A 56,235-nucleotide genomic window follows, 5' to 3' on the forward strand; every position below is an offset into this window, starting at 1 on the left:
GCGCGAGGAGCGGCGTTCCGGTCATCTTAGCCGCCGCGGCTGCGTTGAGCGAGATGCGGGCGGCGAAGGGGTGCGTCGCATCGATCAGCAGGGCGATGTTTCGCTCGCGCAGGAAGACGGCGAGCCCTTCGGCGCCGCCGAAGCCGCCGGTGCGCGTAGGAAGCGGCTGCGGGCGGGGATCGGCGGTACGGCCGGCAAGCGAGATCGCCGTATCGTAATAGGGTTCGGAGACCAGGCGCTCTGCGAGCTGCCGCGCCTCGGTCGTTCCGCCCAGGATCAGAATGCGAGGTCTGCCCGTGGCTGACATGTCGAACAGCGGCTCGGCCATCGTCGCTCCCTGGCTCATCGTGATCGGTATCGGAGAAGACGGTGTAGCCGGTCTCGGCGACGAGGCCAAGCGCCTCATTGAGGCCGCTCCCGTCGTCTTCGGCGGAGCCCGCCATTTGGAACTCGCTGCGCCGCTGATCGGTGGCGAACGCCATATCTGGCAGAGCCCGTTTGAAAGATCGGTGGAGGCGATCGTCGCCCGTCGCGGCAGCCCCGTCGTTGTGCTCGCCTCCGGCGATCCGTTTCTTTACGGCGTCGGCGCCACGCTGGCGCGCCGCGTAGATGCCGCGGAAATGCACACCATCCCCGCGCCGTCCGCCTTCAGCCTCGCCGCTTCCCGGCTCGGCTGGCCGCTGCAGGAGGTCGCGACCGTTTCGCTGCACGGCCGTCCGCTCGATCTCATAAGGCCGCATCTTCAGCCGGGCGCGCGCGTCCTGGCGCTGACCTCGGACGAGAGCGGGCCGAAGGCGCTTGCCGGGCTGCTTGCAGAAAGCGGATTCGGTCAGTCACGGCTTACGGTTCTCGAGGCGCTCGGCGGCGCCAGCGAGCGTGTCTCCCGCCACCTCGCTTCCGGCTTCGCGATGGAGGAAATCAACGCGCTGAACGTCTGCGCGCTTGAGGTGGTGGCCGATGCCGATGCACGCGTTCTGACGCTTGCGAACGGCCTGGACGAGCGGCTTTTCGAGCACGACGGCCAGATCACCAAGCGGGAGGTGCGGGCGCTGACCCTCTCGGCACTCGCGCCGCGCAAGGGCGAACTCCTCTGGGACATCGGAGCCGGCTCAGGCTCGATCGCGATCGAATGGATGCTTGCCGATCCGGCGATGCGCGCCGTCGCCATAGAGGCGTCGTCCGAACGGGCTGCGCGGATCGGCCGCAATGCGGTCCGCTTCGGCGTTCCGGGGCTTGTGGTCGTCGAAGGGCAGGCGCCGGAGGCGCTGCGAGGGCTTCCGCAGCCGGAGGTGATCTTCATCGGCGGCGGCGGCAGCGAGCCCGGCGTGATGGAGGCGGCGATTGCGGCGCTCGCGCCCGGCGGACGTCTCGTCGCCAATGCCGTGACGACGGAGATGGAAGCGGTGCTGCTCGCCCGACATGCGCAGTTCGGCGGCTCGCTGATCCGCATCGACATCGCCCGGACCTCGCCCGTCGGCGCCATGACGGGCTGGCGGCCGGCCATGCCGGTCACGCAATGGTCGTGGATAAAGGCGTGAGCCGATCTTCGGACCATGCTTTTTCGAGAGGACAGATCATGACGGTTCATTTCATCGGCGCAGGCCCGGGCGCGGCAGACCTCATCACGGTCAGGGGCAGGGACCTGATTGGCCGCTGCCCCGTCTGCCTCTACGCCGGTTCGATCGTATCGCCCGAGCTTTTGCAATATTGCCCGCCGGGCGCCCGCATTATCGATACGGCGCCGATGTCGCTCGACGAGATCGAGGCGGAATATGTCCGCGCCGCCGGAGCCGGCGAGGATGTCGCCCGGCTGCATTCCGGCGATCTCTCCGTCTGGAGCGCGGTGGCAGAACAGATCCGCCGGCTGGAGAAGAATGGGATCGCCTACACGATGACGCCGGGCGTCCCCGCCTTCGCTGCCGCTGCCGCGACGCTCGGCCGCGAGCTGACGATCCCGGCCGTCGCGCAGAGCCTGGTGCTGACCCGCGTGTCCGGTCGTGCCTCGCCGATGCCGAACAGCGAGACGCTCGCCGCCTTCGGAGCCACCGGTTCGACGCTTGCGATCCATCTTGCGATTCACGCGCTTGGTCAGGTGGTCGAGGAGCTGACGCCGCTTTACGGCGCCGACTGCCCGGTCGCGATCGTGGTCAAGGCCTCCTGGCCGGACGAGCGCGTCGTCCGCGGCACGCTCGGCGACATCGCAGCCAGGGTTGCGGCGGAACCGATCGAACGCACTGCGCTGATCTTCGTCGGACCGGGCCTGGAAGCATCGGATTTCCGCGAGAGCTCGCTCTACGACCCGACCTATCAGCGCCGGTTCCGCGGGCGCGATTGAACGGGCGGGCATCGTTCAAAGTGCCACAGCGGAAAGCCGGCTGATCATTGCCCGTTCGGCGAACGGTCCATTCCCGGGAGCTTGCCGATCTCATTTGCGAGGAAGTCGATGAGAAGGCGGACCCGGGAGATGCCGGCGCGTTCCGGTACGATCAGCATGTTGAGCGGCACGGAAGGAAGCGAATAGCCGGGCAGCACCGCCTCGATCCTTCCGGCCTCCAGAAGATCGCCGACAAGCCATCGATGCGCTGGCACGATTCCGCGTCCGGCGATGAGCGCTTCGCGCACGGCCAGGCCATGGTCCACTCTCAAGCGCCCGCCGAAGGGGACGGCGTGGTACTTGCCATCCCGCCCCTGCAGGGCGAGTGTTTCGCTGCCTGACACATTCGACATCCGGATGCCTTCGTGCCCGATGAGCTCCTGCGGAGTGGCCGGTCTTCCGCGCTCCGCGAGGTAGGCCGGCGCTGCCACCAGCAGCCGCCGGCTTTGGCCAAGCGCTTTCATCCGCATCGAACTGTCGCTGACAGGCCCCAGGCGGATCGCCACATCAATCCCCTCCCGCACGAGGTCGACGCGCTCATCGCTGAGGCTCAGGTCGATGCCGATCTCCGGAAAAAGGTCCTGAAAGGCGAAGATCAGCCGGCTGACATGCAGCACGCCGAAAGCCGCCGTGCAGGAGACCCGGATCGTACCGGCTTGAGCGCCGCGCGTGCGGCGCACCTCATCGCTGGCCTGCTCGACCAGGCGCAGGATCTCGACGCTTCGGGCGTAATAGCGGCTGCCTTCGTCGGTCATCATGACGCGCCGGGTCGTCCTGCTCAGCAAAGGCACGCCCACGGCCTCCTCAAGCTCGCGCAGGTGGCGTGTTACGGTCGATTGACCTACTCCGAGTTCGCGCGCGACTGCACTGAGACTCCCACGCTCCGCCACGCGGGCGAAGGTGCGCATGCGCTCCAAGGTGATGTCGGATTTATCCATTATTTGGCATAATCTTATGCATTCTCCAGAGGTAGCGGATTAGACGAGCGTTGGCTACCTAGAGGTTCGAAATCTCACCAGGAGAATGATCCATGAAAATCCTGCTCGTCTTTGCCCACCCGGAATCGCGCTCGCTCAACGGAGCGCTCCGCGACGTCGCGATCGAGGAGCTCACGGCCCAAGGTCACGAAGTGCTGGTCTCCGATCTCTATGCCGACGGTTGGAAATCCGAAGTCGGTCACGCCGACTTCCCTCTACTGCCGCCGGATGCGCGGCTCGTGCCGGTCGCGGCGTCCAAGACGGCCTTCGAAGCCGGCGCTTTGACGGAAGATGTAAAGGCGGAGATCGAAAAGCTGCTGTGGGCGGACGTTCTGATTCTTCAATTCCCGCTCTGGTGGTTTTCCATGCCTGCCATTCTCAAGGGCTGGGTCGACCGGGTGTTTGCCTACGGCTTCGCCTATGGCGTCGGCGAACATAGCGACAAGCGCTGGGGCGACCGCTATGGCGAAGGCAGCCTGACAGGCAAGCGCGCGATGCTGATCGTCACCGCCGGCGGTTGGGAAGAGCACTATTCCGCCCGCGGGGTGAACGGACCAATCGACGACCTTCTGTTCCCGATCAATCACGGCATCCTCTATTATCCCGGCTACGACGTGCTTCCTCCCTTCGTGGCTTATCGCGCCGATCGCCTCGACGAAGCCGGATTCACTGAGGTCGCTGAGGGTCTCCGCGAAAGGATGCGGACGATCGGGACCGTCTCACCCATTCCCTATCGGCAGCAGAATGGCGGAGATTATCTCATTCCGAGCATGCAGCTCCGCCCCGGACTGGGAGATCCGGCTGCGCCAGGCTTTGCCCTTCACCTGGATGAGACGCGGGAGGCGTTCCGTCAGGCGGGCGAGTAGTTATTCTTCACCCGGTGCGGGCTTCTGCTTACGCGGCACGCCCTGCCGTTCCTCGAAGCGGTCGCGGTAGAGGGTCGCCTGGCCAAGGAGCATCAGGGTCACGGGCGTCGTCACTGTCACGAAGAAGATGATGAGAACTTCGTGGAATACCCAGCGGCTCTGCAAGACCGCGAAGCAGAGGATCGAGGCGAGGCAGAGGAGGATGGTGCCGCCGCTGGTCGCGATCGTCGGGGCGTGCAGGCGCGCGTAGAAATCCGGCAGGCGCAGGAGCCCGAGCGATCCGATCAGGGTGGTGGCGGCGCCGACGAGCATCAGCCCGCAGACGAGGAGCGCCGCCCATGGCGGAAGGTCGGTCAGATGGCTCATTCGATCACCTCGCCGCGCATGAGGAACTTTGCCAGCGCGATCGACGAGGCGAAGCCGATCACAGCGATGATCAGCGCCGTTTCGAAATAGACCGTATTCGCCGTGCGGATACCGAAGGTGATGAGCATCAGCATCGCATTGATGTAGAGCGTGTCGAGACCGAGAATGCGGTCCTGGGCCCTCGGTCCTCTGGCCATGCGGTAGAGCGCGAAGGCCATGGCCAGCGCAAGCATGGTCTGTGCCACGAGCACGGACCAGACGACGGCAAGCTCCATCATTCGAATATCTCCTTCAAGTCGGCCGCATAGCGCGTGATCGTTTTCCGCCACAGGTCTTCGTTTTCGATGTCGAGTACGTGGAAGAGCAGAATCTTCTGGCGACGATCATATTCGAGCCATGCGGTGCCCGGCGTCGCCGTGACGACGCAGGCGAGCAGCGCCAGGGCGTTCTCGTCGTCGAGATCGAGGCTGACCGTCATGAAGCCCGCATTAACCGGACGCCTGCCTGCGCGCAGGATGATCAGCGTGACGGCGATATTGGAGCGGATGACGTCGCCGACGACGCGCAGGATGAATCCGGCGATCCGGCTCCAGCGGTGGAGACGCGAGCGGGCGGGCTGCAGGTTGAGCGTCACCCATGCGAGAACCGTGCTGACCACCAGGCCGAGGACGATAGAGCCCGGCGTCACGGACTGGCTCAGAAGCAGCCACATGAGGAGGAGCGCGATCGAGAGCAGCGGGTAGGGGAACCAGGTACGCATCGCTACTGGCTCCCGGCCCGCGGCGCCGAAAGCACGCGCTCGCTGTGGGTGAGCGGCGCGAGCAGATCGTCAGCCGTCGCCTGCATGTAGCGCATCGCGGGTCCTGCCTGCAGGCTCAGGAAGATGCAGGCGCCGAGCAGGACGACGACCGGCGTGATCTCGATCACGACGACCCGCGGGATCGTACCCTCGATCGACGCCCAGAAGGTTCGGATGCCGATGCGGTTCATCGCGATCATGGCGGCGAGACCGGACAGGATGAGGAGAGTGACATAGGTCCAGTCGGCGGCGGACAGTGCGGTCGCGAGCTCGGCGGCCGGCATGTCGAAGAGGCCGCTGATGAGCGCGAATTTGGCGATGAAGCCGGAGAGAGGCGGCAGGCCGGCGAGCAGCAGGGCACAGAGGCAGAAGCAGAGGCCGAGAACGGCCATTGTGCCGGGAATGGCGGCGCCGACCTCTTCCTCCTCCTCGTCCTCGTCGAAATCGCCATAGGCTTCCATAGTCACCGCCAGAACGTCGGCGCCGGCGTCCCGGCCGCGTTCGACGAGTTCGATCAGCAGGAAGAAGGCCCCGATCGTCAGTGTCGAGCTGACCAGATAGAAGAGTGCGCCGGCGAGCATTCCGTCGTGGCCGAGGCCGACCGCGGCGAGCAGCGTCCCCGAGGATACGAGAACGGAGTAGCCCGCAAGGCGGCCCATTGCCTGCGAGGCGAGTACGCCGATGCCGCCGAAGGCGATCGTCAGCATTCCCCCGGTGACGAGCCATTCCTGGCCGAAACCGGACGATGCGCCCGCCGCGGTGCCGAAGACGAGCAGATGCAGGCGGATGATGACGTAGATGCCGACCTTGGTCAGGACCGCGAAGACGCCTGCGACCGGCGGCGTCGCCGCAGCATAGGCCGTCGGCAGCCAGAAGCTGAGCGGCCACATGCCCGCCTTGACGAGGAAGGCGACGCCGAGGATGGCCGAGCCCATTTCGACGAGCGTTCTGCTTCTGGGTTCGAGGGCTGCGAGCTTCGTTGCGAGGTCGGCCATGTTGAGCGTGCCGGCGGCGCCGTAGATCAGGCTGACGCCGATCAGGAACAGCGCCGAGGCGGCGAGGTTGACGGCGATATAATGCAGCCCCGCCTTCACGCGCAGAGGGCCGGAGCCGTGCAGGAGCAGGCCGTAGGAGGCGGCCAGCATCATCTCGAAGAAGACGAAGAGATTGAAGAGGTCGCCCGTGAGAAATGCGCCGTTGAGACCGGCTACGAGAAGCTGGAACAGCGAATGGAAGTGATGCCCCGCCGTGTGCCACCGCGCCATGGAATAGGCCTGTGCGGCGAGTGCAAGGCCGCTCGTCAGGCACAGCATCAGGGCCGACAGGCGGTCGAGCACGAGGACGATACCGAAGGGGGCGGGCCAGTTGCCGAGCTGATAGACCCCTGATCCGGGGAGGCTGCCGGTGCCGGCAGCGGCAAGTCGCATGAGGATCATCGAGAGGATGAAGACGACGAGCGTGGACGCGAAGCCGATGGCCCCCTTCAATGTCCGGTCGCGCTCGTTGATCGGGATCAGCACCGCGGCCACGGCAAGCGGCAGCAGGATCGGCAGGATGAGAAGATGATCGAGCCAATCAGTCACCGCGCTGCTCCCTTCCGTCCACATGGTCGGTTCCGGTGAAGCCGCGGGAGGCGAGCAGCACCACGAGGAAAAGTGCGGTCATGGCGAAGCCGATGACGATCGCCGTCAGCACCAGTGCCTGCGGCACCGGGTCGGTATAGCGGGCGAGATCGCCGACGCCGCCTGGATCGAGGATCGGCGGGGCGTTCACCCGCAACCGGCCCATGCCGAAGATGAAGAGATTGACGGCGAAGGAGAGCAGCGAAAGCCCGATGATCACCTGGTATGTTCGCGGCCTCAGGAGAAGATAGACGCCCGATGCGGTCAGCGTGCCGATCCCGGCTGAAAGAATGAGTTCCATTAGCGTACCGCCTCCTTGTCGGAGCGCGCGGCCTTCGCATGCGCACGCGGTGCACGGACCGACTGGTGCGCCAGCGCGATCAGGATGAGAACGGTGGCACCGAGCACCAGCGAGAAGACGCCGAGGTCGAAGAGGATCGCGCTGGCGAGCGGAAACTTGCCGACGACCGGCAGGCTTGCATATTGCGCGTGGGAGGTGAGGAACGGATAGCCGAAGAACCAGGATCCGACGCCCGTGGCCGTCGCCACCAGGAGACCGATGCTCATCCAGCGAAGCGGATGGATGCGGAGCCGTTCCTCGACCCAGCGGGTGCCGCCGGACATATATTGCAGGATGAAGCCGATCGACATGGCGATGCCGGCGGCAAAACCGCCCCCCGGCAGATCATGTCCGCGCAGGAAGAGAAAGGCCGCGAGCATTCCGGTGACCGGAAACATCCAGCGCATGATCACCGCCGGGATGAAGAGGTATTCGGCCACGCTGTCGCCGGCGGCGCGGTCGGGGTGATCGTCGTCGAAGGCGTTCTGCACTTTTTGCTGCTCAGGGGCCTCCAGGCTGTCGGACTGAGGTCGGAAGCGCAGGAGAAGCGCGAAGACCGTGAGCGCCACGATGCAGAGCACGGCGATCTCGCCGAGCGTATCGAAGCCGCGGAAATCGACGAGGATGACGTTGACGACGTTGGTGCCGCCGCCCTCGCGATAGGCGCGCTCGAGAAAATAGCTGGCGATGGTTTCGGGAAGGGGCCGCGTCATCACCGTGTAGGCGATGAGCATCATTCCTCCGCCGGCGCCGATCGCCAGCAGCAAGTCGCGCAAGCGCCTCAGGCGGACCCGGATCGAGATGTCTTCCGCCGCCACCGGCTCCTCGATGCGCTTCGGCAGCCAGCGCAATCCGAGGAGAATGAGCACGGTGGTGACGATCTCCACCAGGAGCTGCGTGACCGCAAGATCGGGTGCGGAAAGCCAGACGAAGGTAATGCAGGTGACGAGCCCTGCTCCGCCGAGGAGCACCAGCGAGGCGAGACGGTGGAATTTCGCCTGATAGGCGGAGCCGATGGCGCAGGCGATGCCGATTGCCCAAAGCAGGGCGAAGGCGGGATCGATGCCGCGGATCACAAGCGGCGGCAGTTCGAAATTGCCGAGAAGAAGCGGCGATGCCCCCGCTGCAAGTGCCAGGAAGACGAGGAGACGCATCTGCGGCTGCAGGCGGCGCGTGCCGAGCCGCTGTTCGAGCCATCGGGCCCACTTCCAGGAAAGCGTCACCAGAACGCGCTCGAAAATGCGCTGACCCTGGAGCAGCCGGAAGACCGGCGGACCCTCGACGGCCGTCGCCAGATAGGAGCGCATCAGGAAATAGAGACCGATGCCGCCTGAAAGCGCGACGAAGCTCATGATCAGCGGAATGTTCCAGCCGTGCCAGACCGAAAGGCTGTAATCGGGCGTTCCCTCGCGCAGGACCGAGAGAACGGCCGTGTGAAGAAAGGGACCGATCGTCTGGGCGGGAATTATACCGACGACCAGACAGGCGAGAACGAGGAAGTCGACCGGCGCCCGCATCCAGCGGGGTGGCTCATGCGGCTTTCTCGGGAGGTCTGCCGGGGGCCGGCCGAAGAAGACGCCGTGGATGAAGCGGAGCGAATAGGTGACTGCAAACATGCCCGCGATCGTCGCCACGTACGGCGTGACCGTGTCGAGCGGGTTGACGAGATGCGTCTCGATCGCCTCGGCAAAGAACATCTCCTTGGAGAGAAAGCCGTTGAGCAGCGGCACGCCGGCCATGGCGGCACTCGCCACCATGGCGAGCGTCGCGGTGATCGGCATGAAGTGGAACAGCCCGCCCAGCCTGCGAATGTCGCGGGTGCCGCTTTCATGATCGATGATGCCGGCCGCCATGAAGAGCGAGGCCTTGAAGGTCGCGTGGTTGACGATATGGAAGACCGCGGCGACGGCTGCCAGCGGACTGCCGAGGCTCAGGAGAACGGTGATGAGCCCGAGATGACTGATCGTCGAATAGGCGAGGAGTCCTTTCAGATCCTGCTGAAAAATCGCGAAATAGGCGCCGAGCAGGAGGGTTGTCAGGCCCGCAAGGCCGACGATCCAGAACCAGGCTTCCGTGCCGGCCATCACCGGCCAGAACCGCACGAGCAGGAACACGCCGGCCTTCACCATCGTTGCCGAATGCAGATAGGCCGAAACCGGCGTCGGGGCCGCCATCGCGTGCGGCAGCCAGAAATGGAAGGGGAACTGGGCGCTCTTCGTCAACGCCCCGAGCAGGACGAGGACAAGCACCGTGCCATAGAGGGGATGGTTGCGGATCGCGTCGCCCGAGGCGAGGACCGCGTCGAGTTCATAGCTGCCGACGATCTTGCCGATGATTATCAGGCCGACGAACATGGCGAGGCCGCCCGTGCCGGTAATCGTCAGCGCCATTCGGGCGCCGTCGCGGGCGTGTGCGTTATGGTGCCAATAGCCGATCAGCAGGAAGGAGACGATGCTGGTCAGCTCCCAGAAGACGGCGAGCAGAATGAGGTTGCCGGAAAGGACGACGCCCAGCATCGAGCCCATGAAGGCGAGGAACAGCGCGAAAAACCGCGGGACCGGGTCCTCCTCGGCCATATAGTAGCGGGCATAAAGGACGACGAGAACGCCGATCGCCGTGATCAGCGCCGAAAAAAGCCAGGCGAAGCCGTCCATCCTGAGGGTGAAGTTCAGCCCGAGTTCAGGAACCCAGTCGATCCGGTAATGGAGGACGCCGCCCGAGGCGACGTAGGGGTAGAGGCCGGCGGTCACCAGGAAGCAGACAAGCGCGATCGCACCTGCGAACCAGGATATCGCACCGCGCTGATCGGACGGGAAGAAGATTGCAATGAGGCTTCCCGCGAATGGGAGAAGAATGAAAACAGAAAGCAATTTCTCCGCGTATTCGATCGTTTTGTCTCCTTGCGAGTGTATTGGAGGTCGGGACTTCGGTCCCGCGAGGACTGACGCCGGACGGGTCACGCGGACGAGGTCCGCGCGTTCGCATAAGCGGCAGAAGGCATATGTTTTTATGACTATTTTCCGGACGGCTGCCAAGCCTTAGCAGCAAGAAAAAGCCGCGTATGTGCAGTCCGCCTCTGAAGGCGAGGGCCGGATACCGGTCAAGCGGCGCGCCACCGCCGCTCGAAGACGAAAGTGGCAAGATCGTTGGCGTTCATCGGCCGGGCGAAGGCGTAGCCCTGCAGACCATGGCATTCCATTTCCTTGAGGATGCGGGCGTGCTCGAGCGTTTCGACACCTTCGGCGATCACTTCGATCCCGAGCGATGTGCCGATGTCGATGATCGATGCCACGAGCCGGCGCTCCGCCGGAGAGGAGAGAATAGGCAGCACCAGTTGCCGATCTATCTTCAGGCGGCGTGGCGTCAGCTTCAGCAGGCTCAGGATCGAGGCATAGCCGGTACCGAAGTCGTCGATCTCGATGTCGATGCCGAGTTCCTTGATGCGCCGGATGTTGGACATGACCGTCACATCGTTTTCGTCAAAGGAAATCGATTCGAGCAGTTCGAAGGAAAGCCGCCCCTCGGGTATGGAGAGCGCCTCCAGCCGGGCGATCAGTCCCTCGTCTCTCAGGCGCGGATAGGAGAGGTTGACCGACACCTTCGGCACATAGATGCCGTTTGCCTCCCAGCGATAGATCTGAAAGAGCGCCTGTTCGAGGATCTTCTGATCGATCGCCGCGACGACGTTGATGTCCTCCGCCGTCTTGAGAAAGGCGTGCGGACCGAGGAGCCCCTTGGTGGGATGATCCCATCGCGCGAGTGCCTCGACGCCGATGATGTCGAGCGAGCTCGGACAGAACTGCGGCTGGAAATATGCGACGAATTCGTTCTGCTCGAGACCGCGCAGGATCTCGTCGGCCGTCTGTTTCGTCTGGAGCACGGCGGTCTTCAGTGCGCCCGTAAAGGTCTCGTGGCGGTTGCGGCCGCGGCGCTTGGCCTCGTAGAGGGCGATATCGGCGTTGACGAGGACCTGGGAAAGGTCATCCGCCGCATCGGTTTGAGCGGCAATGCCGATGCTCACGCCGATGCGGCATTCCTGATCTTCGTAGCGGACCGGAACGCTCATCGCCTCGATCACGCGGGAAGCCAGCGCCGCGTCTTCGTCGCAGCCGCCGCTTGCGCGAATGATGACGAACTCGTCGCCGCCGATGCGGGCGACGAAGTCGTCCTGGCGTGCATTGTCCCGCAAAAGGCTTGCCGCATGCTTCAGGATCTCGTCGCCGGCTGCATGGCCCATCGTGTCGTTGATCTGCTTGAAACGGTCGAGGTCGATATGGAAGATGCTGATCTTCGCCTTTGCGTCGGCCCGTCGGCTGCGGTCGAAGAGAATCTGGTCCAGGAAGCGGCGATTGGGCAGGCCGGTCAATGGATCGTGCAGGGCGTTGAATTCCATGCGATGGCGCGCCGCCTCCAACTCGGCACTGTGGGCCTCGGCGAGGCGTTTGGCCTCCGAAAGCGTCGCGCGTGTCTTCACGTCGGCCGTCACGTCCCAGTTGACGCCGACGATCTTCCTGTTGCCGTTCGTGCCGGCATAGGTCGAGCCGATCGCACGGATGTGGCGGACTTCCCCATCCGGAAGGCGGATGCGGAATTCCGTGTTGTATGCGCCGCCCGTGGCGAGCGTTCCGGCGAATTCCGCCTCGGCACGGGCGAGATCGTCCGGATGAAGCGTGTTCCGCCAGTCCTCGTAGACCTCGCGCATCGACGATCCGATACCATAGAGCTCCTTCATGCGGCTGTCCCACAGGAGCGTGCCGCTGTCGACGTCGAGCTCCCATATGCCGATCTTCGAAGTGTCGAGCGCGATCCTCAACCGGTGCGAAAGCTCCTGAAGCTGATCCTTGCTCTGCCTCAATGCGCGAAAGTTCGCCTGCCGCTCCGCCATGAGGCGGCCGGCGACGATCATCGGAGCGACGATCATCAGGCCGCCGAATGCGATGAGGAAGCGGACCTGCCAGGCATTCTGCGGTGTCGTCGGCCACCCGCCTTTGGGGATCGCGGCCATGCGCCAGGAACCGCCGGGCAAGGATACGCTCATCTCGACAGGGGCGTTTTCGAAGATTGCCGGGTCGCCGAAGAAATGCGGGCCGCCGCGCCCCGTGCCGTCGCGGCCGGCAATGGCGATGTCGATGTCGAGCGCCGGCGATGAAAGGCCACTGTCGCGATAAAGGCGATCGACATCGATCACCGCTGAAACGACGCCCCAGAAGCGGCGGCCGCCTTCCGGACCGGTGGTTACGGGAAAGCGGCCGATCAGCCCGCGACCGCCTTGCACGAGGTCGACCGGGCCCGCGAGCACCATCTCTCCGGATGCCACCGCGCGCATGACGGAACTGCGTTGTTTGTCGTTCGTGCGGTAATCGAGGCCGATCGCCTTCTCATTGCCCGTCAGCGGGTAGACCATCGCGACCACCAGTCCCGGCGCGGCGGCGATGTTGCGGAGCTGCGATCCCGCGCCGAAGACGCTGCGTGCGAGCTCTGCGAAGCGCTGCTGCTGCATGTCGGGTTCGGTCTCGATCGTGGCGATCAGGCCCCGGACCAACTGGATATTGCCATTGACGCTGCTCTCGAGGCTGGAGCGTATCGGGTTGAGCGCGTCGGCGACTTCGGAGCGCAGCCGCGCTTCCGAAACGATCCGGTTCTGATTGTCGGCGAGAACCCCGGCAACGACCACGACAAGGGCCGCGATGACGGCCGGAAGGTAGCTGGGGGTGAGAAAGCGCGACAGAGGGGACATGGCATGGTGCGGCTTCAAAAGAGCAATTCCAGGACGAGGCGCGCCCAAAAGGAGGCGGGGACGGCATGCAGCAAGCCGGATAATTCCAGACTCTCCTTAACAAACCTTCATTCGGGGTTCCTGAAATAGCTCTCGGTAAGGCGTGGTAGCAAACGCTTCAGCGTTGCGTTCCCATCATCGCCTGCAGTGTCTCGAGCCTGTCGGCGTCGCGAGGCAGCTTGTCGGGTCTGAGGCGGGCAATCCGCGGGAAGCGCATGGCTACCCCGGATTTGTGACGCGTGGAGCGGTTGAGGCCTTCAAAGGCAACCTCGACGACGAAGCCGCTGTCGGGTTCGGCGCGCACCGCGCGCACGGGACCGAAGCGTTCGACCGTATTGTCGCGCACGAAGCGATCGAGAACCTCGAGCTCGGCATCGGTAAAGCCGAAATAGGCCTTGCCGACGGGAACGAGGCTCGTGCCGTCTTCACCCTCCGCCCAGACGCCGAAGGTGAAATCGGAGTAATAGCTGGACCGCTTGCCGTGGCCGCGCTGGGCATACATCAGTACGGCGTCGATATTGAAGGGCGCCCGCTTCCACTTGAACCACGGCCCCTTGGCCCGTCCGGCCATATAGGGCGAATCCAGCCGTTTCAGCATGACGCCTTCGATAACCGGAGCGGGCGGGCTGGAGCGCAGCTCGTCGAGCTCCTTCCAGCTTGAAAAGCCGACGAGCGGCGAGAGATCGAAATGCTGCGGCGAGGCCGCTTCGATCAGCGACGACAGGGCTTCGCGGCGCACACGAAAGGGCTCGGGCCTGATATCGCGCTCGCCGGAAAAGAGAATGTCGTAGGCACGGATGAAGGCCGGATACTCGTCCATCAGCTTGCGGCTGACGGTCTTGCGGTTCAGCCTTTGCTGCAGGTCTGCGAATGTGCCCGTGGCGCGGTTGCTGCGCATCGTTCCGCCGACCAGAAGCTCGCCGTCGATGACGCCCGTGATATCGGCAGCTTCGATGATCTCGGGAAAGGCCGAGGATATCTCGTCGCCGCTGCGCGAATAGAGGCGTCGAGCCCCGCCGACATTGGCGAGCTGGACGCGGATGCCGTCCCATTTCCACTCGGCCGTGAAGTCGGCCGGATCGAGCCCGTCGAGATCGCCATCGCCGACCGCTGTTGCGAGCATCACCGAATGAAAGACCGCAGGTGTCTTGAGCACCGGCATCTCCGCCTCACCGGTGAGCCAGAGGAAAAGGGGCAGGTATGGCGGCTCCAATCCGTGCCAGAGCGTTTCGATCTCGCTCACCTCCTTGCCGCCCATCTCCGCCAGCGCCTGCTTCGCGAGCCGTGCCGAGACCCCGATGCGCAAGCCTCCTGTCGCGAGCTTCAGGAGGGCGAAGCGGCCGGAGGTGTCGAGCCGGTCCAGAAAGTCGCGGACGAGCGAACGGACCTCGGAGCGGCCGGCCCGCTGCAGCCGCTCGACAACCTCGCCGAGCGGAATGTCCTGAAGGGCGACGTCCGGCGGCGGCTCCCAGGCGAGAGAGACCGTTTCCGCGAGGTCGCCGACATAGTCGTAGGAATAGTGGAACAGCACGTCGTCCATGCGCTCGAGCAACAGGTCGCGAATGAGGGCAGGCTTCACCGTGTTGAGCGAGAGCGTCCCCGCGATCGCTGCCAGCGCATAGCCGCGGCTCGGATCGGGTGCGCCGCGGAAATAGTCGACGAGCAACCGGATCTTGGCGTTTCGCTGCGGCGTCAGCACGAGCCGGTCGAGCAGTTCGGCGAATGCTTTCATCGCTCACTCTCCCTCATCGTCGTATCCGACAAGGTGCAATGGCCGTGCGGGTATGCCCTGCAACTGGCACCAGCGGACCAGCGCCTCCTCGCGGCCATGCGTGACCCAGACTTCGGCAGGCGCGATTTCGCGGATCGTGGCCGTGAGCTCGGCCCAGTCGCAATGATCGGAGATGACGAGCGGCAGCTCGACGCCGCGCTGCTTGGCGCGCTGGCGGATGAGCATCCAGCCGGAGGCGAAGATGGCCAGCGGATCGGCGAAACGGCGCGCCCATCGCTCGGCAAAAGCCGCCGGAGGCCCGAGAACGATGGCACCGGCGAGGTCCTGCCGGTTTTCCGGACCGAGCGTTGCCGGACGGATGTCGCCGAGATCGATCCCCTGGCTCTGGTAATATTCGCAGAGCCTGGCGAGTGCGCCATGGATGTGAATCGGTTCGTCGTAGCCCTGCTGGCGTATGAGCGCGATGAGGCGTTGTGCCTTGCCGAGGGCGTAGGCGCCGACCACATGCGCGCGCTCGGGAAATTGCCGGAGAGACTGGAGGAGCCGGGCGATCTCTCCCTTGTCGTCCGGGTGGTGGAATACCGGCAGGCCGAAGGTCGCTTCCGTGATGAAGACGTCGCAGGCGACCGGCTCGAAGGATGGGCAGGTCGGATCGGGCCGTCGCTTGTAGTCGCCGGAAACCACGATCCGCGTTCCGTCCGCCTCGACGGAGATCTGCGCCGAGCCGAGCACATGGCCGGCCGGGTGGAAACGGACACGCACGCCGCCGATCGAAATCGTTTCGCCGAAGCGCGCCACGTCGCTCGCGCCGCAGAAGTCGTCACCATATCGCAGGCGCATGATGTCGAGCGTCTCGCGCGTCGCGAGCACATGGCCATGTCCGGCGCGCGCATGGTCGGAATGTCCGTGGGTGATGAGTGCCCGTTCGACCGGTTGCACCGGGTCGATATAGAAATCCCCGTGTTGGCAGTAGAGACCCTTGGGGGCGGGAAAGAGCAACGCGTCCGGCTTCATACGGATAAACATAGCCGGCGGCAGCGCATCTGCCAGCTATCGGAGCCAAGTTTTTCGTTGCAACCGCGGGGGACCCCTCCCCACAAGGGTGAGGGCTCTCCTCGGGTTTCGCCCCTCACCCTAACCCTCTCCCCGCAAGCGGGGCGAGGGGACGAGTTCGCTTTGGTTCGTCGAGGCTGACGCAGATGCACAACCGTGTCCCCTCGCCCCGCGCGCGGGGAGAGGGTTAGGGTGAGGGGCAGGGTTGAACACCTCAAGCTTCAATTGTCGCCCGCGAGCGTATCGCCGATGAGTTTCAGCACCGCTTCGGCATCGATTCCGATGCACGCCTGCTGGCTTGGGAAGCCGTCCCAGGCGTTCGGTGGAAACAGGCGTGCATCCGGCTTTTGAACGGTCTGGCCATCGGCGATGCCGCCGCAAAGCACTCGGATGGCGCCGCTGCGGGTCTGGAAGAGTTCGGGCGCGACGACATAGGCGCAGGCGCAGCTGTCGTGCACGATCATGCCGTCATCCACATGGTGCTCGTAGAAGTCGATGTAGAATTGCGAGATGTCGGAAAGAAGCCTCGCCGGTGCGCCGCCGCGTTCGGCGATATCGGAGAGCATGGCACGGCTCATCACCGTCTTCGTCGTCACGTCGAGACCGATGACGGTCACCGGCCATGGCGCCGTCATCACCACATCGGCCGCTTCCGGGTCGCCGTGGATATTCGCTTCCGCCGCCGGCGTGATGTTGCCGGGAACATCGAAGGCGCCCCCCATGATCACTACCGCCTTGACGAGGGTGGCGATTTCCGGATCGTCGCGCAATGCGCGCGCCAGGTTGGTCATCCGGCCGACGGCGACGAGCGTCACTTGCCCGGGATTGGCGCGCACCGTGTCGATGATGAAGCGGTGGGCAGGACGAGGGTCGAGCGGCAGGTCTATCTGCGCCGGCACATCGATATTGCCGAGCCCGTCATCGCCGTGAATGCCTGTCGGCCATCCGACATGCGGCCGGCCGGCATCGAGCGTCTCGCCGATGCCCTTGGCAACCGGTGCGGCAATATTCCATGCCCCTTTGAGGAACAACGCATTGCGCGTCGTCGTCTCGATCGAGGCATTGCCGAAGACCGTGGTGATGCCGACCAGCTCTATCGCCGGGTGACGGTGCAGAAAGAGGAGGGCCATCGCATCGTCGACGCCCGGATCCGTATCGAAAATAACCTTGTGCATACCGCCTCTTCCCTGGTTCCGGGGAATTCCCGCCTACAGCGACGTTGTCCATGGCGCAATGGACAAGCTGCGGGCGAAAGTCAATCGCTGACCGCCTGCCGGAGGCTCCGCTTAAACTTTCCGAAAGGTGGTTCGTCTATCTTCGAAGACGCCTGCGGGCCTTTCTTGCGACCCTTTACGACGACAGCGGAGCCACCCCTTGAAGGCCATTCTCAGCAAGTTGCGCCCTTCGAAGCGGCTGGTGATCATCCTGTCCGCCGCCTTCGGGGTCTCCGCCGCATCCGGCGGTGCCGCGGTCTATGTCGGTCGGGACAAGATACTGACCCGCTTCGCGGGACCTTCCGTTTCCGGTCTCGACTGCACGGCGCTCCGGACCTTGAAGCTCGACCATAAGGGGCAGCGTTGGATCCGCATGCATGTGAAGACGGACCGGGCAAGCGGGCCGGATCGGATCAGGACCGCCCTTCGCGTCGCAGGCGCCCTCGCCAAAAAGGAGGAGGCCGATCTTTATCAGGTGGTCGTGCTCGATGCGGCAGGTCCGGAGGATCGCGCAAGCGTGCGCGGCGCGGCGATCGGCGCGGAGGTGCTCTTCGCCCCCGGTCCGCGGAGCGTGCCCGGTATGGATGAACCCTTCCGCGCCTCCTATAACGAGGCCGCGGCCAACGCTGCCGGCAGGTTCCACGGCAAGGTCGTGACGCTCGAACTGGACGACGTCCGCGTCATCATGGCCAAGATGGACGATCGCTCGATGTGCATCGATCCGTCGGCAACGGGCGATGTCGCGGCCGTTGCGCCGGCCGAGGAGCAAGCGAGTCATTAAGGGAAGAGCCCCTCCCCAACCCCTTCCCACAGGTGGGAGGGGCTTAACTTGCCGCGCCTGATCCACCGACTCTCAACGCACCGCACGCTCGGACGCTGCGAATGGCACCGGTCGGGAACCGCGGGCGCCTAGCCCCCGCCCCGTGTGGGGACGGGCCAGCTCCAAAGTGTCAATCGGCCTTCTGGCGGCGGGCCGGGAAGAGGATGATGTCGCGGATCGACGGCGAGTTGGTGAGCAGCATGATCAGCCGGTCGACGCCGATCCCCAATCCCCCGGCGGGCGGCATGCCCTGGTCCATGGCATCGAGGAAGTCCTCGTCCAGCGTCTTTTCCTTCTCGCCGCGGGCATGCGCCTGTTCCATCTGCTCGACCATGCGGGCGCGCTGCTCGACCGGGTCGTTGAGCTCGGAAAAGGCGTTGCCGATCTCCCAGCCGTTGCAATAGGTCTCGAAGCGCTCGACGAGCCGCGGCTCGCCCGGCACCTCCTTGGCGAAGGGCGAGATGTCCTTCGGGAAGTGGATGACATGAGCAGGCTGGATCAAGGTCGCTTCGACCTTCTCCTCGAAGAGGAAGGCGAGCACTTCGCCCCAGGTCGCGTCCTTCTCGATCTCGACACCGGCGTCGCGAGCCGCCTGCCGGGCCTCCTCGTCGCTCTTGAGGGCAAGGAAATCGATTCCGGTCGCGTCCTTGACGGCCGCCGGCATAGAGACGCGCGGGAACGGCCCCTTGAAGGAGAGCTGCTTGTCGCCGAACTCGAATTCCGTCTTGCCGTGAACCGCAAGCGCCAGGGTCTCGAACATGCGCTCCACGAGACCCATCACGTCCTCGTAGTCGGCATAGGCCCAGTAGCACTCCATCATGGTGAATTCAGGATTGTGCCGGGTCGAGACGCCTTCGTTGCGGAAGTTGCGGTTGATCTCGAAGACCTTGTCCGTCAGGCCGGAAACGAGAATGCGCTTCAGGTAAAGCTCGGGCGCGATGCGCAGATACATGTCGAGCTTCAGCGTGTTGTGATGCGTCTTGAAGGGCTCGGCCGTCGCGCCGCCGTAGATCGGCTGCAGCATCGGCGTCTCCACTTCCATGAAGCCTTCGTCCTCGAGGAATCGGCGCAGGCTCGACACGATGCGGCTTCGCTGCTGGAAGCGCAGCTTCGATTCCTCGTTGACCATGATGTCGAGGTAGCGCTTGCGGTAGCGCGTCTCGATATCGGCAAGCCCGTGATACTTCTCCGGCATCGGCAGGAGCGACTTGCAGAGCATGGTGATCTCTTTGGCATTGACGGTCAGTTCGCCGCGCTTGGTGCGGCGCACCTCTCCGGTGACCCCGATGATGTCGCCGAGATCGATCATCGGCAGAAGCGCGCGCGCCTCTTCCGGTGCCGTATCCTTGTGCGAAAAGATCTGGATCTTGCCGGAGGCGTCATGAAGATCCATGAACATGCCGGAATTGCGCGAGGAGAAAACGCGGCCGGCAACGGTTACCGTTTCGCCGCTTTCGGTATCGGGCTCCAGCCCGGCATATTTCTCCGCGAGTTCCGCATTGGTGAGCGTACGGTGGAAATGCGCGGGGTAGACGTCGCCGATCTGCTGACGCAGCAGGTCGAGCTTCTGGGAGCGCACTTCCGTCGCGTCGGAGGAAAGGCCGGCTGCCTGTGTCTTGTCGGTCATGGTCTCGTCCTTACTTTCCACTGCCCGCCATGGAGGCGACGACCTGCGCGGCGACCTTCAGCCGCTGGCGCACGACCGAACGGCCGAGCAGTTCCATCGAATCGAACAGCGGCAGCGAGCGCTGCGAGCCCGAGCAGGCGACGAAGAGCGGCGCCACCACGGCTTTCAGCTTCTTGCCCATGCGCTCGGCGCTGGCGCGCAGCTCCGTCTCGATCGATTCCTTGTTCCATTCCAGGATTTTTTCGAGATCCGGCTGGACGGTGTTCAGGATTTCGAGCATCTCCTCGGGCGAGGCCTTCACGCCGGCAAAGGCGGCGGGCTGCAGGCCGAGATCCGACTTGAAGAGGAAGGCGGCGAGATCGGGCAGTTCGCCGAGCTTCGAAATGCGGGTCTGAGAGAGCTTCAGACCTTCCTTGAGCCGCTCGTTGTCCATCGCCCAGGCGAGGACGCGGGCTGCGAATTCCTCTTCGGAGAGCTTCTCGCGGATCCAGCGCGCGTTCAGCCAGTCGAGCTTCTGGATGTCGAAGATCGCACCGGCCTTGGACAGGTTTTCCGGATCGAATTTCTCCGCCAGCTCCTCCATCGTCAGCAGTTCTTCGCCTTCGGCGATCTGGATGAAGAACAGCCCGAGGAAGTTCATCAGCGCTTCCGGCAGGTAGCCGAGCGCCGTGTAGTAGGAGATGGAGGTCGGGTTCTTGCGCTTCGACAGTTTCGACTTGTCGGCATTGCGCATCAGCGACAGATGCATGAAGACAGGCGGCTCGAGACCCAGATACTGATAGATCAGAATGTGCTTCGGCACCGAGGCGAGCCACTCCTCGCCGCGTGCGACATGGGTGATCTTCATCAGATGGTCGTCGACGACGTTCGCCATGTGATAGGTCGGCATGCCGTCGGCCTTGAGCAGCACCTGCATGTCGACGGCTTCCCACGGGATCTCGACATCGCCATAGACGCCGTCGCGGAACTTGCAGGAGCCCTCGGTCGGGATCTTCATGCGCACGACGTGCGGCTCGCCGGCGTCGACGCGCGACGTCACTTCCTCGGCCGAGAGGCTGAGGCAGAGGCCGTCATATTTCGGCGGCTTGCCGGCGGCGCGCTGCGCCTCGCGCATCTGCTCCAGCCGCTCGGGCGTGCAGAAACAGCGGAAACCGTGGCCGTTCGCGACGATCTTCTCGACGTAGGGCTTGTAGATGTCCTTGCGGTCGCTCTGGCGATAGGGGCCGTAGGGCCCGCCGATATCGGGGCCTTCCGACCATTCCAGTCCGCACCACTTCAGCGCGTCGAGCACCTTCTTCTCGAATTCCGGCGTCGAGCGCGTCGCATCCGTGTCCTCGATGCGCAGGATGAATTTGCCGCCGTGCTTCTTGGCGAAGAGATAGTTGAAGAGCGCGATATAGGCGGTGCCGACATGCGGCTCGCCGGTGGGGGAAGGTGCGATACGCACCCGGACTGCAGAATCTGCCATTGTCTTTGCCCGTCTTGACGTGCTTTCGGGGCCCTTTGCCGGAGTGCTTTCCAGCTTGCGGGCGCGCATTTTATGGGAAGGAAAGGCCCGCAAGGGTTCCGCACCAGCGGTTTAGCCAGGCAATTCCAGTCGGCAGGCGTGAGACCATAGAAAGCCCTGCATGTCAACGGAAAGCCGCGAGCGGCAATGTCGTCGTCTCGCCGCCCGCAACGAGCAAAGATCACCGCGAAGGCCCGCAACGCGATGCGGGCCTCGTTGTGTCGTGCTTCTATTTCGTTCTTGCGGTCTGCCGCTTCATGCGCGCGTTGCGGGCGACCATGTTGAGAACCTCGACCAGTGCGGAGAAGGCCATGGCCGCATAGACGTAGCCCTTCGGCACGTGGAAGCCCATGCCTTCGGCGATCAGGGTCGTGCCGATCATCAGGAGAAAGGCCAGCGCCAGCATGACGATCGTCGGATTTCTCTCGATGAAGTTCGCAAGCGGGTTCGCTGCAACCAGCATGACGGTCACGGCGACGACGACGGCGACGACCATGATCGGCAGATGCGGGGTCATGCCGACGGCGGTGATGATGCTGTCGACCGAGAAGACGAGGTCGAGAAGCAGGATCTGGCCGATGGCGGCCGCGAAGCTGTTGATCGCGGAGCTGGCGATGAAATCCTCCTCATGATCGCTCGGATCGACACTGTGGTGGATTTCCTTGGTCGCCTTCCAGACGAGGAAGAGCCCGCCGGCGATCAGGATCATGTCCTTCCAGGAAAAACCGTGGCCGAAGGCCTCGAACACCGGCTGCGTCAGTTGAACGATCCAGGCGATGGTGCCGAGCAGGGCCAGCCGCATGATGAGTGCAAGGCCGATGCCGATGCGCCGGGCGCTGACGCGGTTTTCCGGCGGCAGCTTGTTGGTGAGGATCGAGATGAAAATGAGGTTGTCGATGCCGAGGACCACCTCCATTACGATGAGTGTGATGAGGGCGATCCAAGCCTCGGGGCTTTGAGCAAGCGTGAGGATTTCCTGCATCGGCAACTTTTCCTTTTCGGGACACGACAGATCGCGCAGTATTTAGGGATACTTGCGAAAGTCGCAAGCGCCGCCGCGCTTTCGCGGCGACGTTGTCGGCTCCAGGTGATCGAAAAGGTGGAATTCTCGAAGGAAAGCCGGCTGCACCCGTCCGTGCACCGGAAATCAGCCCTTCAGTGGCACCCAGATCTCGACCGCACCCATGCCGGAATGCGGATCGAAGCGCTCGTCGTAGCGTTCCATCAGGTCGGGCAATTCGCCGTGCCGATAGCCGGACTGCGGAAACCAGGTCGTGAAAATGTGGTGGGCCGTGTTGGCGATGCCGGAAATGTGCCCGCGATGGACAAAGATCGCGTAACGCTGCCGGGGCAGCTTGAGTGTCGAAAAGCCGCTGGGCAGCGCCTCGGCGTCCCGTATCTCGGCCGCAGCCATGTAGCGGAAGCGGCCCGCTTCGCCGTCCGACTGGGTGCAGACGCCATAGGCGATATTGCCGTGCTGACCGGGAATGCTGCCGAAATAGGCGTTGAAACGCTGCCAGAGGGAAGGGATGCCTTCGGTGCGGTTGTAGTCATAGGTCTCTGCGAGACCGGCGAGAAGAAGCCCCGGGCTTTCCTCGAAGCGCGGCGGTTCGATCTTCAAAGTGCGTGCGTCGTCCATTCTGATCGGCTCCAAAAGCTCGACATTGCGGACGTGCCTCTGCTTGCGTATCGACTCGGGCGTCACCCCGAACTGCTCGCGAAAGGCACGGGTGAAAGCCTCGTGCGAGCCGTAGCCCGCCTCGAGGGCCACTTCGAGAATGCTGGATGTGCCGTTGGCGAGGGCAAGCGCGGCGCCGCTTAAACGCCGGCCGCGGATATAGGCACTGATCGAGCGGCCGGCCGAAAGCCCGAATACGCGCGAAAGATGATAGCGCGAAAGGCCGGCGGCCGCGGCGACATCATCCAGTGATATATCCTCGGCGAAATGGCTTTCAATGAACCAGATCGCCCTTCCGATGGCACTCATCGTCACTCCCTTTGTGGACACGCAAGGTCTTACGGCCTTTCAGGCGAGCGCGTTTGATCGCAATTGCTGGATTGCAGGAAGATGGTACGGCATGTCGCGGCGGCAAGGCACCGTCGCTTTTACTCCTTGCCCGTCGTCTTTCCGTAGGCGGCCAGGAAAACGCGGATGGCGGATCTGACGTTCTTTTCGATGCTTTCGGCCGAGACGGCATCGCACATGCCGAAAAGACGGCCCTTGAACATTCCGGCCATGGCGAGATCGATGAACTGCTTTGCGGCTATTTCCGTGTCTTCGATCGAGAGCATGCCTGCCGACACCTGCTGGTCGAGATAGGCCTTGAGCACGGTGTATCCGTTCTCCGGCGTCGCGGTGAAGAAGCGCTGCGCCAGCCGGGGCATCCGGTCGATCACGCCGAGTACCGTGCGCATCGCGCGGATCGTGTAGTCCGACGTTATGCTCGTCACCAGCTTCACGCCGAAAGCGTGAAGCGCCTCCTCGATCGGTTCATTGCCGTTCAACGACTGCTTGACGCTGTTGACGATAATGTTCCGCTCGCGCGCGATGAGCGCCGTGAACAGGTCTTCCTTGTTCTCGAAATAGACGTAGAGCGTCCCCTTGGAAACGCCGGCCTCGCGCGTGATGTCGTTCATGCTGGCCGCGTCGAAACTGCTCCGCATGAAAACGCGTTTGGCACCGTCGAGAATCCGCTCCCGTTTGACCGGGTCCTCGCCGGCCGCGTGCCGCCCTCCGCCTGAAGGGTTTTCCTGCTGGGGATGCTCCAGCCGGTCCTGCAGGGTCTTTTCCTGCTCTGCGCTCTTCGCTGATACCATGGCTGCCGGACGTATCCACTCCTTTGATCGCGCGCGTCGCGGTGACCGCAGACGCATTCTGTCCAAAATCACTATCGCAGACAATTCCGGGAAAAACTGCGGGTGCGGACAAAACTTTTCGTCAACTTCATCGAAATCGAACCGACCGGTTCGATTTCCTCTTGATATGCGGCGCGAAAGGCTCTATGTCAAGCTCAATCGAACCGAACGGTTCAGTTCAATCTCAATCCAATTGGTGGTCCATGTCCGCTTCCAGCTCTTCCAGCGCTGCCCGTGTCCGTCCCGTCGGCGATGATTTCGAAGTAATGGATACTCACTCGGCCGAGGCCAAGAGCCCCGGGACCGGCGAGGCCGCAGCCGCAGGACAAGCGGACGCGGAGATCGCTGCGTCCCCGAAGAAGCGCCGCAAAATCCTTCCGGTGCTGGGTCTCATGCTCCTCGGTGCCGCCGGCTGGTACGGCTATGATTGGTGGACCAACGGCCGTTTCCTGGTCTCGACGGACGACGCTTATATAGAAGGGGACATCGCGACGATTTCGCCCAAGGTGTCCGGCTATGTCGCCAAGGTCGACGTGGTCGCCAACCAGCATGTGAAGGCTGGCGATCCGCTGGTGACGCTCGACGACGGAGATTACCGCATCGCGGCCGAGCAGGCCGAGGCGCAGATCGCCACGCAGAAGCTCGCCCTCAGCCGTTTCGACGCGCAGATCTCCGGCGCAAAGGCGAGCCTCGCTCAGTCCGAAGCACAGAAGAAGGCGCTTGAGGCGACCGTCCGCGGCGCCGAACTGGCACAGAAGCGCGCCAGCGAGCTGCAGTCGAAGTCGTTCGGGACGGATGCATCGCGCGACAGCGCCCAGGTCGCGCTCGATCAGGCGCGCGCAAATCTAGCCGGTGCCGAGGCCAATATCGCTGCGGCCAAGGCCAATATCACCGTGCTCGAGGCCCAGCGGATGGAAGCGGAAAGCACGATCCGCTCGCTGGAGCTTGCCCGGGACAAGGCAGACCGCGACCTGGGCTTCACCATACTCAAGGCGCCCTATGACGGTGTCATCGGCAATGTCGCGGTCCAGGTCGGCGATCTCGTCTCTGCCGGCCAGCGGCTCGCCGCGCTCGTGCCGACCGATCAGCTCTATATCGACGCCAATTTCAAGGAGACGCAGATCGCGCATCTGGTGCCGGGCTCCAAGGTTGAGATCCATGTCGACGCCTATGAGGATCACCCGATCGAAGGCACCGTCGCATCGATCTCGCCGGCCTCCGGTTCGGTCTTCTCGCTGCTGCCGGCGGAAAACGCGACGGGCAACTTCACCAAGGTCATCCAGCGCGTTCCGGTGCGCATCACGCTGCCGGCCGATGTGCTGGCGGAAGGGCACCTGCGCGCGGGGCTGAGCGTCGTCGTCGACGTCGATACCCGCACCGCACCGGAACAGTCGAAGGTCGCTGCGGCGAAGTAAAGGGCTGCAGGCCTGAGGAGTGGCGGAAATGGCCGCAACAGCAACAGCGGGCGCGGCTGCGCCGAGCCTACCCAAGGCCGAGGAGCATATGGACCCGCGGCGGCTCATCGCCTTTTTCGCGATGGTCGTCGGCATGTTCATGGCGATCCTCGACATCCAGATCGTCTCCGCCTCGCTCGCCGAGATCCAGGCGGGCCTGTCGGCCGGGTCTGACGAGATCGGCTGGGTGCAGACCGCCTATCTGATCGCGGAAGTCATCATGATCCCGCTCTCGGGCACGCTTGCCCGCATCGTCTCGACGCGGGTGCTCTTCTCCGTGGCCGCGGCCGGATTCACGGCGGCCAGCGCTCTTGCCGCCACGGCCACCAATATCGAACAGATGATTGTCTACCGGGCGATCCAGGGCTTTATCGGCGGCGGCATGATCCCGTCGGTCTTTGCCGCAGCCTTCACCATATTCCCGCCGTCCAAGCGCAACGTCGTCTCGCCGATCATCGGGCTCATCGCGACGCTTGCGCCGACCATCGGCCCGACGGTCGGCGGCTATCTGAGCCATGCCTTTTCCTGGCACTGGCTGTTCCTCATCAACGTCATTCCCGGCATCATCGTCGCGACGGTCACCTGGATCTTCATCGATTTCGACAAGCCGGAACTCGGATTGATCAAGAAGTTCGACTGGTGGGGACTTCTCTCCATGGCGATCTTTCTCGGCTCGCTCGAATACGTGCTGGAGGAAGGCAATGCCAATGACTGGTTCAACGACGAGCACATCGTCATGGGTGCCGTCGCCACCACGGTCGCCGCCGTCGTCTTCTTCTATCGGGCGTTCAAGGTCGATTTCCCGGTCGTCGATCTCAAGGCGTTCGCCAACCGCAACTTCACCTTCGGCTCGCTCTTCTCCTTCGTCATGGGGATCGGCCTTTACGGGCTCACCTATCTCTATCCGCTCTATCTCGGGCGTATCCGCGGCTACGACTCGCTGATGATCGGCGAAACCATGTTCGTCTCGGGTCTCGCCATGTTCCTGACGGCGCCGGTTGCGGGCTTCCTCGCCGGGCGAATGGACGCGCGGGCGATGATGACCATCGGCTTTGCCGGCTTTGCCGCGGGCACCTGGCTGATGAGCCAGATGACCGCCGACTGGGATTTCTGGGAGCTGCTCGTTCCGCAGATTCTGCGCGGCTGCTCGCTGATGCTCTGCATGGTGCCGATCAACAATATCGCGCTCGGCACCCTGCCGCCGGCGCGCATCCGCAATGCGTCGGGACTCTACAACCTGACGCGTAACCTCGGTGGCGCGGTCGGGTTGGCGGTCATCAACACGATCCTCACGCAGCGCCAGGATTTCCACTACGCCCGGCTCGCCGAGCACGTGGAATGGGGCAACCCGGTCGCCGTCGAGCGGATGCGCAACATCGCCTCGACCTTCACTGCACACGGCCTCGACGGAACCACGGCTGCGGTCAAGCAACTGGCGGCGATGGTCCAGCAGCAGGCGGTGATCATGTCCTTCATCGACGTGTTCGTATTGCTCAGCGTCCTGTTCCTGTCGATGATCGCCGGCGTCCTGATGATCGCCAAGCCACAAGGCGCCGGCCCCGGAGGCGGCGGGCACTAGCGCGGAATAAGGAAAAGTGTGCGCGGTTTTCCGCCCGCATCCCGCTCCGCCGCTTTACGTGCTTTCGAGATCGCTGCAATATCCCGTCTCGTCGAAGCTGTCGGAGGCGCGCGGAGCAAACGCGCGGGCGGCGCATGAACGATCGTCCTTGCCTACGGCCTTCGCGGCGGATGTTCCTCGCCGGTGCGGTCGGATTCGGCCTCTCGATGACGGTGGGCGGCAGATTTCCAAGGGCAGCCGGCCCTCCGGTCGACGTGACCTTCCTCTTTGCTGCGGATATTCATGCCTGCCTCGTTTCGACGGACGGCTTGGCGCCGAACTGCGACGCGGAGGGCAAGACCGACGCCAGCCTCTTGCGCCATGTCGCCGCACTGAACGCACTTGCGGCACAGCACTGGCCGCATGCCATTGGAGGAAAGCCGAGCGGCCTTGCCAGCGCGGGCACGAGGATTTCGCGTCCGCTCGGTCTGGTGCTCGGCGGCGACATCACCGACGATGGCGGCGGCCAGGTTCGCCAGCCCCGCGAGGGGCGGCAATTACAGCAGTTCCAGAGCCGATACGAGCAGGCGCCGGGCCCGCACCATATCCACATTCCCGTTTATGTCGGCCTTGGAAACCATGACCTCGACCAGGACGGGCCGCCGCCGAATGCCGACTGGTATCGCCGGGAACTGCGAGACTATGTCGAGCTTACCCATCGCCGGACCGTTTTCTACAAGCCGCCGGTGCCGGTCGCGAATTACGATCCGCTATCGGACAGCTATTCCTGGGACTGGGGCGGTCTTCATCTCGTACACTTGCAGCGTTTCGGAGGCGACGAGAACAAGGGCGCGGTGAGCGGATTGCCGTGGCTCAAGAGCGATCTCTCCTCCCATGCCGCCGATGGCCGGCCGGTCGTCCTCTTCCAGCATTATGGCTGGGACGCGTTTTCGACCGAGGCCTGGGATCCGCCGGCAAAGACCTTCGACGACAAGGGGGAGGGCGAGCCGCATTGGTGGAGCGCCGACGAGCGCCGGGCGCTGCTCGATCACCTGCAGGGCTACAATGTCGTCGGCCTCTTCCATGGGCACGAGCATGACCGCGTTATGGCTTACAGGGTCGGCGAGATCGACGTCTTCAAGCCCAAGGCGGCCTTCCTCGGCGGTTTCGCGGTCGTGCGCGTGACCGGCAGCTTCATGGATGTAGCCTTCGGCGAGGCCGAGGGCGAGCATGGCCACGTCGTCTTCACGCAGGCCTTCAGCAAGCGTTTCGATTGAAGCGACATTCCGGAACGTCCATTCGATCGCCCGCCCGGAGTTTTCTGATTTACGTACATCAAAAATTCCTCTAATGGGTTTTCCGGGAGGAAGAGATGCGACCGACAGTTCACGATATCGCCGCCGAGGCGGGCGTCAGTCTCGCCACCGTCGACCGGGTGTTGAACAATCGTCCGGGCGTGAGAAGCGTCACGCGGGGCAAGGTGGAGCGCGCGATCGCCACGCTCGGTTATGTTCGCGATGTCGCCGCTGCCAATCTTGCCAAGAGCCGCAGCTATCCCCTGATCTTCATCCTGCCCGCCGGCGAAAACTCCTTCATGCGCGGTCTCGAGGCGGAGGTGCGGTCGGCGATGTCGCGTTCCGCGACCGAGCGGCTGGATATCACCATCCTTTCCGTTCCGGTCTTCGATGCACCGGCGCTCGCCGCCGCACTACACGACGCGCGTGAGCGCCGACCGGCGGGTGTCGCGGTGGTTGCCGTCGACGCGCCGGAGGTGACGGAGGCGGTAAAGCGGCTCCGCGAAGACGGCATTGCCGTCGTTACGCTGGTCTCCGATCTGCCGGGGTCGGGGCGCGACCATTTCGCCGGCGTCGACAATGTCGCCGCGGGCCGTACCGCCGGCAGCCTGATGGGCCGGTTTCTCGGCGGCGGCGAAGGGCCGGTCGCAGTGCTCGCCGGCTCCATGCTGGTACGCGACCATCGTGATCGGCTGGAGGGTTTCCAGGCTGTCATGAGCGAGGATTTCGCCTCGCGCCGGATCCTGCCGGTGATAGAGGGGCAGGACAATCCGTCTCTGGTCGAGACGCTCGTCGGCGCGCTTCTCGGGCAGCATCCCGACCTTGCCGGCATCTACAGCCTCGGTGCCGGCAATCGCGGCCTGGTCGCCGCTCTCGAAAAGGCGGGCAAAGGAAGGGCCGTTTGCACGATCGCGCATGAGTTGACGCCGCACAGCCGCGCCGGACTTCTTTCCGGCACGATCGACGCGCTGCTCAACCAGAATGCGGGCCATGAGGTCAGAAGCGCCATCCGGGTGCTGAAAGCAAAGGCGGACGGGCTGCCGGTCATCGCGGCGCAGGAGCGCATCCGCATCGATATTTTCCTGAAGGACAACCTGCCGCTCGAGCAGGAATAGGAGGACACCATGTATCTCGGACTGGATCTCGGCACGTCCGGCGTCAAGGCCATGCTGATGGACGGCGAGCAGCGGATCATCGGCTCCGCCAGCGGCGCGCTCGACGTCGACCGGCCGCATCCCGGCTGGTCGGAACAGGATCCGGCTGACTGGATCCGCGCCGCCGAGGAGGCGATCGCCCGGTTGAGGGAAACGCATGCGCAAGCGCTTGCAGCCGTCCGCGGCATCGGCCTTTCCGGCCAGATGCACGGTGCGACATTGCTCGACGAAGGCGATGCGGTGCTGCGGCCATGCATATTGTGGAACGACACCCGCAGCTTCCGCGAGGCGGCGGCGCTCGACGGCGATCCGCAGTTTCGGGCGCTGACCGGCAACATCGTCTTTCCGGGCTTCACCGCACCTAAGCTCGCCTGGGTGCGCGAAAACGAGCCGGAGATCTTCGCCAGAGTTCGCTGGGTACTGCTCCCGAAGGATTACCTGCGCCTCTGGCTGACCGGCGAGCATATGTCGGAGATGTCCGATTCGGCCGGCACGTCATGGCTCGATACGGGCAAGCGCAAATGGTCGGCGAGCCTGCTTGCCGCTACTCATCTCGAAAAACGGCAGATGCCGGACCTCGTCGAAGGCACCGATGCAGCCGGGACTTTGCGGCCGGAGCTCGCTGCGCGTTGGGGGATGGGACCTGGCGTCGTTATCGCCGGCGGTGCGGGCGACAACGCAGCCTCGGCCTGCGGCATGGGGACGGTCGGGGAGGGGCAGGCCTTCGTCTCGCTCGGCACTTCCGGCGTGCTTTTCGCGGCCAATGCAAGCTATCTCCCCAACCCGGAGAGCGCCGTCCACGCCTTCTGCCACGCGCTGCCCAACACCTGGCACCAGATGGGCGTGATCCTCTCGGCGACGGACGCGCTGAACTGGCATTCCGGCATCGCCGGCCGGAGTGCCGCAGAACTCACCAATGAACTCGGCGAGAGCCTCAAGGCGCCGGGCTCCGTGACGTTTCTTCCCTATCTCTCCGGCGAGCGCACGCCGCACAACGACGCGGCGATCCGCGGCGTCTTTGCCGGCCTCGGGCACGAAAGCTCCCGGGCGGTGCTTACGCAGGCGGTGCTCGAAGGCGTTTCCTTCGCGATCCGCGACAGTCTCGAGGCACTGCGCGCGGCCGGCACGAAGCTCACGCGGGTGACGGCGATCGGCGGCGGTTCGCGCTCGCGCTACTGGCTGAGCTCGATCGCGACCGCGCTGAACCTGCCGGTCGACCTGCCCGCGGACGGCGATTTCGGCGCTGCCTTCGGCGCGGCGCGGCTCGGCCTGATCGCCGCCACCGGAGCCGACCCGGCCGCGGTCTGCACCGCACCCGAGACGGCGGAAACGATCGCGCCGGAGGCATCGCTCGTGCCCGCCTATGAAGATGCTTACCAACGCTATCGCCGGCTTTATCCGGCGATAAAGGAAGCGGCGCTGTGAGCAGTTTCGGCGCATCCACCAACTGCCTTCCACCCGATAGCCGGCTCCGTCGCGAACGGTGCCGCCAATTCACAATCCATGAGAGGAGACTGTCGTGAGCACGGGATTTTTCGGCGATATCGCCAAGATCAAATATGAGGGACCGGAAAGCACCAATCCGCTCGCCTTCCGCCATTACAATCCGGACGACGTCGTCCTCGGCAAGCGGATGGAGGATCATCTGCGCTTCGCCGTCGCCTACTGGCACACCTTCGTCTGGCCGGGCGGCGATCCCTTCGGCGGGCAGACCTTCGAACGCCCCTGGTTCAAGGATTCGATGGAAGCCGCCAAGCTGAAGGCGGATGTCGCCTTCGAATTCTTCCAGCTTCTTGGCGTACCCTACTACTGCTTCCACGACGCGGACGTGCGCCCGGAGGGGCGGAACTTCGCCGAGAACACGAGCAATCTCAACGCGATCGTCGATTATTTCGCCGGGAAGCAGGAAGAGACCGGCGTCAAGCTGCTGTGGGGCACGGCGAACCTCTTTTCCAACCGCCGCTTCATGGCGGGGGCTGCGACGAACCCGGACCCGGACGTCTTCGCCTTTGCCGCCGCGACGGTGAAGACCTGCATCGACGCGACGCAGCGGCTGGGCGGCGAGAACTATGTGCTCTGGGGCGGACGCGAGGGCTATGAGACCCTGCTCAACACCGACCTGAAGCGCGAGCTCGATCAGCTCGGCCGCTTCCTCAACCTGGTCGTCGAATACAAGCACAGGATCGGCTTCAAGGGCACGATCCTGATCGAGCCGAAGCCGCAGGAGCCGACCAAGCACCAGTACGACTACGACGTCGCGACCGTCTATGGCTTCCTCAAGAGATACGGCCTCGAAAACGAGGTGAAGGTCAACATCGAGCAGGGCCACGCGATCCTTGCCGGACATTCCTTCGAGCACGAGCTGGCGCTCGCCAATGCGCTCGGCATCTTCGGTTCGATCGACATGAACCGCAACGACTACCAGTCCGGCTGGGACACCGACCAGTTCCCGAACAACGTGCCGGAAATGGCGCTCGCCTATTACCACGTGCTTGCGGGCGGCGGCTTCGAGACCGGCGGCACGAACTTCGACGCGAAGCTGCGCCGCCAGTCGATCGACCCCGAAGACCTGCTGATCGGCCATATCGGCGGCATGGATTGCTGCGCGCGCGGCCTCAAGGCGGCCGCGAAGATGATCGAGGACAAGGCGCTCTCCGCACCGCTCGAAGCGCGCTATGCCGGCTGGAACGTGCCGGAGGCGAAGAAGATGCTCGACGGCGGCTTCTCGCTCGAGGAGATCGAGGCCTGGGTGCTCAAGTCCGACGTCAACCCGCAGCCGAAATCCGGCAGGCAGGAGCTTCTGGAAAACGTGGTCAACCGCTACGTCTGACGGGCGCGGGAGATCCTTTTTCGCGAGGGGCGCGCAAGCCGATTGCCCCTCGCGAAGAATCTGCTAGCTTCTGGCTCCTGCAACGTTGCAGGTGTATCAGCCGCTGCGAATTCGCGGGCCGGAAGCACTGGAAGTCAACGGTCGGCCGCAGGGCCGACACATCGGACACCGCTCCATCAGGGAGGAAGTTATATGAAGACGATCAAAGGACCGGGGCTGTTTCTTGCGCAATTCGCCGGCGATGCCGCACCCTTCAATTCTTGGGATTCGATCACCAAATGGGCAGCCGATTGCGGTTATAAGGGGGTGCAGGTCCCGAGCTGGGACGGCCGGCTCTTCGACCTGAAGAAGGCTGCGGAATCGAAGACCTATTGCGACGAGGTCGCCGGCAAGGCGCGCGACAACGGCGTCGAGATCACCGAGCTTTCGACCCACCTCCAGGGCCAGCTCGTTGCGGCGCATCCCGCCTATGACGAGGCTTTCGACGGTTTCGCCGTTCCGCAAGTTCGCGGCAATCCCAGGGCGCGCCAGGAGTGGGCGGTCGAGCAGGTGAAGCTGGCGCTGACCGCCTCGAAGAACCTTGGCCTCGGTGCGATGGCAAGCTTTTCCGGCGCACTCGCCTGGCCCTTCGTCTATCCGTGGCCGCAGCGCCCGGCGGGCCTGGTGGAGACCGCCTTTGACGAGCTCGCGCGGCGGTGGAAGCCGATCCTCGACCACGCCGAGGATTGCGGCGTCGACGTGTGCTACGAGATCCATCCGGGCGAGGACCTGCACGACGGCATCACCTATGAGATGTTCCTGGAGCGCACCGGCAACCATGCCCGCGCCTGCATGCTCTACGACCCGTCTCACTATGTGCTGCAGTGCCTCGACTATCTCGAGAATATCGACATCTACAAGGACCGCATCCGGATGTTCCACGTCAAGGACGCGGAGTTCAATCCGACCGGACGCCAGGGCGTCTATGGCGGCTATCAAAGCTGGGTGAACCGCGCCGGCCGCTTCCGCTCGCTCGGCGACGGTCAGGTGGATTTCGGGGCCGTCTTCTCGAAGATGGCCGCCAATGATTTTGCCGGCTGGGCCGTGGTCGAGTGGGAATGCTGCCTGAAACATCCGGAAGACGGCGCGCGCGAAGGCTCCGAGTTCGTGAAGGCGCATATCATCCGCGTCACCGAAAAGGCCTTCGACGATTTCGCCGACAGCGGCACCGACGAGGCGGCGAACCGGCGGATGCTGGGAATCTAAGTGAAAACCCCTCCCCAACCCCTCCCCACAAGGGGGAGGGGCTTACCCTGTGGCTTCCGCCGGCATTAATCACGACGTCGATAATTGCGAATCCGTCGAAACATGGATGGAGCGGCTCGGCACAAGTGAGCCCCTCCCCCTTGTGGGGAGGGGTTGGGGAGGGGCAGTGACGGCAATTCACGCGAACTCTTCAGGAGAGAAAGAACGATGGCTATCGAGGGAAGCAGTACGGAAACACGTCAGAAGCGCATTCGGCTCGGCATGGTGGGGGGCGGATCGGGCGCCTTTATCGGCGCGGTGCATCGGATCGCCGCCAGGCTCGACGATCACTACGAGCTTGTCGCCGGCGCGCTCTCGTCGACGCCGGAGAAGGCCGAGGCTTCGGGCCGCGAGCTCGGGCTCGATCCATCGCGTGTCTATTCGGATTTCAAGGAAATGGCGATCCGTGAGGCGAAGCTGAAGAACGGCATCGAGGCGGTGGCGATCGTCACCCCTAACCATGTTCACTATGCTGCTGCCAAGGAATTCCTGAAGCGCGGCATCCACGTCATCTGCGACAAGCCGCTGACGTCGACGCTCGCCGACGCGAAGAAGCTCAAGAAGGCGGCCGACGAAAGCGATGCGCTCTTCGTGCTGACGCACAACTACACCGGATATCCGATGGTGCGCCAGGCGCGCGAAATGATTGAGAATGGCGACATCGGCGCCGTCCGCCTCGTGCAGATGGAATATCCGCAGGACTGGCTGACCGAGAATATCGAGCAGTCCGGTCAGAAGCAGGCCGCCTGGCGCACCGACCCGGCGCGCTCCGGCGCCGGCGGCTCGACCGGCGACATCGGCACGCATGCCTATAATCTCGGCTGCTTCGTTTCCGGGCTCGAGCTCGAGGAGCTCGCCGCCGATCTCGACAGCTTCGTTGGCGGGCGGCAGCTCGACGACAATGCGCATGTGCTGATGCGCTTCAGGGAAAAGGACGGAACGCGCGCCAAGGGCATGCTCTGGTGCAGCCAGGTGGCACCCGGCCACGAGAACGGCCTGATGGTACGCGTCTACGGTACCAAGGGCGGTCTCGAATGGACGCAGAAGGATCCGAATTACCTCTGGTACACGCCCTTCGGCGAGCCGAAGCGTCTGCTGACGCGCGCCGGCGCAGGAGCCTCGCCGGCGGCGGCACGCGTATCGCGCATTCCGTCCGGCCACCCCGAGGGTTACCTCGAAGGCTTCGCCAATATCTATTCGGAAGCGGCGCGGGCGATCTACGCCAAGCGCAACGGCGGGAAGGCGGATCCTTCTGTCATCTATCCGACGATAGACGATGGCATGAAGGGCATGGCCTTCGTCGATGCCTGCGTGCGTTCCTCGGAGCGCAACGGCGCCTGGATCAAGGTCTGAACCTTGCAAGCCGGAGCATTTCCGCGATTCGGTGAAAAGTGGAAATGTTCCAGAGCGGGATGAGGAACAGTGTGTGCGGTTTTCCGCCCGCGTCCCGCGTCTCAACTTCTAGGAATCGATCACGTTCATGTTTTTACGTCGACCCGACCTAAAAACATCGTGATCTAGGGAAGGGCGGGAACACCTCGCCCTTTTTCATTGACATTTGCCACCGCGGCCTTAGGCCACGTCCTCAGACGAGGGCGAGACCTCCCATGGTCCGCCTTACCATTGAATCGAACGCAGCCATGCCTTCGGTCCGGCTGCGCAGACGATGAGGCCTGAATGATGATCGAAGCCAAGAAACTCGCAGCGCGCTTTCCCGGCGACTTTGTCTTCGGCGTTGCAACCGCATCCTTCCAGATCGAGGGAGCCAGCAAGGCGGATGGTCGCAAAGCCTCCATCTGGGACGCCTTCTCCAATATGCCGGGGCGCGTTTACGGGCGCCACAACGGCGACGTCGCCTGCGACCATTACAACCGGCTGGAGCAGGACCTGGACCTCATCAAGAGCCTCGGCGTCGAGGCCTACCGCTTCTCGATCGCCTGGCCGCGGATCGTGCCGGAGGGCACGGGGCCGATCAACGAGAAGGGCCTCGACTTTTACGACCGCCTCGTCGACGGACTGAAGGCGCGCGGCATCAAGGCCTTTGCGACCCTCTATCACTGGGACCTGCCGCTGGCGCTGATGGGCGACGGCGGCTGGACGGCACGCACGACCGCCTATGCCTACCAGCGTTACGCCAAGACCGTGATCGCGCGTCTGGGGGATCGTCTCGACGCGGTCGCGACCTTCAACGAACCGTGGTGTTCCGTCTGGCTCGGCCATCTCTACGGTGTCCATGCACCGGGCGAGCGCAACATGGATGCAGCACTTGCCGCACTGCACTTCACCAATCTCGCCCACGGGTTGGGGGTCGCGGCGATCCGCTCGGAACGGCCGGAACTGCCGGTCGGCATCGTCATCAATGCCCATTCGGTCTATCCCGGCAGCAACAGCGCCGAGGACAAGGCCGCGGCAGAGCGCGCCTTCGATTTCCACAACGGCGTCTTCTTCGATCCGATCTTCAAGGGCGAGTATCCGGAGGATTTCCTCTCCGCGCTCGGCGAACGCATGCCGGCGATCGAGGACGGCGACATGGCAACGATCGCCCAGCCGCTCGATTGGTGGGGGCTCAACTATTATACGCCGATGCGGGTTTCGGCAGACCCCGCGAAAGGCGCCGAATATCCGGCGACCGTCAATGCGAAACCTGTCAGCAACGTGAAGACCGATATTGGCTGGGAAGTCTATGCGCCGGCTTTGGGCAGCCTCGTGGAGACGCTCAATGCGCGCTACAGGCTCCCCGACTGCTACATCACCGAGAATGGCGCCTGCTACAATATGGGCGTCGAGAACGGTACCGTCGACGATCAGCCTCGGCTCGACTACATCTCAGACCACCTCGCCGTCACCGCCGATCTCATCGCCAAGGGTTATCCGATACGGGGCTATTTCGCCTGGAGCCTGATGGATAACTTCGAATGGGCCGAGGGCTACCGGATGCGCTTCGGCATCGTTCACGTCGATTACGAGACACAGGTCCGCACGATCAAGAAAAGCGGTCGCTGGTATAAGGACCTGGCGGAACGGTTTCCAAGCGGCAACCACAAGCCGGGATGATGCCGGAGCGAGCGGACCGCGGTTCTGCACAAAAAGAGTAGACTTTTGCGTCGCGCCCTGGGGCTCCGGAAAAACGTACCTGTAAAAGGGCGCGCTCGCGCGCCATAAGAACCACATGCTCCTTGGCATGGCAGTCATGCCGAGGAGGCGTTGAACTGACCGGTTGGCCGATGATAGAGAGTTGCTCCACGTTTCGAATGCGTTGTCGAATGTCCGTCTGACTAGGCGACGTTTTTTCCGTGCCGGCCCTATTTAGCAAGGGACCGGAGTTTCGAACATCCGAGAGCATCATGTATCCTCCTATCGTTTTGATCCCTCCTGCGGGGGTGACCGGACAATGACCCTTCCTCGATCCGAGATATCGGCCGGTGATGCGGTCGTCTTCGACGCCGTGTCCAAGCGCTTTCCGGCCTCCGGCGGAAATACGGCCTTCACTGCGCTCGACAATGTCAGCCTGGCGGTCGCTCGCGGCTCGATCACCGGTATCATCGGTCGTTCCGGCGCCGGCAAATCGACACTGATCCGGCTGGTCAACGGCCTCGAAAAGCCTTCAAGCGGCAAGGTGTTCGTCGATGGCGTCGATGTGGGTGCGCTGGACGAGGCGGGCCTGCGCGATCTCCGCCGCTCCGTCGGCATGATCTTCCAGCATTTCAACCTGCTTTCCTCGCGCACCGTTTTCGGCAATGTCGCGCTGCCGCTCGAAATCGCCGGCATGGATCGGCGCGCGATCGAGCAGCGTGTGCGCCCGCTTCTCGAACTCGTCGGTCTCGCCGACAAGCACGGGCGCTACCCGGCGGAACTTTCCGGCGGCCAGAAGCAGCGCATCGGCATCGCCCGGGCGCTTGCGACCGAACCCAAGCTGTTGCTCTCGGACGAGGCGACCTCGGCGCTCGACCCGGAAACGACGCAGTCGATCCTGGAACTGCTGAGACGGATCAATGCGGAACTGGGCCTTACCGTTCTGCTCATCACCCACGAGATGGAAGTCGTGAAAGCGGTTACCTCCGACGTGGCGGTGATCGACAAGGGCGAGATCGTGGAGCGAGGGCACACTTTCGATGTCTTCACGCATTCCAGGCACGAGACGACGCGGGCGCTCCTTTCCGGTCTGGCGGGTTCGAAACTGCCGGAAGCCGTTGCCAGAGGCCTGAAGCCGGCGGCAGCAAGCGGCGATCGCGTCGTGGTGCGCCTCACCTTCTTCGGGGCAGCGGCGGAGCGCCCGCTGATCTCGCAGCTCATCCAGTCCGTCGGCGCCGAGGTCAACATCATCGCCGGCACGATCGACGAGATCGGCGGCAAGCCCTATGGCTCGCTCGTCGTCGCCTATGGCGCCGATGCCGAAACCTCGGGCAAGGCGGAGCGCTTCTTCACCGAGAACGGACTGGTCACGGAGGTGCTCGGCTATGTCGCCTGATCTTCTGCTTCGCATAGGCAGCGCAACGCTCGATACGATGTACATGGTGGCGATCGCCGGCCTCGTGGGCTCGCTGATCGGGCTGCCGATCGGCATCTTCCTGGCGACCAGCGGCAAGGGCGAGCTGTTTCCCGCGCCCAATGTCAACCGCGCCGTGGGACTTGTGGTGAACGCGACGCGGTCGACGCCCTTCATCATTCTCGTCGTCGCGATCATTCCGTTGACGCGCCTCATCACCGGCACCTCCATCGGCACCAAAGCGGCGATCGTGCCCTTGACGATTGCGACCATTCCCTTCGTCGCCCGCCTTGTCGAGGCGGCGATCCGCGACGTCGACAAGGGGCTGATCGAGGCGGCGCGCGCCATGGGCGCCACCCCGATGCAGATCGTCTTCAAGGTCCTGCTCGCCGAATCACGGCCGGCGCTGACGCTGGCGCTCACCATGACGATCGTCAGTCTCATCGGCTATTCGGCGATGGTCGGCGCCGTCGGCGGCGGCGGTCTCGGCGATCTGGGCATCCGCTACGGCTACCAGCGCTTCATGCCGGACGTGATGCTCGTCGTGGTCGTCGTGCTCATCGTGCTCGTACAGCTCGTCCAGAGCGCCGGCGACCGGATGGCGCGGCGCTTCGACAAGCGCAGCCGCAAGACCTGATCCTTTCCAAGACACCAAACAGCAACAAGGAGACATCCATGAAAAAGTTGATTCTCGCGGCGGCCTTCGCCGCCCTGGCTGCCGGCACGGCGCTTGCGGAAACCATCAAGGTCGGCGTGACCCCGGGCGAGCATGCCGAGATCATGGAGAAGGTGAAGGAAGTCGCCGCCCCCAAGGGCCTCGACATCGAGATCCTCGAATTCTCCGACTACGTGGTTCCCAACCAGGCGCTCGCCGACGGCGACCTCAATGCCAATTCCTTCCAGCACCAGCCCTATCTCGACAACCAGATCGCCGATCGTGGCTTCGACATCGTCAGCGTGGGCCTGACCATCACCACGCCGATGGGCGTCTATTCGAGCAAGGTTAAGAGCCTCGATGAGCTGGAGGACGGCGCGACGATCGCCATTCCGAACGACCCCACCAATGGCGGCCGCGCGCTCCTGGTTCTCGCATCGAAGGGCCTCATCAAGGTCAATCCGGATGCCGGGCTCAAGGTCACCCCGGCCGACGTGACGGAAAATCCGAAGAACATCGAGTTCGCCGAGCTCGACGCGGCCCAGCTGCCGCGCTCGCTGGCCGATGTCGACGCGGCCGTGATCAACACCAATTACGCGCTCGAGGCCGATCTTCACCCGAAGGAAGACGCCATCGCCATCGAAAGCGAGAAGTCTCCTTATGCCAACGTCATTGCGGTGCGTAGCGCAGACAAGGATGCGCCCTGGGTGAAGACGCTCGTCGAATCCTACCACGACGACAAGGTCAAGGCCTTCATCGTAGAGCACTTCAAGGGTGCGCTCATCCCGAGCTGGTGAGCGGCGTTTGCCCCCTCTCCTCGGGTCTAATCCGAGGACTAACCCTCTCCCCGCGGGCGGCCACGGCATGCCCCTCAACCGGCAGGCGGTTGAGGGGCATCGACCGGGTGAATCCGGTTAGACTGGACCAAGCAATGCTCTAGCTTCCGAGGTGCCGCGCGCCGCGCTTCTTCGCAAGCATGATCTGCCTCTGCCTCTGGCGGTAACGCTCGCGATCCTCTTCGGTGCGGGTGTCGTGGCAGTGGATGCAGGAGACGCCTTCCTCGTGAAGGGGCGACTGGAGGTCCTCGGGCGTCAGCGGCTGGCGGCAGGCATGGCAGAGCGTGTGCTCGCCTTCCTGCAGCCCGTGGGTGACGGACACGCGCTCGTCGAAGACGAAGCAGGCGCCTTCCCAGAGGCTCTCTTCCGGCGGTATTTCCTCGAGATATTTGAGAATGCCGCCCTTGAGGTGATAGACCTCCTCGAAGCCCTGTTCCTTCATGAAGGCCGTCGCCTTCTCGCAGCGGATACCGCCGGTGCAGTACATGGCGATCTTCGGCTTGTTGTGCAGGCCGCTATTGTTGCGCACCCACTCGGGAAATTCCCGGAAGGTCTTGGTCTTCGGGTCGACGGCTCCCTGGAAGAGGCCGATGGCCGTTTCGTAGTCGTTGCGCGTGTCGATGACCAGCGTTTCCGGATCGGAGATCAGCGCATTCCAGTCCTTCGGCTCCACATAGGTGCCGACCACCTTTTTGGGGTCGATGTTCTCGACGCCCATGGTGACGATCTCCTTCTTCAGGCGCACCTTCATGCGCAGGAAGGGCATGGCCGAGGCCCGGCTCTCCTTGTGTACCAGGCCGGCGAATTCCGGCTGCGCGCGGAGACAGGCAAGGACCGCCGCAATGCCTTCTTCGGTGCCGGCGATCGTCCCGTTAATGCCCTCATGCGCAAGAAGCAGCGTTCCCTTCACCCCATTGGCATCGCAGATCGCCTGCAGCGGCTCGCGGAAATCGGCGAAGCGCGGAAAGGATACGAAATGGTAGAGGGCGGCCACCAGAAACTGGCCCGGCGTCTCCGGGCGGCGCGATGTCGTGAGCATGTCGGTCATGCGGCACGCAAATACAGGTTTCGGGCGCCAAGTGCAATTGCGGCGAGTCACGCCTGAGCTTGGCTTTCAGTAAGCGTTCTACCTTCCGGCTTCGAGCCAGAGCAGTTCGAGGGTTCGGCTCTCCCTCCGCGGCCGGTCGAGAAAGACCGCATCCGCGCGCTTCAAGGCCTCACGCCTCAGCTCGTCCTGCCTGGCGACGACATTCGAAAGAAGATGCTCCCTGCTGTTGCCCGCCAGGTCCGGCCGTTCGTCGACAAGCGACATCAATGCGGAGATGTCGTTCAGATGGCCGAGCACGTCGACCAGTTCGCCGGCCTCCGTTCTTTTCGCCCGCATTGCCGACGGCCAGGCCTCGCGAAGCAGGGAGAGCTGCATCCGATAATCCTGTGCGCCCTTGCGCAGGTCGTGAAACAGCGTCGTATCGGAGCTTGCCGCACAGGCCGCCCTGGCGCGTGCGGCGCGGCGCAATGTCTGCCGCCAGCCCTTCGCCAGGCGGCGTGCGGATTTCCGCCTGCCGTCATGGAAGGAAACATGGGCGAGTGCGGCGTGCGCCTTTCGGCAATTGACGATGGTTTCTTCGATCTTCCGGTCGAGATCGCCTTCGTCTTCGGCAATCCGGTCGCGCCGGCTTGCGAGGATCGAGCAGATCTTGTCGAGGGCCAGCTGCTGCTCCTCGCTCGCCGCGTGCCGGCGCAGATACCCGGCATTCTCGACAAGCGCTGCCGCGTCGCGGAATGTCGAGAGACTGCGTGCCATGGCGCGGAAGCGGGCGTTTTCCTGCCTCTGGAAGAGTGGCGCATCCGCGGCCACGAGGCGATAGAGCGAGCGCAGGCGCTTGAAGCCCTTGCGTGCATCGTGGATCGCTTCATGCACGCCTTCGGGTTGGACCTCCAGCATCGCGATCGCGCGTTCGATCTGTTCCCCTCCGACGGCGCGGAAGTCCTCTGTAAAGGGGCGCTTCGGATGGAAGGCAAAGGTCATGTCTGCGCTTCCAGCAGTCCTTCGGTGGCAAGCGCCTGATTGGAGTAGCGGCGATCGCCGGTGATCTCGCGCCCCAGCCAGGCCGGCAGGTTGGGCAGGTCCGTTTCCCGCTTCATTTCGACTTCGGCGACTGTGAGCCCTTCAAGCGCGCCCTCATAGACGTCGACCTCCCAGGTGAAACCCTTGTGCGGTATCCGGAAACGCCGCTTCTCGATGACGATGCCGATCGCCTGGGTCAATAATTCCCGCGCGTCATTCATGGGGAGATCGTATTCGTACTCGTTGCGGACGAGCGCCGATTTGCCGATCTTGATGGTCAGCCGTGCCCGCTTGTTGCCGTGAATGCGCACGCGTACGGAGCGGTCTTCCATGGTGACGACGTAGGCCTGACGTAGCCTGATGCCCTTGTCCGCGTGTTGCCGCCAGCCATCGGTGGTGACAAGAAACTTGCGCTCAATCTCCTTTGCCATGGATCTCCTGCCATTTCGAGAAGTCGGCCGGCACAGACTACCGTTTAATCGATGTCGCTCAAGTCTTGTCCCTTCGATCACGATGATTTTAGATCGGATGGACCTGAAATCGTGAACGTGATCGGTCCTGACAAGTTAGAGCGGAAGCGGGCGGAATAGCGCGAAGAGTTTTCCGCGCGGCCCGATCTGTCGGGCTCGACAACCGCAGACTGGCACGCTATTCGAGGGGCATTATTCAATCGTTTTAAAAGGACGATCGGCATGAGCGCGAAAACGGACAAGCTTCTCTCCATCCTCAAGCTGCAGCCGGTGGTTCCGGTCTTGGTGATCGATGATGCGGCGTCGGCGGTACCGCTCGCGCGGGCGCTGGTCGCCGGCGGCCTCAAGGCGATCGAGATCACCTTGCGCACGCCGGCCGCGCTGGAGGCGATCCGTGCCGTCGCGAATGAGGTTGAGGGCGCCGTTGCCGGTGCCGGCACCATCCTCAATGCCGCCCAGTTCGAAGAGGCCGTCGCGGCCGGGTCGCAGTTCATCGTCAGCCCCGGCACGACGCAGGAACTGATCGACGTCGCCAACGATCACGAGGTGCCGCTGCTTCCGGGTGCGGCGACGGCGAGCGAGGTCATGGGGCTGCGCGAGGAGGGCTACGATGTGATGAAGTTCTTCCCGGCCGAGCAGGCCGGAGGCGCTGCCTATCTGAAATCGCTGTCGTCGCCGCTCGCAGGCACCATGTTCTGCCCGACCGGCGGAATCTCGCTTGCCAATGCGCGCGACTACCTGACGCTTCCGAACGTCGTTTGCGTCGGCGGCTCCTGGGTTGCGCCGAAGGACCTGGTCGTCAGGGGCGACTGGGCCGGCATCACCAAGCTTGCGGCCGAGGCCTTCGCGCTCAAGGGCTGATCCTACTGCATGTTTCCTTTAATCTTATCCGATTAAAGGACAAAAACATGCAGCAGATCAAAGTGCTACAGCGACCTTTGCGCGTCTGATAAGACGCGCGGCGCTGTAGAGCGGGACGAGGAAAAGTGTGCCGTTTTCCGCCTGCATCCCGCGTCTCAACTTCTTGGAATCGATCACGATGCTTTAGGTCGACCGGACCTAAAAGCATCGTGATCCAGCCGGCACGCGATGGAGGAAGGCCGGCATTCGTCCGGCCATTTCATTCTTCACGCCGGTTTGTATTTCCGTGGCAACGTTCCTATGTCTCAATCGGCCAACGACGGAGCGCGGGGTGGGGCGTTCATGCCTGCCATCCCGCATTGACCGAAAAGGAGCAAGCCTGATGTTCGACGCGAAGAAATTGCTGGATCAGTTCCTGGGATCGCAGGTGCCCGGCGCCGGAGGGACCGTCCGCGGCCGGGCGGATCAGGTGACCAAAGTCGCGAAAGACAATCCGCTTGCCAGCGGCGCGATCGCCGCGGTCCTGCTCGGCACGAAATCCGGACGCAAGCTGGCCGGCAATGCCGCCGTCCTCGGCGGTCTCGCCGCGATCGCCGGCCTCGGCTATCAGGCCTACAAGAACTACCAGTCCGGCAAGGAGCCGGTGGCCGAGCCCGCACCACGCGCACCGGCGCAGTTGCCGGCGCCGCCCGCCGACTCCGGCTTCGCCGCGCCGGAAGCGCTGAGCGACGACTTCGCGCTCGTTCTGGTGCGCGCCATGATCGCCGCCGCGCGCGCGGATGGCCATATCGACGGCACCGAGCGCGGCCGCATCATGGACAAGCTATCCGTTTCGGGCCTTTCCGCGGATGCGGCGGCCTTCCTGGAAGCGGAGCTCGTCAACCCGATCGATCTCGACGCCATCATCTCCGCCGTGAAGACGGAGGAGGAGCGGGTGGAGATCTATACGGCCTCCCGTCTCGCGATCGAGCCGGACGGCCGGGCCGAGCGCGGCTATCTCGATCTGCTTGCCGGGCGGCTCGGCCTGGCCGATGCGCTCGTCGACCACATCGAGGCGACGGTTTCTGCGGCAAAGATTCCGGCTTGAACGAATTCATGAGCGGGCGTCGATCCGTTCCGCTCATGGGTCGCATCACGAGTTTGAATTTGTCACCGCCCTGCGTCTGTCCTATGGCCAGTGCGAATGCAAACGCGGGAGCAGTTGATGCGTGATCTTGCCCACTGGAAAGGATGCCCGGCGCCGAAACCGGTGCTCATCGAGGGGCGATACGTCCTTGTCGAGCCCTATGATCGGGCGAAACATCTGAACGCCCTCTGGAGCGATGCCTTCGGCGGCATGGCCATCAACCCTCTGCTCAAATATTTCTCCCAGGAGGATTTTTCGGGCATAGAGGATTTCGACACCTGGCTTTCGGCGGTTCAGCAGAAGTCGGGCTGGGTGACCGAAGTCTTTCGCGAGAAGGCGAGCGGCAAGGTCGTCGGCATGGCAAACTACATGCGCGCCGATCCCGCCAACGGCGTCGTCGAGGTCGGCGGCGTCGCGCATGGGTCCGCCATGGCGCGGTCGCCGCTTTCGACTGAAGCGCACTATCTCATGGCCAGGCATGTGTTCGACGACCTCGGCTATAGGCGCTATGAATGGAAGTGCCACAGCGAAAATCAGGCGAGCCGCACCACCGCGGCGCGCCTCGGCTTCACCTTCGAAGGCATTTTCCGTCAGCACATGGTTTCGAAACGCGCTAATCGCGATACGGCCTGGTTCTCGATGATCGATCGCGAATGGCCGCTCATCAAGACCGCTTTCGAGCAGTGGCTTTCGCCCGACAATTTCGATCGCGACGGACGCCAGAAGCAGCGCCTCGAGGATGTCCGCGCAACGCTTGCGCAGGAGGAACGAAGGTGAGCACGCCCGAGAAGGAGAAATCGCCCGCCGTCGCGGCAGCCATCATTCTGCTGGTGGTCGGGATCGGCTTCTTCGCGCTGCCCTCGATCATGGTGAGGCTCGGCGACATATCCCCATGGCTTGCGGCCGCGGTCGGCTGCCTATTCGTGATAGCCTTCTTCCTGATCTTCTGGCTGCGCGCCCGGTATCAGCGCCGAAAGGGACTGTGAGTCTCCGGTCGGCTATTTCCGCATATTCTATTGAAGGTGCGGGTGCTGCGGGTCAGTTCGGATACCTTCAAGAGCGGGTACCGACATTCTCGTCGAACGTGCCAGCGTAAACTTCTTCTGGTGAGGATATGAAAAGAAGGATATTATAATATCCTCGAAAGGATATGCTGTATGCCGCTCTATATCAAGGATCCCGAGGTCGACCGGCTGGCCGAGGAGCTTATCAGCCTGACCAAATCCAGCAAGGTGGATGCGGTCAAGGACGCGCTCAAGCATGAGATAGCCAAACGTAAGGCCGTTCTTCCTGTCCGAGAACGCCTTGCAAAATCCCTTGCCATGGCGCGCGAGGCCGGTCCCTTTGCCCCCGGCAACCACAAGCGGGAAACCGACGACATGTGGGGCGATGACTGATGCTGTTCATTGACGCCTCGGTTGTCGTCGCCATTCTGGCCGAGGAAGAGGATGCCCCAAGCCTGATCGATCGGCTCGAGCAGGACGGCGGCCCCTACTACGTCTCGCCCGTCGTGCGGATGGAAGCGACCCTATCGCTCACGCGCCGATTGGCCGAGGCCGCAGGCAGGGGTGGACCGGCAACACCCGAGATGATGGACACGGCGCGCCGTCTCGTCGAGCAGTTCATCTCCGACCTCGATTGCAAGGAAGCGATGATTTCTGGCGACGTTGGCGCCAAGGCGCTTGATGCCGCGCGGCAGTTCGGCAAGGTCATGAACCACCCCGCCAAGCTGAACATGGGCGACTGTTTCACCTATGCCTGCGCGCGGGCTTACCGTACCCGAATTGCCTATAAGGGTGACGACTTCACCTATACCGATCTCGGCTGGCATAGCCATTAAGGTCTATCGGAAAGCCACGCCAAACCCTGGGGCGCGGCCTACCCCTTCTCGCCGTCAGAACGGGGAGAAGGTCGCGGCAGCGAGATGAGAGGCGGTTGCGGGTGGAATGTTCTTCCGAGGTAACTCAGCTCTGCAGCGCCGCGCCCAGGAGCACCAGCCCGAGCAGCAGGACAAGCAACGCACCGGCGATCTCGATGCCGTTCGAGATGCGTGCCGCAGCCGAATCGCTGGAGGCATAGCGCACGGCAATACCCTTGGCCGTCACGGCCATGGTCGCCAGGATCGAAACGGTGATTGCCGTGCCGATCGACATGGCGAAGACCGAAAGCACGCCGCCGAGATAGAGCCCGTTCAGGAGGGCGAAGGACAGCACGATCAGCGCGCCGGAGCAGGGCCGCAGGCCGACTGCGACGATCGCCGACCAGGCTTCGCTGAGCGCGAAGCGGTCGCCCTTCAGGAGCGCCGGATCGGGTGCATGGGCGTGGCCGCAGGTGGCGCAGACCTCGCCGGGCCCGTGCGCATGCCCGTGCGCATGGTGGTGATCATGATGATGATGCTCGTGACCGTGGCCATGATCGTCATCGGCATGCAGGGCAGGGGCATGCACCGTGGCCGGGGCAGGGGCCGGACGCAGCATCGATCGCAGCTTGCGGAAGACCAGCCAGCCGCCGAAGGCCGCGATCAGCGCATAGCTCGCGATTTCGAGTGCACGGGTGGCGTTCGTCATGGTGATCGAGGAGCCGCGCAGCACGAGATAGACGGCGCCGATCAGGAGGATGGCAACGACGCCCTGCAGGATCGAGGAGAGGAAGGAAAGCAGCACGCCTCTCTTCAGTTCCGTCTCATTGGCGATCATGTAGGAGGAGATGACCGCCTTGCCGTGGCCCGGACCGGCGGCATGGAAGACACCGTAGGTGAAGGAAAGGCCGATCAGGGACCAGAGCTGCCACGGGTTATCGCGCATGTCCTTGAGTGCGTCGGTCAGCATTCGGTAGAAGCCCTGCTGCTCCATGTTCACCCAGGAAAAGAACCCGCCAAGAAAGCCCGTCGTCCGGATGGAAGGTTCGGCAGTGCCGATGCCGAGAGGCGACTGGGCGGCGGCGACGGTTGCGGAAAAGGCCGTCAACAGGAGGGCGGCCACGATCAGGCGGCCGGCGTTGCGGGCATTCAGCATGTGATCTCGATCCTGGTTGCAAAGAGCTTCGACGTGTCGGTCCCGGTCGGATCGTTCCAGAAGGCGTCGGTCAGCGTGTCCTTGTTCTCCGCCAGCACTTCGTCGGGATCGGGCCGCACCACCTGATGCTGGCAGGCCTCGATCTTGTCGCCGACGACGGAGAGGTCTTCGTCGGTCGGGAAGTCCATGGCGGTATACATGGTCGGGTCGTAGACGCCGAAGGAAAGCTTGCCCTTGAGCGGCATGGTCTCGGCAGGCTTGACCGCGAACATCATCAGGAGCTGGTTATCCTTGTAATCGACGGTGATGCTGTCGGGTCTGTTGACCTTCACGGATTTGCCGTTGTCGGAAATCGACGTGTAATAGTTGTACTCCGCCAGCGACTCGAGCACCGTCTGGCCGACTTCCTTCAGTTCATCCGGGTCGAGCGTGGCGTTCGCGTTCTTGTCGAAGTCGAGAACGACGCTTGCCGAAAACAGCTCGTCGAACCGCCAGACATTCCTCAGCTCGCCGATCCCGCCCTTTTCGTCGGAGACGATCTCCAGGCGAGCTTCCGCGAATATATGCGGGTGGGCGAAGGCGAGAGCGGGCGCGAGGAGCGTCGCAAGGCCGGCCATGACGATGCTTTGTGTTTTCATGGGAATGGGAATCCTTTCGGCCGGGGCCGCGCGAATCGTCCCCGAATGTACCGTAAATGAGACGGAATTGGGACTTGCAGCGCATCGTTTCCACCGGGTGAGGAAGGATCGCAGTCGCATCAGCGCGTGCTGCGGAACCAGCTGTGGAGGAAGTCGACGAAGGTGCGAACCTTGGTCGGGAGGTAACGACGATGCGGATAGATGGCGTAGATGCCGCGATCCTTGGGCAGGAAATCGTCGAAGAACGTCACGAGCTCGCCGGCAGCGATCTTCGGCCGGGCGATGAAATCGGGAAGGACCGCCACTCCGATGCCGCTCACCGCGGCCCGCGCCGCGGCAAGCGGGCTGTTGACCTCGATCTGCCCGCTGACCGACACGGTGAATGGCGAACCGTCCTTTTCGACGAAACGCCAGCTCGAATAGGACCGGCCGTTGGTGTCGAGGATGCACGGCAGCTTGGAAAGTTCGCTCGGATGCCCGAGGGGGCCGGCCTTGGCCATGAAATCCGGCGAGGTGCAGACCAGCACCTGAAAGTCGTCGAGCTTGCGGGCGATCAGCGTCGAGTCCTCGAGCCGGGTGATTCGGATGGCGACGTCGAATCCTTCCTCGACGAGATCGATGAACCGGTCGTCCGAGACGATGTCGAGCGACAGTTCGGGATGCTCCTTGCCGAAGTCGATCAGGGACTGGCCGATATCCGCATCGACGAAAGTCCTCGGCACGGTGATTCGCAATCGGCCCTTGAGGTCGGAATTGTTGGCACGCACGAGATCGGCGAGGTTGTCGATCTCCTTCAGGATCTCCGATGCGCTGCGGTAATAGGTGTGTCCGGCCTCGGTCAGCGAGAACTGGCGCGTCGTGCGGTTCAACAGCAGCGCGCCGAGCTCGTCCTCGAGTTCGCGCACATATTTCGACAGCAGCGCCTTGGATTTGCCGATGCGCCGGGCCGCGGCCGAAAAGCCTTCCGCGTCCACGACATCGATGAAGGCGCGGATGCGGGTCAAGGTATCCATGATTCGTCTTTCTCCGGCATGCAGGCGAAAACGCGCTTGGTAGACGGGTCTCCGGTTCCCACCCGCACGCACGGCCCTGCTGCGATCGTTCAGCCAAAGTGAACACTGGCGCCGTTGCCCGGTCCAGAAAAAATTAGCGGCGAGATGGAAAAAACTCTTGATTACGACAATGATTTTTCTTACCTACGCCTTGCCCAAAGTCGCACGTGCCTGTGGGTGTCCGCCGACCCTCGATTAGGTGAGGTTATCGGTAAGGTACCTGGAACTAACCCCTCCAGTCGCTATTCCGGCCAACCGGGAAATGCGAGGACATCTTGAAGCAACGACGGTGCGGGCCTTTCTGGTGTCTGCCGGCTCTCCAACAGCCGGGGTTACTGAAGAGGCACACCTTCATTGCCGGAAGTGCGGTTGGGTTATTCCCTCCAATCCATGGCAGACAAAGCCGAATCCTAGCCTTTGCGGGCTTTGATTCAAATTCGCGCATCGAGCGCATGCATGGTTCCGGGGTCTCCACCGGCTGGTTCCAGTGCAGGCGCGCGTATGCCCTTTGTCCTCCACAGTCGTGGAGTCTAATGGATCGGGGAATATGGCCATGACCACCGCACGTATCATCGACTTCCTCAACACCCGACGACCCGAAGGTCCTTGCCTCGTTGTCGACCTCGACGTCGTGCGCGACAATTTCAAGGCCTTCCGTCATGCGCTGCCCGACAGCGCGATCTATTATGCCGTGAAGGCAAACCCGGCACCGGAAATCCTGCGCCTTCTCGCCGGCCTCGGCTCCAACTTCGATTGCGCGTCCGTCGCCGAAATCGAAATGGCGCTCGATGCCGGGGCGACGCCGAACCGCATCTCCTATGGCAACACCATCAAGAAGGAGCGGGACGTTGCGCGCGCCCATGCGCTGGGGATCAGCCTCTTTGCGGTCGACAGCCACGAAGAGGTCGAGAAGATCGCGCGCGCCGCTCCCGGTGCCCGTGTCTTCTGCCGCGTGCTGACCGATGGCGAAGGCGCCGAATGGCCGCTGTCGCGCAAGTTCGGCTGCGTGCCGCAGATGGCGGTCGACGTGCTCGTCTATGCGCACCAGCTCGGGCTCGTCTCCTACGGCGTCTCGTTCCATGTCGGCTCGCAGATGACGAAGCTCGACGCATGGGATGCGGCTCTTGCCGATGCCAAGCGCGTCTTCGTCCAGCTTGCCAAGCAGGGCATCGAGCTCAAAATGGTCAATATGGGCGGCGGCTTCCCGACGAAGTACCTCAGGGACGTTCCGTCGGCCGAGGCCTATGGCCAGGCGATCTTCGGCGCGCTGAAGAAGCACTTCGGCAACAACATTCCGGAGACGATCATCGAGCCGGGCCGCGGCATGGTGGGAAATGCCGGCGTGATCAAGGCGGAAGTCGTTCTCGTGTCGAAGAAGTCGGACAACGACAGCCACCGTTGGGTTTTCCTCGACATCGGCAAGTTCGGTGGTCTCGCCGAGACGATGGACGAGGCGATCCGCTATCCGATCCGCACGGCCCGCGATGCCGATGCGATGGAACCCTGCGTGCTCGCCGGCCCGACCTGCGACTCGGCAGACGTGCTCTATGAGAAGAACATGTATCCGCTGCCGATCTCCCTGACGATCGGCGACGAGGTTCTGATCGAAGGCACGGGCGCCTACACGACGACCTACTCGGCCGTCGCTTTCAACGGCTTCGAGCCGCTGAAGGCCTATGTCATCTGATCCTGCTCGCTCCCGTTCACGCGGGAGCGGCTTTCACAATTCATGTCCGGTCCGCCTGAAGCGGTTTTGATGACGGGAGGCCCAGATGGCCGCTGTTGTTGATTCCTTGCGCGCGTTCTTCGCGCCAACCACCTTTGTGATCGACTCGGAAAACCCGGGCGATGTCGTTGCGCGCGAGAACCTGCTCGACCGCGCCATGGGCGCGGGTCGCCGCAGGAAATCGTCGGAGAAGCTGCGTCGCGGCCGCGTGCCTGCCGAGGGCCTTGCCCTTGTCGCCCGGGATGCGGACGGTCACGTCATCGGCACCGTGCGCCTCTGGAACGTCGAGGCCGGCGTCAACCGCGAGGGCCAGCCGGTGCCGGCGCTGCTGCTCGGCCCGCTTGCGGTCGATCCGGCGCATGAGGGCAAAGGTATAGGCGGCATGCTGATGCGCGCGGCGGTCCAGGAAGCCAAGAACCGGGGCCATGGAGCCGTCCTGCTCGTCGGCGACGCCGCCTATTACGAACGTTTCGGCTTCTTCGCGCAGCGCGCGCAGCATCTCGTCATGCCCGGTCCTTTCGAGCGCAATCGCTTCCTGGCGCTCGAGCTCAAGGAAGGCTGGCTCGACGGTGCTGCCGGGATGCTGGTCGCCAGCGGCCGGAAACTCGCTTTGCCGCCGCTTCGCCGCGCCGCCTGAATTTCTTCCGCCTCTCACCCTGCGGAGGTGGATTATCAGCAGCGCTCCTGCCGTCCTTCGCGGCGGGAGCGCTGTTTACGCACTTTTCCGAAGTGCTCTAATTCGCAGCGCGCCGATAGAGCGCCAGAGATCCGGCGAGCGCCAGCAGTGCGCCGCCGCAGATGCGGTCGAGCCAGATCGCGCCGGAGCGCCTCATGAAGCGGACCGCCTGCGACCCGAGCAGGGCGTAACCGAACATCACCACGAAATCGATCGACGCGAAGACGATGGCCAGCATGGCGTATTGCGGCGCCTGCGGCAGGGCGGGATCGATGAATTGCGGCAGAAAGGCCGAAAAGAACAGATAGCCCTTGGGATTGGTGACGGCGACGAGGAAGCTCTTGGTGAAGATGGAGCGCGTTGCGCCGGAATCCGCTCCCTGCGGCGCTTGCGACGGGAGTTCCAGCGTTCCGCGCGATCGCAGCAGCATGACGCCGAGATAGGCGAGATAGGCGGCGCCCAGCCATTTGACCACGGAGAACCAGAACTCCGACGCTGCAAGCAGTGCACCGAGCCCGAGTGCGACCGCGCCGATCAGCACGAAATCCGAGAGCATCGCGCCGATCATTCCTGCCGTTGCCCGTTTCACGCCAAAACGCGAACCATTGGTGAGCGCGAGAAGCACGGTTGGTCCAGGCGTTGCGATGCCGATGAAAGCGACAAGCGCGAATGCGAGAATGGTGACTTCGCTCATGATGACCTCCCTAGATCACTTTTCCTCATCCCGCTCTTGGCGACGCCAAGTCGTCCCATAGCTGTCGCGTGCGTGCAAGTGGCCATCGCCGGCGGCCCGCGCGTTTGACAGCCTGCATGGTTTCCCCTATTCAGGCGCCGGGCGAGGGCCCCTGCCGTCCGCGAGCGTCAAGCTTCGGTGAAGTCTCTCTTTTCGACACGGTCACGCCGAGCGGCATGCTGCCGATGGCAATGCGGACACCCATCCAGAAATGCATGCCGTAACAGGAGACCCTGTCATGACGCATGAATTACGAAGCCTTCCCTCGCTCGATGCGCTGAAGGACCAGGCCAGACGCCTGAGATCCCGGCTTGCGTCGGAGGGTGACGAAGTCACCCACTCCAAGTCGCTCGAGCTGGTCGCCGCCCAGTATGGCTATCGCGATTGGAACACGCTGCACGCGGCCGTCGGCAACCGGCCTGCTTTCAACCCATGGATGCTCGGGGCGCGGGTCAAAGGCCGTTATCTCGGCCAGGCTTTCGAAGCGGAAATCCTCTCGGCCCAGGCGATCAGCGCGAAACCGCGACGTTATCGGCTGACGTTCAAGTTCGACGAGCCTGTCGACGTCGTCACATTCGAGAGCTTCTCCGCTTTCCGACAACGGGTCACCGCCACCATCGATGAAAGCGGGCGGACGGTCGAGAGGACCTCGGATGGGCGGCCGCATCTTGAACTGGAGTGGTGAGGAACAGGCGGAGCTGGCCCTCATCCGGCTTGCCCCCGCCTTTTCGCCGCAGCGGCGGATTGCATGCATTCACGCCTGCTACCCGGCGATATCCACCACACCGCAATCGCCCGCCGCCGATCCGAAGGCGAGTTGGCGGCCGCTCTTGTTCCAGGCCATGGCGGTGATCGCGCCATTGCCCGGGCGACGCAACAGCACTTCCTTGCTGTCCGCGAAGCGGGCGGCGAGGATCATGCCATCCTCATAGCCGATGGCGACGATATCGTCTGCCGGGTGGCAGGCGACTGTCGTCACCATTATGTTGGCGCGGGTGCCGAGCTCGAGCGGCGCCTTGCCCATCGGTCCGTCCTTGCCCTGAAACGGCCAGACGATCGCTGCCGGCGCGCCGGACGAGGCGAGCCACTTGCCCTTCGCAGACCAGGAGAGTGACTTCACCTTGGCCGGATAGCCGGTCATGCGCATGTGCCGCGCCTCGGCGCCGGGCTTCGCGTCGAGCTTCCAGCCATGCAGCGCATTTTCCTGCATTGCGGTGACGACGAAGCGTCCGTCGGGAGAGAAGGTGACGCCTGTGTGGGCGCCCTTCCATTCGAGATCGACCGGCTGGCCTGCCATGGCCACCCAGTGCAGCGAGACGCCGTTGTATCGCGCGGCGGCGATCCTCAGGCCCTTGGGTGCGAAGGCGATGCCTTCGACGGTCCGCTGCTCGGGAAATTCCCTGGTGGTACCGTCGGAAAGGCGGACATGCGTCGTCTTGCCGTAGGCGTAAGCGACCGCACCTTGCGGTCCGGCCGCAACTTGCGAGATCCATTTGCGACCCGTGTCGGCAACGAGGCTCGCCGTGCCGTCTGCCGAAATGCGCATTACCTTGCCGTCTTCGCCGCCGGTCAGCAGCGTGTCGTTCGCCTCGTCGACAACGAAGGACAGCAGCCCGTCATGTGCTTCGGTCGTCTTGTGGCCGTGATCGAGCCGGTGGATCGTGCCGGCGGCCCCGGCGAAGAAGGGAACATCCTTGAGGAAAGCCACGCCGACGACGTGGCCTTCGAGATCGAGCGGAGCGACGGTCGGCATCAGTTGGACGGGCTTTCTTTTTTCATCATGAACTTATCCCGAAGCCGGGCGCCATCTTCCGGGATCATGCCTGGACTTCGCACGCCTTGAAGGTGCGCTCGATCTTCTCGCGGTCGAGATCGCGGCCGATGAAGACGAGCCTGCTTTCGCGCTTCTCGCCGTCTTTCCACGGGCGCTGGTGATCGCCTTCGATGATCATGTGAACGCCCTGGACGACATAACGCTCCGCATCGCCGGCAAAGGCGATGATGCCCTTGAGGCGCAGGATGTTCGGACCGTCGGTCTGGGTGATCTTCTGGATCCAGGGGAAGAAACGATCCGGATTCATTTCGCCCCCGCGCAGCGAAATCGACTGCACCGTCACGTCATGGATCGGCGAGGGACCGTCGTGATGGTGATGGTGATGGTGGTCGTGGTCGTGATCATGATGGTGGTGATCATGATGGTGGTGATCGTGGTCGCAATCGGGACCGCAAACGTGGTCGTGATCCTCCTGATCGAGGAAGTGGGGATCGTTTTCGAGCGCCCTGTCGAGATTGAAGGCCCCCTGGTCGAGCACCTTTCCGAGGTCGATCTCGGAGCGCTGCGTGCGATAGATGCGGGCGGACGGATTGATGACGCGCACGGTCGCCTCGACGCGCTCGAGTTCCTCCGGCGTCACGAGGTCGGTCTTGTTGAGGAGCACCACGTCGGCGAAGGCGATCTGGTCCTCGGCCTCGCGGCTGTCCTTCAGACGCAGCGGCAGGTGCTTGGCGTCGACGAGCGCCACGACGGCGTCCAGTTCGGTCTTGGCGCGAACGTCGTCATCCATGAAGAAGGTCTGCGCGACCGGCACCGGGTCGGCAAGGCCGGTGGTCTCGACGATGATCGCGTCGAAGCGTCCGGGACGGCGCATCAGTCCTTCGACGACACGGATCAGGTCGCCTCGAACGGTGCAGCAGACGCAGCCGTTGTTCATCTCGTAGATTTCCTCGTCGGACTCGACGATCAGGTCGTTATCGATGCCGATCTCGCCGAACTCGTTGACGATGACCGCATATTTGCGGCCATGATTCTCGCTGAGGATGCGGTTCAGAAGCGTCGTCTTGCCGGAGCCGAGATAGCCCGTGAGCACGGTGACGGGGATCGGCTTCTGCGCGGATGTTTCGGTCATGGGAACCTCGAGGGTTGGCGATGCGCCGCGGGCATCGATGGTTGGGTTCTCATATAAGAGATGAGGTGGCGATGCGCAAATACAGACCTGTGTCGCGATCGACGGGGGAGAAAAAATCAGTCGAGCTCGCCGGCATCGAAGGCGTTCACATCCTCGAGCAGCTCGATGATGCCTTTTGCCGCATGCGCAAGCAGCGCTTCGCCGCGCTCGGCGGTGGCGGCGGCGGCATTGCCGGCGACGCCGTCCGGGTTCAGATCCGACATCTTCCAGCCGAAAGCGTGCGGGCCGTAAGCGCGCAGATGCTTGAAGGAAAGCGCGAATTCGCCCTGGCGCGAAGGGAAGGCGCGGGCCTTCGCCATATCCACCTTGTCCGGATGGAGCGCCAGCATGACCGAGGTCTCGATATCGCCGCCATGGATGTCGACCGCCTTGTCCTTGGCGCTGATCCAGCCATCCGGCTGTCCGAAGCGTGTCCAGCTCGTCGCCACGGCCAGCATCCTGAAGCGTATCCGCGCCTCCGTCGCTACGATGGTCATCAGGGGCGAATTGCCGCCATGCGCGTTCAGCATCACGAACTTGCGGATGCCGAGTCCGGCGAGCCCCTCGGCGATGCCGAGCCAACGTTCGATCGCCTCGTCATAGGCGAGCGTGCGAGTGCCGGAAACATCCATGTGTTCGATCGAATAGCCGACCGGTTCGACAGGCAGGAAGGTCACGGGCAGTGCTTGGGGGAGTGCGGCGATGACGCGCTCGACGATGCCCGCCGCGATCAGCCGGTCCGTTTCGAAGGGGAGATGCGGCCCGTGCTGTTCATGTGCGCCGAGCGGGAGCACCGCGATCCAGTCCCGCCGCTCGACGGGTTCGAGTGCGGCGGAATTGTCGGTCCATCGGGGCTTCGGCAACGACATTTCTACTCGGCCCTCGGCGTGGTTTGTCGTAAAATCGTTATTTGAGTCATACAGTTCGTAAACTCAAGCCTTATTGCTATAAGTGTAGTGTAGGGGATTCGGCGGGAGGTCCAATGGGCAAGAAGAGCAAAGCCGAAAGGAAGGGCAAGAACGGCAAGAAGAAGGACGAGATCGTCGCCGAGGCGAACGATCACGATCTTGCTTCGGTTCTCGTCCAGGCGGCCCGCTCGATGCGCACGGTGCTCTCTCGCAATCTCGTCGCAAGCGGCCTTTATGCCGGGCAGGACGGCGTCATGCTCGCTCTTGCCGAAACCGATGGGCTCACGGCCGGCGCGCTGGCGGGCAAGCTCGGGGTCAAGGCACCGACGATGACGCGCACGATCGGCCGCATGGAAGCGCAGGGCTTCCTCGAACGCCGGCCGGACAGGGACGATGCCCGGCTGACCAAGGTCTATCTGACAGAGCTCGGCCGTGATCGTCTGCAGATCATCGCGGAAGCGGGCCAGCATTCCGAGAAGCTCGCAACACGCGGTTTGACCGACAAGCAGGTGCGCACCCTCATGAAGCTCCTGCGCG

53 protein-coding genes (2 of these 53 running past the window's edge) are annotated in these 56,235 nt (G+C 63.6%); 26 read left to right on the forward strand and 27 right to left on the reverse strand.

Annotated elements, in window-relative coordinates; all coding sequences use genetic code 11:
* Positions 1 to 328 carry the beginning of a cobalt-precorrin-6A reductase gene (locus M1D43_RS15445; protein WP_127595813.1) on the reverse strand. It extends 473 nt beyond the left edge of the window, so only the first 328 of its 801 coding nucleotides appear in the window; it begins with the start codon at positions 326 to 328; its stop codon lies beyond the left edge, outside the window.
* Between M1D43_RS15445 and cbiE the strand changes: the two genes are divergently transcribed.
* Together cbiE and cobM are read left to right on the forward strand one after the other, a co-directional pair.
* A complete protein-coding gene (cbiE, locus tag M1D43_RS15450; protein WP_192923386.1) occupies positions 306 to 1,538 on the forward strand; it encodes a precorrin-6y C5,15-methyltransferase (decarboxylating) subunit CbiE in 1,233 nt (410 codons plus the stop codon). The two genes, M1D43_RS15445 and cbiE, sit on opposite strands and share 23 nt — an antisense overlap.
* A gap of 38 nt (positions 1,539 to 1,576) precedes the next feature.
* On the forward strand, positions 1,577 to 2,335 hold the full coding sequence (cobM, locus tag M1D43_RS15455; protein WP_107608422.1) for a precorrin-4 C(11)-methyltransferase: 759 nt from the start codon (positions 1,577 to 1,579) through the stop codon (positions 2,333 to 2,335).
* A gap of 44 nt (positions 2,336 to 2,379) precedes the next feature.
* On the opposite strand, the gene M1D43_RS15460 is transcribed toward cobM, so the two are convergent.
* Positions 2,380 to 3,312 (reverse strand): LysR family transcriptional regulator, encoded by a 933-nt coding sequence (locus M1D43_RS15460; protein ID WP_107608421.1) that lies wholly within the window; start codon positions 3,310 to 3,312, stop codon positions 2,380 to 2,382.
* A gap of 92 nt (positions 3,313 to 3,404) precedes the next feature.
* Between M1D43_RS15460 and M1D43_RS15465 the strand changes: the two genes are divergently transcribed.
* Positions 3,405 to 4,217: an NAD(P)H-dependent oxidoreductase gene (locus tag M1D43_RS15465; protein WP_153313063.1), complete on the forward strand. Its 813-nt coding sequence runs from the start codon at positions 3,405 to 3,407 to the stop codon at positions 4,215 to 4,217.
* On the opposite strand, the gene mnhG is transcribed toward M1D43_RS15465, so the two are convergent.
* From mnhG to M1D43_RS15515, 10 genes are all read right to left on the reverse strand, one after another.
* Positions 4,218 to 4,583: a monovalent cation/H(+) antiporter subunit G gene (mnhG, locus tag M1D43_RS15470; RefSeq protein ID WP_003528830.1), complete on the reverse strand. Its 366-nt coding sequence runs from the start codon at positions 4,581 to 4,583 to the stop codon at positions 4,218 to 4,220.
* Positions 4,580 to 4,861: a K+/H+ antiporter subunit F gene (locus tag M1D43_RS15475; protein ID WP_003528834.1), complete on the reverse strand. Its 282-nt coding sequence runs from the start codon at positions 4,859 to 4,861 to the stop codon at positions 4,580 to 4,582. The genes mnhG and M1D43_RS15475 overlap by 4 nt, the downstream gene beginning before the upstream one ends.
* On the reverse strand, positions 4,858 to 5,343 hold the full coding sequence (locus tag M1D43_RS15480; protein WP_003528836.1) for a Na+/H+ antiporter subunit E: 486 nt from the start codon (positions 5,341 to 5,343) through the stop codon (positions 4,858 to 4,860). The genes M1D43_RS15475 and M1D43_RS15480 overlap by 4 nt, the downstream gene beginning before the upstream one ends.
* Positions 5,344 to 5,345: 2 nt before the next feature.
* The gene (locus M1D43_RS15485) at positions 5,346 to 6,989 is read right to left on the reverse strand and encodes a monovalent cation/H+ antiporter subunit D (RefSeq protein WP_153313062.1); all 1,644 of its coding nucleotides are present in this window, start codon (positions 6,987 to 6,989) and stop codon (positions 5,346 to 5,348) included.
* Positions 6,958 to 7,305 (reverse strand): Na+/H+ antiporter subunit C, encoded by a 348-nt coding sequence (locus M1D43_RS15490; RefSeq protein WP_003528841.1) that lies wholly within the window; start codon positions 7,303 to 7,305, stop codon positions 6,958 to 6,960. Before M1D43_RS15490 ends, M1D43_RS15485 begins: the two co-directional genes overlap by 32 nt.
* Positions 7,305 to 10,214, reverse strand: a complete 2,910-nt coding sequence (locus M1D43_RS15495) for a monovalent cation/H+ antiporter subunit A (RefSeq protein WP_192923385.1) — start codon at positions 10,212 to 10,214, stop codon at positions 7,305 to 7,307. The genes M1D43_RS15490 and M1D43_RS15495 overlap by 1 nt, the downstream gene beginning before the upstream one ends.
* A 230-nt stretch (positions 10,215 to 10,444) precedes the next feature.
* On the reverse strand, positions 10,445 to 13,081 hold the full coding sequence (locus tag M1D43_RS15500; RefSeq protein WP_153313073.1) for a bifunctional diguanylate cyclase/phosphodiesterase: 2,637 nt from the start codon (positions 13,079 to 13,081) through the stop codon (positions 10,445 to 10,447).
* A 157-nt stretch (positions 13,082 to 13,238) separates the two neighbouring features.
* Positions 13,239 to 14,852, reverse strand: coding sequence for a cisplatin damage response ATP-dependent DNA ligase (locus tag M1D43_RS15505; protein WP_153313060.1), 1,614 nt, complete (start codon positions 14,850 to 14,852; stop codon positions 13,239 to 13,241).
* 3 nt (positions 14,853 to 14,855) lie between these two features.
* Positions 14,856 to 15,866 (reverse strand): ligase-associated DNA damage response exonuclease, encoded by a 1,011-nt coding sequence (locus tag M1D43_RS15510; protein ID WP_003528849.1) that lies wholly within the window; start codon positions 15,864 to 15,866, stop codon positions 14,856 to 14,858.
* Between the two features lie 260 nt (positions 15,867 to 16,126).
* Positions 16,127 to 17,080 carry a nucleoside hydrolase gene (locus M1D43_RS15515; RefSeq protein WP_153313059.1) on the reverse strand — a complete coding sequence of 318 codons (954 nt, stop codon included), beginning with the start codon at positions 17,078 to 17,080 and terminating at the stop codon, positions 16,127 to 16,129.
* 199 nt (positions 17,081 to 17,279) lie between these two features.
* Between M1D43_RS15515 and M1D43_RS15520 the strand changes: the two genes are divergently transcribed.
* Positions 17,280 to 17,900, forward strand: coding sequence for a hypothetical protein (locus M1D43_RS15520; protein WP_153313058.1), 621 nt, complete (start codon positions 17,280 to 17,282; stop codon positions 17,898 to 17,900).
* A gap of 169 nt (positions 17,901 to 18,069) precedes the next feature.
* On the opposite strand, the gene lysS is transcribed toward M1D43_RS15520, so the two are convergent.
* From lysS to M1D43_RS15545, 5 genes are all read right to left on the reverse strand, one after another.
* Positions 18,070 to 19,566: a lysine--tRNA ligase gene (gene lysS, locus M1D43_RS15525; RefSeq protein WP_003528855.1), complete on the reverse strand. Its 1,497-nt coding sequence runs from the start codon at positions 19,564 to 19,566 to the stop codon at positions 18,070 to 18,072.
* A 10-nt stretch (positions 19,567 to 19,576) separates the two neighbouring features.
* On the reverse strand, positions 19,577 to 21,034 hold the full coding sequence (gene gltX, locus M1D43_RS15530; protein ID WP_127595789.1) for a glutamate--tRNA ligase: 1,458 nt from the start codon (positions 21,032 to 21,034) through the stop codon (positions 19,577 to 19,579).
* Between the two features lie 268 nt (positions 21,035 to 21,302).
* Positions 21,303 to 22,055 (reverse strand): TerC family protein, encoded by a 753-nt coding sequence (locus M1D43_RS15535; RefSeq protein WP_003528859.1) that lies wholly within the window; start codon positions 22,053 to 22,055, stop codon positions 21,303 to 21,305.
* 165 nt (positions 22,056 to 22,220) lie between these two features.
* On the reverse strand, positions 22,221 to 23,060 hold the full coding sequence (locus M1D43_RS15540; RefSeq protein WP_003528861.1) for an AraC family transcriptional regulator: 840 nt from the start codon (positions 23,058 to 23,060) through the stop codon (positions 22,221 to 22,223).
* 119 nt (positions 23,061 to 23,179) lie between these two features.
* The gene (locus tag M1D43_RS15545) at positions 23,180 to 23,890 is read right to left on the reverse strand and encodes a TetR/AcrR family transcriptional regulator (protein ID WP_003528863.1); all 711 of its coding nucleotides are present in this window, start codon (positions 23,888 to 23,890) and stop codon (positions 23,180 to 23,182) included.
* A gap of 242 nt (positions 23,891 to 24,132) precedes the next feature.
* Here M1D43_RS15545 and M1D43_RS15550 point away from each other — a divergent pair, with 242 nt between their 5' ends.
* The 12 genes from M1D43_RS15550 to M1D43_RS15605 all read left to right on the forward strand — a co-directional run bounded on the left by M1D43_RS15550 (position 24,133) and on the right by M1D43_RS15605 (position 39,442).
* The gene (locus tag M1D43_RS15550) at positions 24,133 to 25,344 is read left to right on the forward strand and encodes an HlyD family secretion protein (protein ID WP_153313057.1); all 1,212 of its coding nucleotides are present in this window, start codon (positions 24,133 to 24,135) and stop codon (positions 25,342 to 25,344) included.
* A 28-nt stretch (positions 25,345 to 25,372) separates the two neighbouring features.
* Positions 25,373 to 26,962: a DHA2 family efflux MFS transporter permease subunit gene (locus M1D43_RS15555; protein ID WP_153313056.1), complete on the forward strand. Its 1,590-nt coding sequence runs from the start codon at positions 25,373 to 25,375 to the stop codon at positions 26,960 to 26,962.
* A gap of 170 nt (positions 26,963 to 27,132) precedes the next feature.
* Entirely contained in the window at positions 27,133 to 28,218 is a 1,086-nt protein-coding gene (locus tag M1D43_RS15560; protein WP_153313072.1) for a metallophosphoesterase, read from the forward strand.
* Positions 28,219 to 28,313: 95 nt separating this feature from the next.
* Positions 28,314 to 29,351, forward strand: coding sequence for a LacI family DNA-binding transcriptional regulator (locus M1D43_RS15565; protein WP_153313055.1), 1,038 nt, complete (start codon positions 28,314 to 28,316; stop codon positions 29,349 to 29,351).
* Between the two features lie 9 nt (positions 29,352 to 29,360).
* On the forward strand, positions 29,361 to 30,815 hold the full coding sequence (gene xylB / locus M1D43_RS15570) for a xylulokinase (protein WP_153313054.1): 1,455 nt from the start codon (positions 29,361 to 29,363) through the stop codon (positions 30,813 to 30,815).
* A gap of 94 nt (positions 30,816 to 30,909) precedes the next feature.
* Complete coding sequence (gene xylA, locus M1D43_RS15575; protein ID WP_318853653.1) at positions 30,910 to 32,220, forward strand: xylose isomerase; 1,311 nt, start codon at positions 30,910 to 30,912, stop codon at positions 32,218 to 32,220.
* 192 nt (positions 32,221 to 32,412) lie between these two features.
* Positions 32,413 to 33,465 carry a sugar phosphate isomerase/epimerase family protein gene (locus M1D43_RS15580; protein WP_013844859.1) on the forward strand — a complete coding sequence of 351 codons (1,053 nt, stop codon included), beginning with the start codon at positions 32,413 to 32,415 and terminating at the stop codon, positions 33,463 to 33,465.
* A gap of 207 nt (positions 33,466 to 33,672) precedes the next feature.
* Positions 33,673 to 34,857 carry a Gfo/Idh/MocA family protein gene (locus M1D43_RS15585; protein WP_153313053.1) on the forward strand — a complete coding sequence of 395 codons (1,185 nt, stop codon included), beginning with the start codon at positions 33,673 to 33,675 and terminating at the stop codon, positions 34,855 to 34,857.
* Positions 34,858 to 35,181: 324 nt separating this feature from the next.
* Positions 35,182 to 36,558 carry a GH1 family beta-glucosidase gene (locus tag M1D43_RS15590; RefSeq protein ID WP_192923384.1) on the forward strand — a complete coding sequence of 459 codons (1,377 nt, stop codon included), beginning with the start codon at positions 35,182 to 35,184 and terminating at the stop codon, positions 36,556 to 36,558.
* A gap of 337 nt (positions 36,559 to 36,895) precedes the next feature.
* Positions 36,896 to 37,972: a methionine ABC transporter ATP-binding protein gene (locus M1D43_RS15595; RefSeq protein ID WP_010970269.1), complete on the forward strand. Its 1,077-nt coding sequence runs from the start codon at positions 36,896 to 36,898 to the stop codon at positions 37,970 to 37,972.
* Positions 37,962 to 38,627, forward strand: a complete 666-nt coding sequence (locus tag M1D43_RS15600; RefSeq protein ID WP_003528883.1) for a methionine ABC transporter permease — start codon at positions 37,962 to 37,964, stop codon at positions 38,625 to 38,627. The genes M1D43_RS15595 and M1D43_RS15600 overlap by 11 nt, the downstream gene beginning before the upstream one ends.
* 38 nt (positions 38,628 to 38,665) lie before the next feature.
* Positions 38,666 to 39,442 (forward strand): MetQ/NlpA family ABC transporter substrate-binding protein, encoded by a 777-nt coding sequence (locus tag M1D43_RS15605; protein WP_003528884.1) that lies wholly within the window; start codon positions 38,666 to 38,668, stop codon positions 39,440 to 39,442.
* Between the two features lie 139 nt (positions 39,443 to 39,581).
* On the opposite strand, the gene trhO is transcribed toward M1D43_RS15605, so the two are convergent.
* The 3 genes from trhO to M1D43_RS15620 form a co-directional block, all read right to left on the reverse strand.
* Positions 39,582 to 40,529 (reverse strand): oxygen-dependent tRNA uridine(34) hydroxylase TrhO, encoded by a 948-nt coding sequence (gene trhO, locus M1D43_RS15610; protein ID WP_027992176.1) that lies wholly within the window; start codon positions 40,527 to 40,529, stop codon positions 39,582 to 39,584.
* 78 nt (positions 40,530 to 40,607) lie between these two features.
* A complete protein-coding gene (locus tag M1D43_RS15615; protein ID WP_107608406.1) occupies positions 40,608 to 41,510 on the reverse strand; it encodes a CHAD domain-containing protein in 903 nt (300 codons plus the stop codon).
* Positions 41,507 to 41,980, reverse strand: a complete 474-nt coding sequence (locus tag M1D43_RS15620) for a CYTH domain-containing protein (protein WP_153313052.1) — start codon at positions 41,978 to 41,980, stop codon at positions 41,507 to 41,509. The genes M1D43_RS15615 and M1D43_RS15620 overlap by 4 nt, the downstream gene beginning before the upstream one ends.
* Before the next feature lie 261 nt (positions 41,981 to 42,241).
* Here M1D43_RS15620 and M1D43_RS15625 point away from each other — a divergent pair, with 261 nt between their 5' ends.
* The 6 genes from M1D43_RS15625 (at position 42,242) to M1D43_RS15650 (ending at position 45,846) form a co-directional block, all read left to right on the forward strand.
* Positions 42,242 to 42,880, forward strand: coding sequence for a 2-dehydro-3-deoxy-phosphogluconate aldolase (locus tag M1D43_RS15625; RefSeq protein ID WP_027992175.1), 639 nt, complete (start codon positions 42,242 to 42,244; stop codon positions 42,878 to 42,880).
* 382 nt (positions 42,881 to 43,262) lie between these two features.
* Entirely contained in the window at positions 43,263 to 43,967 is a 705-nt protein-coding gene (locus tag M1D43_RS15630; RefSeq protein ID WP_153313051.1) for a tellurite resistance TerB family protein, read from the forward strand.
* A gap of 117 nt (positions 43,968 to 44,084) precedes the next feature.
* A complete protein-coding gene (locus tag M1D43_RS15635; RefSeq protein WP_153313050.1) occupies positions 44,085 to 44,783 on the forward strand; it encodes a GNAT family N-acetyltransferase in 699 nt (232 codons plus the stop codon).
* Entirely contained in the window at positions 44,780 to 44,992 is a 213-nt protein-coding gene (locus M1D43_RS15640) for a hypothetical protein (RefSeq protein WP_003528892.1), read from the forward strand. The genes M1D43_RS15635 and M1D43_RS15640 overlap by 4 nt, the downstream gene beginning before the upstream one ends.
* 171 nt (positions 44,993 to 45,163) lie before the next feature.
* Positions 45,164 to 45,403: a type II toxin-antitoxin system VapB family antitoxin gene (locus M1D43_RS15645; protein ID WP_003528894.1), complete on the forward strand. Its 240-nt coding sequence runs from the start codon at positions 45,164 to 45,166 to the stop codon at positions 45,401 to 45,403.
* Positions 45,403 to 45,846, forward strand: a complete 444-nt coding sequence (locus M1D43_RS15650) for a type II toxin-antitoxin system VapC family toxin (RefSeq protein WP_003528896.1) — start codon at positions 45,403 to 45,405, stop codon at positions 45,844 to 45,846. The genes M1D43_RS15645 and M1D43_RS15650 overlap by 1 nt, the downstream gene beginning before the upstream one ends.
* Before the next feature lie 124 nt (positions 45,847 to 45,970).
* On the opposite strand, the gene M1D43_RS15655 is transcribed toward M1D43_RS15650, so the two are convergent.
* The 3 genes from M1D43_RS15655 to M1D43_RS15665 form a co-directional block, all read right to left on the reverse strand.
* Complete coding sequence (locus tag M1D43_RS15655; RefSeq protein ID WP_498814017.1) at positions 45,971 to 47,020, reverse strand: nickel/cobalt transporter; 1,050 nt, start codon at positions 47,018 to 47,020, stop codon at positions 45,971 to 45,973.
* Positions 47,014 to 47,658 carry a DUF1007 family protein gene (locus tag M1D43_RS15660; protein ID WP_003528900.1) on the reverse strand — a complete coding sequence of 215 codons (645 nt, stop codon included), beginning with the start codon at positions 47,656 to 47,658 and terminating at the stop codon, positions 47,014 to 47,016. The genes M1D43_RS15655 and M1D43_RS15660 overlap by 7 nt, the downstream gene beginning before the upstream one ends.
* 119 nt (positions 47,659 to 47,777) lie before the next feature.
* A complete protein-coding gene (locus M1D43_RS15665; RefSeq protein WP_153313048.1) occupies positions 47,778 to 48,671 on the reverse strand; it encodes a LysR family transcriptional regulator in 894 nt (297 codons plus the stop codon).
* Between the two features lie 586 nt (positions 48,672 to 49,257).
* Between M1D43_RS15665 and odc2 the strand changes: the two genes are divergently transcribed.
* Complete coding sequence (gene odc2 / locus M1D43_RS15670; RefSeq protein ID WP_010970259.1) at positions 49,258 to 50,397, forward strand: ornithine/lysine decarboxylase; 1,140 nt, start codon at positions 49,258 to 49,260, stop codon at positions 50,395 to 50,397.
* A gap of 85 nt (positions 50,398 to 50,482) precedes the next feature.
* Entirely contained in the window at positions 50,483 to 51,073 is a 591-nt protein-coding gene (locus M1D43_RS15675) for a GNAT family N-acetyltransferase (RefSeq protein ID WP_027992172.1), read from the forward strand.
* Positions 51,074 to 51,170: 97 nt separating this feature from the next.
* Here the strand turns inward: M1D43_RS15675 and M1D43_RS15680 are convergent, their stop codons facing one another.
* Positions 51,171 to 51,806, reverse strand: coding sequence for a LysE family translocator (locus M1D43_RS15680; protein WP_013844857.1), 636 nt, complete (start codon positions 51,804 to 51,806; stop codon positions 51,171 to 51,173).
* Positions 51,807 to 52,083: 277 nt separating this feature from the next.
* Here M1D43_RS15680 and M1D43_RS15685 point away from each other — a divergent pair, with 277 nt between their 5' ends.
* Positions 52,084 to 52,530: a glyoxalase superfamily protein gene (locus M1D43_RS15685; RefSeq protein WP_003528909.1), complete on the forward strand. Its 447-nt coding sequence runs from the start codon at positions 52,084 to 52,086 to the stop codon at positions 52,528 to 52,530.
* Between the two features lie 78 nt (positions 52,531 to 52,608).
* Here the strand turns inward: M1D43_RS15685 and M1D43_RS15690 are convergent, their stop codons facing one another.
* The 3 genes from M1D43_RS15690 to M1D43_RS15700 form a co-directional block, all read right to left on the reverse strand.
* Positions 52,609 to 53,598, reverse strand: coding sequence for a WD40 repeat domain-containing protein (locus M1D43_RS15690; RefSeq protein ID WP_010970256.1), 990 nt, complete (start codon positions 53,596 to 53,598; stop codon positions 52,609 to 52,611).
* Between the two features lie 64 nt (positions 53,599 to 53,662).
* Complete coding sequence (locus tag M1D43_RS15695; protein WP_127595741.1) at positions 53,663 to 54,751, reverse strand: CobW family GTP-binding protein; 1,089 nt, start codon at positions 54,749 to 54,751, stop codon at positions 53,663 to 53,665.
* 116 nt (positions 54,752 to 54,867) lie between these two features.
* Positions 54,868 to 55,659 (reverse strand): creatininase family protein, encoded by a 792-nt coding sequence (locus M1D43_RS15700; RefSeq protein ID WP_027992168.1) that lies wholly within the window; start codon positions 55,657 to 55,659, stop codon positions 54,868 to 54,870.
* 113 nt (positions 55,660 to 55,772) lie between these two features.
* Between M1D43_RS15700 and M1D43_RS15705 the strand changes: the two genes are divergently transcribed.
* On the forward strand, positions 55,773 to 56,235 hold the 5' portion of the coding sequence (locus M1D43_RS15705) for a MarR family winged helix-turn-helix transcriptional regulator (RefSeq protein ID WP_003528917.1). The gene runs 41 nt beyond the window's last position; 463 of the gene's 504 nt are visible here — the first part of the coding sequence; the start codon lies at positions 55,773 to 55,775; the stop codon falls past the right edge of the window.

Source organism: Ensifer sp. R1-3 (genome assembly GCF_056739175.1).

Excerpts from the sequence above, each read along its gene's own strand:
- M1D43_RS15505 (WP_153313060.1), bottom strand. The coding sequence starts at position 14,852 with ATGAAAGCATTCGCCGAACTGCTCGACCGGCTCGTGCTGACGCCGCAG.
- M1D43_RS15695 (WP_127595741.1), bottom strand. The coding sequence starts at position 54,751 with ATGACCGAAACATCCGCGCAGAAGCCGATCCCCGTCACCGTGCTCACG.
- M1D43_RS15650 (WP_003528896.1), top strand. The coding sequence starts at position 45,403 with ATGCTGTTCATTGACGCCTCGGTTGTCGTCGCCATTCTGGCCGAGGAA.
- M1D43_RS15690 (WP_010970256.1), bottom strand. The coding sequence starts at position 53,598 with ATGCCGACCGTCGCTCCGCTCGATCTCGAAGGCCACGTCGTCGGCGTG.
- M1D43_RS15475 (WP_003528834.1), bottom strand. The coding sequence starts at position 4,861 with ATGATGGAGCTTGCCGTCGTCTGGTCCGTGCTCGTGGCACAGACCATG.
- M1D43_RS15500 (WP_153313073.1), bottom strand. The coding sequence starts at position 13,081 with ATGTCCCCTCTGTCGCGCTTTCTCACCCCCAGCTACCTTCCGGCCGTC.
- mnhG (WP_003528830.1), bottom strand. The coding sequence starts at position 4,583 with ATGAGCCATCTGACCGACCTTCCGCCATGGGCGGCGCTCCTCGTCTGC.
- M1D43_RS15675 (WP_027992172.1), top strand. The coding sequence starts at position 50,483 with ATGGCCGCTGTTGTTGATTCCTTGCGCGCGTTCTTCGCGCCAACCACC.
- M1D43_RS15515 (WP_153313059.1), bottom strand. The coding sequence starts at position 17,080 with ATGCACAAGGTTATTTTCGATACGGATCCGGGCGTCGACGATGCGATG.
- gltX (WP_127595789.1), bottom strand. The coding sequence starts at position 21,034 with ATGGCAGATTCTGCAGTCCGGGTGCGTATCGCACCTTCCCCCACCGGC.
- M1D43_RS15555 (WP_153313056.1), top strand. The coding sequence starts at position 25,373 with ATGGCCGCAACAGCAACAGCGGGCGCGGCTGCGCCGAGCCTACCCAAG.
- M1D43_RS15615 (WP_107608406.1), bottom strand. The coding sequence starts at position 41,510 with ATGACCTTTGCCTTCCATCCGAAGCGCCCCTTTACAGAGGACTTCCGC.
- M1D43_RS15580 (WP_013844859.1), top strand. The coding sequence starts at position 32,413 with ATGAAGACGATCAAAGGACCGGGGCTGTTTCTTGCGCAATTCGCCGGC.
- M1D43_RS15585 (WP_153313053.1), top strand. The coding sequence starts at position 33,673 with ATGGCTATCGAGGGAAGCAGTACGGAAACACGTCAGAAGCGCATTCGG.
- M1D43_RS15685 (WP_003528909.1), top strand. The coding sequence starts at position 52,084 with ATGACGCATGAATTACGAAGCCTTCCCTCGCTCGATGCGCTGAAGGAC.
- M1D43_RS15540 (WP_003528861.1), bottom strand. The coding sequence starts at position 23,060 with ATGAGTGCCATCGGAAGGGCGATCTGGTTCATTGAAAGCCATTTCGCC.
- M1D43_RS15460 (WP_107608421.1), bottom strand. The coding sequence starts at position 3,312 with ATGGATAAATCCGACATCACCTTGGAGCGCATGCGCACCTTCGCCCGC.
- M1D43_RS15550 (WP_153313057.1), top strand. The coding sequence starts at position 24,133 with ATGTCCGCTTCCAGCTCTTCCAGCGCTGCCCGTGTCCGTCCCGTCGGC.
- M1D43_RS15465 (WP_153313063.1), top strand. The coding sequence starts at position 3,405 with ATGAAAATCCTGCTCGTCTTTGCCCACCCGGAATCGCGCTCGCTCAAC.
- M1D43_RS15655 (WP_498814017.1), bottom strand. The coding sequence starts at position 47,020 with ATGCTGAATGCCCGCAACGCCGGCCGCCTGATCGTGGCCGCCCTCCTG.
- trhO (WP_027992176.1), bottom strand. The coding sequence starts at position 40,529 with ATGACCGACATGCTCACGACATCGCGCCGCCCGGAGACGCCGGGCCAG.
- odc2 (WP_010970259.1), top strand. The coding sequence starts at position 49,258 with ATGGCCATGACCACCGCACGTATCATCGACTTCCTCAACACCCGACGA.
- M1D43_RS15595 (WP_010970269.1), top strand. The coding sequence starts at position 36,896 with ATGACCCTTCCTCGATCCGAGATATCGGCCGGTGATGCGGTCGTCTTC.
- M1D43_RS15600 (WP_003528883.1), top strand. The coding sequence starts at position 37,962 with ATGTCGCCTGATCTTCTGCTTCGCATAGGCAGCGCAACGCTCGATACG.
- M1D43_RS15605 (WP_003528884.1), top strand. The coding sequence starts at position 38,666 with ATGAAAAAGTTGATTCTCGCGGCGGCCTTCGCCGCCCTGGCTGCCGGC.
- M1D43_RS15660 (WP_003528900.1), bottom strand. The coding sequence starts at position 47,658 with ATGAAAACACAAAGCATCGTCATGGCCGGCCTTGCGACGCTCCTCGCG.
- lysS (WP_003528855.1), bottom strand. The coding sequence starts at position 19,566 with ATGACCGACAAGACACAGGCAGCCGGCCTTTCCTCCGACGCGACGGAA.
- M1D43_RS15700 (WP_027992168.1), bottom strand. The coding sequence starts at position 55,659 with ATGTCGTTGCCGAAGCCCCGATGGACCGACAATTCCGCCGCACTCGAA.
- M1D43_RS15645 (WP_003528894.1), top strand. The coding sequence starts at position 45,164 with ATGCCGCTCTATATCAAGGATCCCGAGGTCGACCGGCTGGCCGAGGAG.
- M1D43_RS15665 (WP_153313048.1), bottom strand. The coding sequence starts at position 48,671 with ATGGATACCTTGACCCGCATCCGCGCCTTCATCGATGTCGTGGACGCG.
- M1D43_RS15680 (WP_013844857.1), bottom strand. The coding sequence starts at position 51,806 with ATGAGCGAAGTCACCATTCTCGCATTCGCGCTTGTCGCTTTCATCGGC.
- M1D43_RS15545 (WP_003528863.1), bottom strand. The coding sequence starts at position 23,890 with ATGGTATCAGCGAAGAGCGCAGAGCAGGAAAAGACCCTGCAGGACCGG.
- M1D43_RS15510 (WP_003528849.1), bottom strand. The coding sequence starts at position 15,866 with ATGAAGCCGGACGCGTTGCTCTTTCCCGCCCCCAAGGGTCTCTACTGC.
- M1D43_RS15635 (WP_153313050.1), top strand. The coding sequence starts at position 44,085 with ATGCGTGATCTTGCCCACTGGAAAGGATGCCCGGCGCCGAAACCGGTG.
- M1D43_RS15565 (WP_153313055.1), top strand. The coding sequence starts at position 28,314 with ATGCGACCGACAGTTCACGATATCGCCGCCGAGGCGGGCGTCAGTCTC.
- M1D43_RS15625 (WP_027992175.1), top strand. The coding sequence starts at position 42,242 with ATGAGCGCGAAAACGGACAAGCTTCTCTCCATCCTCAAGCTGCAGCCG.
- cobM (WP_107608422.1), top strand. The coding sequence starts at position 1,577 with ATGACGGTTCATTTCATCGGCGCAGGCCCGGGCGCGGCAGACCTCATC.
- M1D43_RS15560 (WP_153313072.1), top strand. The coding sequence starts at position 27,133 with ATGTTCCTCGCCGGTGCGGTCGGATTCGGCCTCTCGATGACGGTGGGC.
- M1D43_RS15620 (WP_153313052.1), bottom strand. The coding sequence starts at position 41,980 with ATGGCAAAGGAGATTGAGCGCAAGTTTCTTGTCACCACCGATGGCTGG.
- M1D43_RS15490 (WP_003528841.1), bottom strand. The coding sequence starts at position 7,305 with ATGGAACTCATTCTTTCAGCCGGGATCGGCACGCTGACCGCATCGGGC.
- xylB (WP_153313054.1), top strand. The coding sequence starts at position 29,361 with ATGTATCTCGGACTGGATCTCGGCACGTCCGGCGTCAAGGCCATGCTG.
- M1D43_RS15535 (WP_003528859.1), bottom strand. The coding sequence starts at position 22,055 with ATGCAGGAAATCCTCACGCTTGCTCAAAGCCCCGAGGCTTGGATCGCC.
- M1D43_RS15480 (WP_003528836.1), bottom strand. The coding sequence starts at position 5,343 with ATGCGTACCTGGTTCCCCTACCCGCTGCTCTCGATCGCGCTCCTCCTC.
- M1D43_RS15630 (WP_153313051.1), top strand. The coding sequence starts at position 43,263 with ATGTTCGACGCGAAGAAATTGCTGGATCAGTTCCTGGGATCGCAGGTG.
- cbiE (WP_192923386.1), top strand. The coding sequence starts at position 306 with ATGTCGAACAGCGGCTCGGCCATCGTCGCTCCCTGGCTCATCGTGATC.
- M1D43_RS15485 (WP_153313062.1), bottom strand. The coding sequence starts at position 6,989 with ATGTGGACGGAAGGGAGCAGCGCGGTGACTGATTGGCTCGATCATCTT.
- M1D43_RS15590 (WP_192923384.1), top strand. The coding sequence starts at position 35,182 with ATGATGATCGAAGCCAAGAAACTCGCAGCGCGCTTTCCCGGCGACTTT.